At 64.7% G+C, this 57671-nt stretch carries 51 protein-coding genes, 1 tRNA gene and 1 pseudogene (1 of these 53 running past the window's edge); 27 read left to right on the forward strand and 26 right to left on the reverse strand.

Going from position 1 to position 57671, the window contains the following annotated elements:
- On the reverse strand, positions 1 to 873 hold an 873-nt coding region (locus BM190_RS30345; protein WP_177237387.1), incomplete at its 3' end, for an Hpt domain-containing protein.
- Between the two features lie 427 nt (positions 874 to 1300).
- A complete protein-coding gene (locus BM190_RS30350) occupies positions 1301 to 1723 on the reverse strand; it encodes a response regulator (protein ID WP_177237399.1) in 423 nt (140 codons plus the stop codon).
- Between the two features lie 494 nt (positions 1724 to 2217).
- Between BM190_RS30350 and BM190_RS30355 the strand changes: the two genes are divergently transcribed.
- From BM190_RS30355 to BM190_RS30370, 4 genes are all read left to right on the forward strand, one after another.
- Positions 2218 to 2928: a Crp/Fnr family transcriptional regulator gene (locus tag BM190_RS30355; protein WP_092261404.1), complete on the forward strand. Its 711-nt coding sequence runs from the start codon at positions 2218 to 2220 to the stop codon at positions 2926 to 2928.
- A 189-nt stretch (positions 2929 to 3117) separates the two neighbouring features.
- Positions 3118 to 3816 (forward strand): Crp/Fnr family transcriptional regulator, encoded by a 699-nt coding sequence (locus tag BM190_RS30360; protein ID WP_018322870.1) that lies wholly within the window; start codon positions 3118 to 3120, stop codon positions 3814 to 3816.
- A gap of 156 nt (positions 3817 to 3972) precedes the next feature.
- Positions 3973 to 4350, forward strand: coding sequence for an Hpt domain-containing protein (locus tag BM190_RS30365; protein ID WP_177237388.1), 378 nt, complete (start codon positions 3973 to 3975; stop codon positions 4348 to 4350).
- 99 nt (positions 4351 to 4449) lie between these two features.
- Positions 4450 to 4698 (forward strand): hypothetical protein, encoded by a 249-nt coding sequence (locus BM190_RS30370; protein ID WP_092261406.1) that lies wholly within the window; start codon positions 4450 to 4452, stop codon positions 4696 to 4698.
- A gap of 82 nt (positions 4699 to 4780) precedes the next feature.
- Here the strand turns inward: BM190_RS30370 and BM190_RS30375 are convergent, their stop codons facing one another.
- Positions 4781 to 5404, reverse strand: a complete 624-nt coding sequence (locus tag BM190_RS30375; RefSeq protein ID WP_018322867.1) for a helix-turn-helix domain-containing protein — start codon at positions 5402 to 5404, stop codon at positions 4781 to 4783.
- A 337-nt stretch (positions 5405 to 5741) separates the two neighbouring features.
- Between BM190_RS30375 and BM190_RS30380 the strand changes: the two genes are divergently transcribed.
- Positions 5742 to 6905: a hypothetical protein gene (locus BM190_RS30380; protein WP_092261407.1), complete on the forward strand. Its 1164-nt coding sequence runs from the start codon at positions 5742 to 5744 to the stop codon at positions 6903 to 6905.
- A gap of 742 nt (positions 6906 to 7647) precedes the next feature.
- Complete coding sequence (locus BM190_RS30385) at positions 7648 to 8862, forward strand: EAL domain-containing response regulator (protein WP_018322864.1); 1215 nt, start codon at positions 7648 to 7650, stop codon at positions 8860 to 8862.
- A gap of 10 nt (positions 8863 to 8872) precedes the next feature.
- Here the strand turns inward: BM190_RS30385 and BM190_RS30390 are convergent, their stop codons facing one another.
- Complete coding sequence (locus tag BM190_RS30390; RefSeq protein WP_092261508.1) at positions 8873 to 9733, reverse strand: DMT family transporter; 861 nt, start codon at positions 9731 to 9733, stop codon at positions 8873 to 8875.
- A gap of 163 nt (positions 9734 to 9896) precedes the next feature.
- Here BM190_RS30390 and BM190_RS30395 point away from each other — a divergent pair, with 163 nt between their 5' ends.
- Positions 9897 to 11270, forward strand: a complete 1374-nt coding sequence (locus BM190_RS30395; RefSeq protein WP_502687014.1) for an aminotransferase-like domain-containing protein — start codon at positions 9897 to 9899, stop codon at positions 11268 to 11270.
- Here BM190_RS30395 and BM190_RS30400 read toward each other — a convergent pair.
- Both BM190_RS30400 and BM190_RS30405 read right to left on the reverse strand, forming a co-directional pair.
- A complete protein-coding gene (locus BM190_RS30400) occupies positions 11267 to 11872 on the reverse strand; it encodes a GDYXXLXY domain-containing protein (protein ID WP_092261409.1) in 606 nt (201 codons plus the stop codon). The genes BM190_RS30395 and BM190_RS30400 overlap by 4 nt on opposite strands.
- The gene (locus BM190_RS30405) at positions 11869 to 13140 is read right to left on the reverse strand and encodes a DUF2157 domain-containing protein (protein WP_092261410.1); all 1272 of its coding nucleotides are present in this window, start codon (positions 13138 to 13140) and stop codon (positions 11869 to 11871) included. Before BM190_RS30405 ends, BM190_RS30400 begins: the two co-directional genes overlap by 4 nt.
- A gap of 497 nt (positions 13141 to 13637) precedes the next feature.
- Here BM190_RS30405 and BM190_RS30410 point away from each other — a divergent pair, with 497 nt between their 5' ends.
- Positions 13638 to 14639, forward strand: coding sequence for a Bug family tripartite tricarboxylate transporter substrate binding protein (locus tag BM190_RS30410; protein WP_092261411.1), 1002 nt, complete (start codon positions 13638 to 13640; stop codon positions 14637 to 14639).
- Positions 14640 to 15364: 725 nt separating this feature from the next.
- Here the strand turns inward: BM190_RS30410 and BM190_RS30415 are convergent.
- Positions 15365 to 15454 (reverse strand) — tRNA-Ser (locus BM190_RS30415).
- Between the two features lie 575 nt (positions 15455 to 16029).
- A complete protein-coding gene (locus BM190_RS30425) occupies positions 16030 to 17184 on the reverse strand; it encodes an ROK family protein (RefSeq protein ID WP_092261413.1) in 1155 nt (384 codons plus the stop codon).
- Between the two features lie 331 nt (positions 17185 to 17515).
- Here BM190_RS30425 and rplU point away from each other — a divergent pair, with 331 nt between their 5' ends.
- From rplU to BM190_RS30440, 3 genes are all read left to right on the forward strand, one after another.
- Positions 17516 to 17902, forward strand: a complete 387-nt coding sequence (rplU, locus tag BM190_RS30430) for a 50S ribosomal protein L21 (RefSeq protein ID WP_008538808.1) — start codon at positions 17516 to 17518, stop codon at positions 17900 to 17902.
- Between the two features lie 103 nt (positions 17903 to 18005).
- Positions 18006 to 18275 (forward strand): 50S ribosomal protein L27, encoded by a 270-nt coding sequence (rpmA, locus tag BM190_RS30435; protein ID WP_008137923.1) that lies wholly within the window; start codon positions 18006 to 18008, stop codon positions 18273 to 18275.
- 154 nt (positions 18276 to 18429) lie between these two features.
- The gene (locus BM190_RS30440) at positions 18430 to 19023 is read left to right on the forward strand and encodes a GNAT family N-acetyltransferase (RefSeq protein WP_026202082.1); all 594 of its coding nucleotides are present in this window, start codon (positions 18430 to 18432) and stop codon (positions 19021 to 19023) included.
- Positions 19024 to 19185: 162 nt separating this feature from the next.
- Here the strand turns inward: BM190_RS30440 and BM190_RS30445 are convergent, their stop codons facing one another.
- Positions 19186 to 20100: a DMT family transporter gene (locus BM190_RS30445; RefSeq protein WP_092261509.1), complete on the reverse strand. Its 915-nt coding sequence runs from the start codon at positions 20098 to 20100 to the stop codon at positions 19186 to 19188.
- A gap of 269 nt (positions 20101 to 20369) precedes the next feature.
- Between BM190_RS30445 and BM190_RS30450 the strand changes: the two genes are divergently transcribed.
- The 3 genes and pseudogenes from BM190_RS30450 to BM190_RS30460 all read left to right on the forward strand — a co-directional run bounded on the left by BM190_RS30450 (position 20370) and on the right by BM190_RS30460 (position 23857).
- A complete protein-coding gene (locus BM190_RS30450) occupies positions 20370 to 20852 on the forward strand; it encodes a MaoC family dehydratase (protein ID WP_177237389.1) in 483 nt (160 codons plus the stop codon).
- An 85-nt stretch (positions 20853 to 20937) separates the two neighbouring features.
- A complete protein-coding gene (gene obgE, locus BM190_RS30455) occupies positions 20938 to 21978 on the forward strand; it encodes a GTPase ObgE (protein ID WP_092261415.1) in 1041 nt (346 codons plus the stop codon).
- Positions 21979 to 22220: 242 nt separating this feature from the next.
- Positions 22221 to 23857: pseudogene (locus tag BM190_RS30460) on the forward strand (alkaline phosphatase family protein).
- Between the two features lie 23 nt (positions 23858 to 23880).
- Here the strand turns inward: BM190_RS30460 and comJ are convergent.
- Together comJ and BM190_RS30470 are read right to left on the reverse strand one after the other, a co-directional pair.
- On the reverse strand, positions 23881 to 24387 hold the full coding sequence (gene comJ / locus BM190_RS30465) for a competence protein ComJ (protein ID WP_092261416.1): 507 nt from the start codon (positions 24385 to 24387) through the stop codon (positions 23881 to 23883).
- 28 nt (positions 24388 to 24415) lie between these two features.
- Positions 24416 to 25384 (reverse strand): Bug family tripartite tricarboxylate transporter substrate binding protein, encoded by a 969-nt coding sequence (locus tag BM190_RS30470; protein ID WP_092261417.1) that lies wholly within the window; start codon positions 25382 to 25384, stop codon positions 24416 to 24418.
- Between the two features lie 189 nt (positions 25385 to 25573).
- Here BM190_RS30470 and proB point away from each other — a divergent pair, with 189 nt between their 5' ends.
- The 10 genes from proB to BM190_RS30520 all read left to right on the forward strand — a co-directional run bounded on the left by proB (position 25574) and on the right by BM190_RS30520 (position 35343).
- Positions 25574 to 26695 (forward strand): glutamate 5-kinase, encoded by a 1122-nt coding sequence (gene proB, locus BM190_RS30475; protein ID WP_092261418.1) that lies wholly within the window; start codon positions 25574 to 25576, stop codon positions 26693 to 26695.
- 218 nt (positions 26696 to 26913) lie between these two features.
- Complete coding sequence (locus tag BM190_RS30480) at positions 26914 to 28209, forward strand: glutamate-5-semialdehyde dehydrogenase (protein WP_092261419.1); 1296 nt, start codon at positions 26914 to 26916, stop codon at positions 28207 to 28209.
- A 20-nt stretch (positions 28210 to 28229) separates the two neighbouring features.
- Entirely contained in the window at positions 28230 to 28874 is a 645-nt protein-coding gene (locus tag BM190_RS30485) for a nicotinate-nucleotide adenylyltransferase (RefSeq protein ID WP_177237390.1), read from the forward strand.
- A gap of 222 nt (positions 28875 to 29096) precedes the next feature.
- Positions 29097 to 29453: a ribosome silencing factor gene (rsfS, locus tag BM190_RS30490; protein WP_018318847.1), complete on the forward strand. Its 357-nt coding sequence runs from the start codon at positions 29097 to 29099 to the stop codon at positions 29451 to 29453.
- 112 nt (positions 29454 to 29565) lie between these two features.
- A complete protein-coding gene (gene rlmH, locus BM190_RS30495; protein ID WP_018318848.1) occupies positions 29566 to 30048 on the forward strand; it encodes a 23S rRNA (pseudouridine(1915)-N(3))-methyltransferase RlmH in 483 nt (160 codons plus the stop codon).
- A gap of 32 nt (positions 30049 to 30080) precedes the next feature.
- Positions 30081 to 31439, forward strand: coding sequence for a murein hydrolase activator EnvC family protein (locus BM190_RS30500; RefSeq protein ID WP_092261511.1), 1359 nt, complete (start codon positions 30081 to 30083; stop codon positions 31437 to 31439).
- Positions 31436 to 32794 carry a S41 family peptidase gene (locus BM190_RS30505; RefSeq protein ID WP_018318850.1) on the forward strand — a complete coding sequence of 453 codons (1359 nt, stop codon included), beginning with the start codon at positions 31436 to 31438 and terminating at the stop codon, positions 32792 to 32794. The genes BM190_RS30500 and BM190_RS30505 overlap by 4 nt, the downstream gene beginning before the upstream one ends.
- 164 nt (positions 32795 to 32958) lie before the next feature.
- On the forward strand, positions 32959 to 34197 hold the full coding sequence (locus BM190_RS30510; RefSeq protein ID WP_092261420.1) for a divergent polysaccharide deacetylase family protein: 1239 nt from the start codon (positions 32959 to 32961) through the stop codon (positions 34195 to 34197).
- Between the two features lie 75 nt (positions 34198 to 34272).
- A complete protein-coding gene (locus BM190_RS30515) occupies positions 34273 to 34779 on the forward strand; it encodes an RNA pyrophosphohydrolase (protein WP_018318852.1) in 507 nt (168 codons plus the stop codon).
- Positions 34780 to 34842: 63 nt separating this feature from the next.
- On the forward strand, positions 34843 to 35343 hold the full coding sequence (locus BM190_RS30520; protein WP_092261421.1) for an RNA pyrophosphohydrolase: 501 nt from the start codon (positions 34843 to 34845) through the stop codon (positions 35341 to 35343).
- Between the two features lie 285 nt (positions 35344 to 35628).
- On the opposite strand, the gene BM190_RS30525 is transcribed toward BM190_RS30520, so the two are convergent.
- The 6 genes from BM190_RS30525 to BM190_RS30550 form a co-directional block, all read right to left on the reverse strand.
- A complete protein-coding gene (locus BM190_RS30525; RefSeq protein ID WP_092261422.1) occupies positions 35629 to 37275 on the reverse strand; it encodes an adenylate/guanylate cyclase domain-containing protein in 1647 nt (548 codons plus the stop codon).
- A gap of 161 nt (positions 37276 to 37436) precedes the next feature.
- The gene (locus BM190_RS30530) at positions 37437 to 37844 is read right to left on the reverse strand and encodes a F0F1 ATP synthase subunit epsilon (RefSeq protein ID WP_018318855.1); all 408 of its coding nucleotides are present in this window, start codon (positions 37842 to 37844) and stop codon (positions 37437 to 37439) included.
- 87 nt (positions 37845 to 37931) lie between these two features.
- Positions 37932 to 39374, reverse strand: coding sequence for a F0F1 ATP synthase subunit beta (atpD, locus tag BM190_RS30535; protein WP_018318856.1), 1443 nt, complete (start codon positions 39372 to 39374; stop codon positions 37932 to 37934).
- A gap of 52 nt (positions 39375 to 39426) precedes the next feature.
- Complete coding sequence (locus BM190_RS30540; RefSeq protein WP_018318857.1) at positions 39427 to 40302, reverse strand: F0F1 ATP synthase subunit gamma; 876 nt, start codon at positions 40300 to 40302, stop codon at positions 39427 to 39429.
- A 143-nt stretch (positions 40303 to 40445) separates the two neighbouring features.
- Positions 40446 to 41975: a F0F1 ATP synthase subunit alpha gene (atpA, locus tag BM190_RS30545; protein ID WP_018318858.1), complete on the reverse strand. Its 1530-nt coding sequence runs from the start codon at positions 41973 to 41975 to the stop codon at positions 40446 to 40448.
- Positions 41975 to 42535 carry a F0F1 ATP synthase subunit delta gene (locus BM190_RS30550; protein WP_092261423.1) on the reverse strand — a complete coding sequence of 187 codons (561 nt, stop codon included), beginning with the start codon at positions 42533 to 42535 and terminating at the stop codon, positions 41975 to 41977. Before BM190_RS30550 ends, atpA begins: the two co-directional genes overlap by 1 nt.
- Positions 42536 to 43218: 683 nt before the next feature.
- Here BM190_RS30550 and BM190_RS30555 point away from each other — a divergent pair.
- Entirely contained in the window at positions 43219 to 43719 is a 501-nt protein-coding gene (locus tag BM190_RS30555) for a septal ring lytic transglycosylase RlpA family protein (protein ID WP_018318860.1), read from the forward strand.
- Positions 43720 to 43992: 273 nt separating this feature from the next.
- Here BM190_RS30555 and BM190_RS30560 read toward each other — a convergent pair whose 3' ends face one another.
- Positions 43993 to 46203, reverse strand: a complete 2211-nt coding sequence (locus tag BM190_RS30560; protein WP_092261424.1) for a primosomal protein N' — start codon at positions 46201 to 46203, stop codon at positions 43993 to 43995.
- 110 nt (positions 46204 to 46313) lie between these two features.
- Between BM190_RS30560 and BM190_RS30565 the strand changes: the two genes are divergently transcribed.
- Entirely contained in the window at positions 46314 to 47279 is a 966-nt protein-coding gene (locus BM190_RS30565; protein WP_092261425.1) for a tyrosine recombinase XerC, read from the forward strand.
- 97 nt (positions 47280 to 47376) lie between these two features.
- Positions 47377 to 47964, forward strand: coding sequence for a DUF4337 domain-containing protein (locus BM190_RS30570; protein ID WP_018318863.1), 588 nt, complete (start codon positions 47377 to 47379; stop codon positions 47962 to 47964).
- 180 nt (positions 47965 to 48144) lie between these two features.
- Here the strand turns inward: BM190_RS30570 and BM190_RS30575 are convergent, their stop codons facing one another.
- From BM190_RS30575 to sucC, 8 genes are all read right to left on the reverse strand, one after another.
- A complete protein-coding gene (locus BM190_RS30575; protein ID WP_092261426.1) occupies positions 48145 to 48675 on the reverse strand; it encodes a hypothetical protein in 531 nt (176 codons plus the stop codon).
- 34 nt (positions 48676 to 48709) lie between these two features.
- Positions 48710 to 50110, reverse strand: coding sequence for a dihydrolipoyl dehydrogenase (lpdA, locus tag BM190_RS30580; protein WP_092261427.1), 1401 nt, complete (start codon positions 50108 to 50110; stop codon positions 48710 to 48712).
- Positions 50111 to 50167: 57 nt separating this feature from the next.
- Entirely contained in the window at positions 50168 to 50917 is a 750-nt protein-coding gene (locus BM190_RS30585) for an SDR family oxidoreductase (RefSeq protein WP_177237391.1), read from the reverse strand.
- Positions 50918 to 50981: 64 nt separating this feature from the next.
- Positions 50982 to 52229 carry a 2-oxoglutarate dehydrogenase complex dihydrolipoyllysine-residue succinyltransferase gene (gene odhB, locus BM190_RS30590; protein WP_092261429.1) on the reverse strand — a complete coding sequence of 416 codons (1248 nt, stop codon included), beginning with the start codon at positions 52227 to 52229 and terminating at the stop codon, positions 50982 to 50984.
- A gap of 177 nt (positions 52230 to 52406) precedes the next feature.
- Positions 52407 to 55376 carry a 2-oxoglutarate dehydrogenase E1 component gene (locus BM190_RS30595; protein WP_092261430.1) on the reverse strand — a complete coding sequence of 990 codons (2970 nt, stop codon included), beginning with the start codon at positions 55374 to 55376 and terminating at the stop codon, positions 52407 to 52409.
- Between the two features lie 137 nt (positions 55377 to 55513).
- Positions 55514 to 56398, reverse strand: coding sequence for a succinate--CoA ligase subunit alpha (gene sucD / locus BM190_RS30600; RefSeq protein WP_018318870.1), 885 nt, complete (start codon positions 56396 to 56398; stop codon positions 55514 to 55516).
- Between the two features lie 36 nt (positions 56399 to 56434).
- Positions 56435 to 56914 (reverse strand): DUF1579 family protein, encoded by a 480-nt coding sequence (locus BM190_RS30605; protein ID WP_018318871.1) that lies wholly within the window; start codon positions 56912 to 56914, stop codon positions 56435 to 56437.
- 4 nt (positions 56915 to 56918) lie between these two features.
- Positions 56919 to 57671, reverse strand: the 3' portion of a protein-coding gene (gene sucC, locus BM190_RS30610; RefSeq protein ID WP_092261431.1) for an ADP-forming succinate--CoA ligase subunit beta. It continues 444 nt past the right edge of the window; only the last 753 of its 1197 coding nucleotides appear in the window; the start codon falls outside the window, past its right edge — the gene reads right to left on this strand; the stop codon is at positions 56919 to 56921.

Genomic DNA, 57671 nt, shown 5'->3' on the forward strand with positions numbered 1-57671 from the left:
GTCCTCGTTGCGGCGGGAGATCTCCAGCAGCTGGTTGCGGGTCAGCACCAGCTCGGAGACCATGGTCATCAGATGCTCCAGCGTATCCACGTTGACGCGGATCGACTGGTTGGCGATGCGGTCGCCTTCGCAGGCGCCCTCGTCGGCCATCGACTTCTTCGGCGCGGCCTTCTCCTTGGCGGGCTTTGCTTCCTTGGCGGCGGGCGCGGGCGCTTCAACGGCCGGCACGGGCTCGGCCTTGGCTTCAGCCTTGGCAACGGGCGCGGACGTCGGCGCTTCGATCGCGGTCTCGCGGAAGGCGCGCTCGAGCTCGTCGAGCGAGACCTCGCCCGGACGCAGCGGGCGCTCCAGGGTCTGGTCGATCAGCGAACCCGTGGTCATGTTTGCCGGCGCAGCAGCGGCAACCGGGGCTTCCGGCACCAGCGGCGGCGCCTCAGTGACGGGAGCAGCGGTACCTGCAGCCGGCATCGGCTGCGCCGAGCCCGACATTGCCGCCATGCCCTGCTCGACCATCGCTTCCAGCTTGTCGATGAGATCGCGGTCGTTCCCCTCGGGCTCGGCTTCGGTGGCTTCCAGGCCGGCCAAAATTTCCTTGATGCGGTCGATCGAGGACAGGATCACCGTCACCGCCTGCCCGGTCACCGGCATGCCGTCACGGAATTTGCCCATCAACGTCTCGCCGGCATGCGCCAGCGCTTCCAGCCGCGGCAATCCGAGGAAGCCGCAGGTGCCCTTGATGGTGTGGACCAGGCGGAAGATGTTATCCAGGATCTTGGCGTTGTTCGGCTCCTGCTCGAACTTCACCAACTGGTTGTCGACGGTGTCCAGGCTCTCGCTGGTCTCCGTCAAAAACTCCCGCAACAGATCATCCATGAGCTACGCCTTACTGACCTGACCCTGGACTTCGGCGCCTGCGCCGCTTTTTGGCATGGACGGAAGTCTCTATTCTGGATCGTTAGACATCCCTTTTCACAGTCCCGTTAATTTCATCCTCCGTCCTAATACGGATATTGAAGAGAAGTTTGCGGTTCGCCCGCATGCGGCTGCGCTATTCGGCAAAAACGACTCCGCGCCGCAACGGCGGGGATGCGTGAGGTAAACGGGCCGATAACAGCGGGCGAGGCGCGCCGGAAAATCCCGCTCTTGAAGGACGATAGGGGCCGCCTGCGGGGCATCGAACAGCGCCGCCGGCAACCGGAGGCGCAGTTGCGCCCCCCGGTTCGCGTCGGCGGCGCGATCTGCGTAGTCCGCAGACGCGGTAAACGAACGGTTACCTGTGGCCACAGCGGCCCGCGCCGCGCTAACCCAATCGCGCGGCCGAGGCGATGTCGCCGTCGGGACGATGCTCCGCCAGACAATCGTTGATGGCAGCGAGCAGCGCGTGCGGAGTGAACGGCTTGCGCAGACAGCGTGAGGCGCCGAGCTCGAGTGCCATCCGGAGGAAATCGGGTGCAGGCGAATTCAGATTTGCAAAGGCGTAGCCGGACATCGCGATCAGCGGAATGACCGGCGCCCGCTCGTGGAAGATCCGGATCGATTCGAACCCGCGCATGTGCGGCATGAAGATATCGATGATCATCAGATCGAATTGCTGGTGTTCGAGCGCGCGCAGTCCGGCTTCACCTCCTTCGGCAATCGTGACTCGAAAATTGTTACGCTGGAGATAGACCTCGATGGCCATGCAGACCATCGGGTCGTCGTCGACAACGAGAATATGGCGCAGACCTTCTGTCCCCATTTGAGTTTCCCGTTTTGGCGATTCAATAATTGAACCGTGGGGCACGCCGTTCTCCTTTGCTTTCAGTCGAAAAATGGATGGTCGCGAATGCCGTTGGCGGCACGGGGAAGATGGACGCGAAATCTGCGGCCACGCGACACCAGGCTTCATGGCAATAGTGGATGGCTGTAAATGCTGGTCCAACGGACGACACTGCGCGGGTCGACCGACGTCTGATCGCAGCGCGGATGCAATGCTTCCGGCTCATGACAGCCCCCTTGCAGCTTTTTCCTGCGCAACCCCTGCAGGACCCGGCGCACCGGCTCGAGAGCGAATCAGCGCGCCATTCTTATTTCCGCCGCAAATGCCGCAGCCTGTCTGCCCTCTAACGGGTATATGGACAGCGCCACAACCTTTACAATATGTTTTTGTCACCGCGCAACTGGATGACGAGCGGGCTTTACACCGATCGTACATCGAACACGCCGGATTGACCTTCGATGATTGCGAGCGGCCGCCCGTCCAACCAATTGCTGCAAATGCTCGACGCGGCAGATCTCGATCTGCTGCGCCCGCATCTCGCGACAGTCGAACTGGTCAGGAAATCTGTCTTGTGCGAGGCGGGTGCTGCGCTGAGATATGTCTACTTCCCGCATGGCGGATCCGTTTCGATCACGGTGGGCCTGTCCGAGGGACAGATGATCGAGGTGGCGATGCTGGGCCGCGACAGTGTCGTCGGTGGCGGCGCTGCGCTTGCCGGCGGCATCGCGGCGACGGACGCGGTCGTCTTGTTCCCAGGGACTGCTTCCGTGCTTGAAATCGCAGCTTTCCGTACGGTCGCTGCCGCAAGCGCGCCGTTTCGCCAGTTGATGGTCCGCCATGAGCAGGCCTTGCTAGCGCATGCGCAGCAGTCGCTGCTCTGCAATACGCTGCACCCGGTCGAGGCGCGGCTCGCGCGCTGGCTGCTGCGCGCCCGCGATCTCTCGGACAGTGAAATCCTGCCGCTGACCCAGGAGGCGCTGGCGCAGATGTTGGGCGTACGGCGCAATGCCGTCTCGCTGGTCGCGCATGCGCTGCAGCGGGCCGGCATCATCCACTACAGCCGTGGCCAGATCGAAATCCTCGATCTACGGGCACTGGAGAAGACGTGCTGCGACTGCTATTCGGCAGTGAAAGCCCACCACCTCCGCCTGGTGGGAACCGTGCCGTGACGACAGCTCGGCGCAATCAACTGTATGCCGGCGTGCACGCAGCGTGGCAGGACCGCTGCCATGGTCGGGACAACTTGTCCCAATTGCCAATATATCCCGACGTGAACATGATGGAACTTACGCGCGCTGGGCGTGATTTCGTCCATCGCGATTCGATGGCGCGGGAACGGGAGGCAGCTTTTGGAAACGATGGTGCGTTCAGCCAACGGTTTCCTGTCTGCACTGTCGGCAGACGACTATGAATCGATCCGCCCGCACCTGCGAACAGTCGATCTGCCCCATGACGCGGTGCTGGTCGAGACCGGCGAGGCGCTGAAGCGTGCGTATTTTCCCCACCGCGGCGTCATCTCGCTGGTGGTGAAGCTCGCCAAGGGCGAGCATGTGCAAGTCGCCATGATCGGGCGCGACAGCCTGCTCGGGACGCTCTCGACCATGGGCGATGCATGCGCGCTGAACACTGCCATCGTGCTGGTTCCGGGCGTCGCGTCGGTGATGGATCTCGACCGGCTGCGGATCGCCGCCGACCAGAGCAGCACCCTGCGCACGTTGCTGACGCGCCACGGGCTGGCGGTCTACGCCCAGGTCCAGCAGACGGCAGGCTGTAATGCCGCCCATCCCGTGGAGTCGCGGCTGTCGCGCTGCCTGTTGCACACGCATGACCTCTCGGGCGACTACCGGCTGCTGCTGACCCAGGAGGCCATGGCGCAGATGATCGGGGCGCGGCGCAACAGCGTGTCGCTGGTCGCCAACACCCTGCAACAGGCCAATTTCATCCATTACAGCCGCGGGCACATCCAGATCACCAACCTCGACGGCCTGCGCCAGACGGCGTGCGAATGCTACGCCACCGTGAAGGCCCAGTACGACAGGCTGCTCGGCGCGGGCTGAGGGCCGCACCCGCATGGTAAACTGCCGGCTAATGCCGGCCTGCAAACACCTTGTGTCCTGCTACCGGAACTGAAATTCGAATGCCGTAGACATTGGGCAGCCCTCGCGCCCGGACGTGCCGCGCGACAAATGACCCCTTATCAAGGCAGCAGGCCCATGTTTGAAGTCACCGTCGCGCCCGCGCAGGAGGCGCTCGATGCCGAGCCTGCGCGCGAGCCGCACGCTTACGAAGCGCTGGTGCGAGAGATCGGCGAGGGCGGCGCCTGCGAAGTGCGCGATGTATTCTGGAGCGAGACCGGTGCGCGCCTGCAATTGTTTCGCACGCTCTCGCTGGCGCAGCACCACGCCAGGATCGCGCGCGAAGCGCATTCGCTGAAGAGCGCAGCCGGAACGTTCGGCTATGCCAGGCTCGCGGCGCTGGCGCTGCGACTGGAGAAGTCCGCGGAGAGGCTCGGCGATAGCGAATTCCGCGATCTCCTGGACCTGATGGACGCCGCCTATGCCGCCGCGCGCGCGCAGGAGCCGCAGGGCTAACCGCTCGCGTGTGCATTCCCGCCGTACTTCTACGGTTTGGGATTTTTAGAGATGGCTAATCATAGGTGGCGATAGTCGCCGGAAACCAGGAGGGTTTCCATGTTCACCTACGAGACCGCGGACCAGAAAGAGGTTCGCCGCTTCCGTATCGCACAGTTCAACGGCCGCATGGCAACGGTGAAGGCTGGCGAGTCCACGGTGACCGGCTTCGTGCGTTCGGTGCTGGAGCATGAATCGAGCATGCCGCCCCGCTGGACCATCACGATCATCCCGAACGGGCCGAAGGAAGAGATCAAGCCGTTGCGTTCGATCTCGCGCGCGCGTCCCTTCGCCGAAGATTATTTCTGAGCGCGATCGGGTTTTTAAGACGTGCCGGGAAATCTCTCGGGGTCTTGTCCGCACCGCCTGCCGGCGATGCAACACACCAGCCTCAGTCGATCGAGTGCAGCAGCGCCGCGCGGACGAGATCCGCGGTGTTGCGCGCACCGAGCTTGCGCATCGCTTCGGCGCGATGGCTCTCGAACGTGCGCGGGCTGATCTGCATCCGAAGCGCGCCCTGCTTGTTCGAATAACCTTCGCTGATCAGGCTCAGCACCTCACGCTCGCGCTTGGTCAGCCGCTTCTGACCCGACAGGCTGAGGAGTTCGGCGCTCGGCACGCGCTGGGCCTGCTGGGCGCGGACGGCCTTCGATTCCGCGTCCTCGACGCTGGACGGGATCGACAAGCCACCCTTGTGAGGACCGGCAAGCTGCTTGACCACGCCGCAAACCCGCTCGGTTTGTGCCAGCGCGTTCTCGATCACCCGCTGCAAATAGGCGCGGTCGCCGGTCACGGGCGCGAGTTGATCGCTGTGATGCTTGATCTCGCCCATGTAGAGCAGCAGGGCAGTCAGGGGGCCGTTGAGCTCGCGGGCGATGGCAGCGGCCATTTCGTCTGCGGCTTTGGCCCGGGCGGCACTCAGGCGGACGAAATCGAGCTCTTCAGTTGGAGCAGCGCTGCTTTCGTACCATTCCGACGGCCGCGAATCGGTGGCCGTATCATTCTGTGACCCCATGTCACTCGTTTAGCGGAACCGGGGGCGGTCTGTGGTTAACTTTTTACTCCGTAAGACTACGGTGATTTTGTCGGTTTTGCGTTAAAGTGGTGACGTCGGCACAATTTGTGCTTGCGTTTGGCGGCGCGCGCCCACGCTGGGGTTGAGTTTTTCGCCGGAAACTTGGGCAGACAGGCGAAACCGTCCTTAACCGCAGCCTTCGCCCCGACGCCTCCCCCCGGTTTTTACGGATTAATTAACGGCGACTTGCTTCTCTTAGGGGAAGTTGAGAGCGCGCAAATGCCTCCACGCATTGGGCCCGCACGCCCGCGGGAAACGCTGCGAAAGATTGCGTGCCATGAACGAGATCGATCGGCTGTCGGAATTCCTGCAGAGGCTGACGCCGCTGTCGCGCAGCTGTCTGCTCAGCGAACTCGAACGGCTCGAGCTGTGCGGCATCGACATGCCCGGCTCGTCCGACATCCAGTCGCGCTTGCGCGCCGAATTTCGCAAGGACGGATCGACCCAGGCGCGCGCCACTAGCCCGTCGCGCTATTTCTTCGCGCCGCTCGAACTGCTCCTGATCGATGGCGCGCCCGAGCACGCCAATATGGGGCGGATCTCGCGCAACACCCTCACCCCGATCTGGGAGTGGATCTGCCGCGACCTGCTGCCGACCATGGCACGCGACTACATCAAGGCGATCAACGACCAGGTCGCAGCCAACAACCCGAAGGAAGTCCTGAAGGTCGCCGCGACCTTCCAGACCAAGGTCGTCAAGGTGCTCGAGAGCACCTTCGCATCAGTGGAGAGCACCGAATCCGCGCGCGGCAAGCTCGCGCAATACACGGCCTCACGCACCGCCTTCGACGACGTCAGGAAGATGCAGCACGTGCTGCGCGCGGGCAATGCGCTGCCGAAATTCAACGAAAAGCTGCCTGAGAAGATCGCGAAATTCGACGACGGACGGGTTGCCCAGATCACCGCGCAGCTCGACGCCTTCAAGAAGGCTCATCCCGATGCGCTGCCCTTCGCGCTCGCGCTGGTGGCGAGGCGCCTGACGATGCCCTGGCAATTGGCGCGTCTCGCGACCAAGGCCGCTGCGAGCAAGAGCGTCACCGATGTCGCCGCGACGCCCTATGCCTGCGTCATTCCCATGGTGCTCGACCGGCTCGACGACAAGCGCCTCGCACTTCGGATCGCGCTCCGGCACAACCGGGTGCTGGTCGCCCGCGACCTGCTCGCCGAGATCTACGACACCGAATATGCACTCAAGGTGCGCATCGACGGCATCGAAAATTGCGAATGGGGAATCCGGCTCCAGCAATTGATGGATGCGATCGCGGCGCTGGTGTCCGCCGAGGTGAGCCGCTTCCCGTCCAATGTCGGCCACATCCTCGGCTCGCGCCGGCTGCGCAGCCACGACACGCTCGGCGGCAAGCTGACCTATCTGGCCTGGAAGGGCCGCGACGTGGTGCAGGACGGCGCGGCGGCGTTTCGCAAATTGATCGGGCAGACCTGATATCGCGCGAACCGCTGCACACTTTTCCGGTTCATGCTCATTGCGCGCGCGGCAGGCACAGGAAGCGATCGAGAAATCGCCCTGACATCACGACCCTGAACCACCAATACATCATTCGCCGCATCGTCATTGTCGTAATCCTCGACAGCCCACCACCGGCTGTGCCGAGCAATAGCGCAGGTGCAGCAATGCGCGTGTGATGCACTTCACATTTGCAGCCCTGGGCCCGGACGCGGTGTCGCAGAACCGTCACGAGCGAAAGCGATACTTGCGCGCATCGCGCGAAGGCGAATCCTGCGAACGTCGCCGTCGCTCGCTCCCGATGCACCGCAAAGCGATCGGGAGAGCAACCGCCGCAATGCGGGGCCGCCCACCGCCGACGACGCGCTCCTGTTCACCGTCTTCGTCGCGCACGAGCGGGCGCACACCCCGAAGAAACGCCGGAAATTAATCTGCGCTGGTCGCGTCGTTGCTTCGAAAGGGCACACATCTGCATCGCTCATCTTCATCCACCGGCAAGCGGGGCGCAGCTTTCATCGCGCGAAAGACATTTCGCGTGCGCTGACAGTCGTTGTGCGCGTGGTGCTCGGGTATGCGAACTCTTTGCGAAGAGTCTGTCGACAAATTAGCTCGAATTGCAGGGTTTAACGTTACTCAAATAATTCAAGAACGATGTGAAGCTCTCCTTATTTGAACCCACGCTCACCGTTTAAGAAACCGTCACGGAACGGGAGTGGTGTTGATGAACGATGGGATGGTTGAACTCGTCGGACGAAGGCCTGTGACCTTCGGACGACGAAAGGTAACGCCGCGCGCCTGCGTGGCCGATAGCAAGCGGCATCTGCGCGCCTTCCTCAGCGAGGTGCTGGAGGATCTCGGCTTCGTCACCAGCGAATGCGCCAGCTCGGACGAGCTGCAAACCGTGCTCGCCACCGAATTGCCGGACCTGATCCTGCTCGGCGTCGCCGCCGACGGCATCGAGCCGGGGAGATTCCTCGAAATATTGGTGCGCGAGGCATTTGCCGGCAAGGTTCTCGCCGTCGGCGCCCGCGAGTCGATCATCGTCAAGGCCGTGCGGCAGGTCGGTGAGGAATATGGCCTTGCCATGCTGCCGCCGCTGACCACGCCCTTTGCGGCGGAAACGCTGCGCGAGCGCATCGCCATGCTGCTGCCGGAAGAGCCGGCGCCCAGTCCCGCCGTGCATGTCGGCGAGGCCCTGCATGCCGGCTGGCTCGAGCTCTGGTACCAGCCCAAGATCGACGCGCGCACGCTGATCCGCTGCGGTGCCGAGGCGCTGGTGCGGATGCGGCATCCGACCTGGGGCGTGGTGCCGCCGGCTTACTTCATTCCCGAGGAGCGCGATCCGCATCTGCGCGACCTCTCCGAATTCGTGATCGAGCGCGCGATACGGGACTGGCACTATCTGCTGGAGCAGCAGACCCCGGTCGATCTCTCGATCAACCTGCCCGCGTCTTATCTGAAGGAGCCGCAGGCGGTGCGCGATCTCTGCCGTCGCGTGCCGACGCATCCGGCCTTCGGCGGGCTGACGGTCGAGATCGACAGCGAGGAGGCGATCCGCGATCTCGATCTCCTGACCGAGGTCGCGCGCGAGGTCGGGCTGCACAATATCGGCCTGTCGATCGACAATCTCGGCGCCAACTGGCCGGCGCTGATGGAGCGGGACAAAGTTCCCTTCGTCAAGCTGAAGGCCGACCGGCAATTCGTCACCGGCAGCGGCAGTGACCGGTTGAAGCGCACGGTGTGCCGTCACATCGTCGAGCTCGCGCAGGGCTTTGGCGCGCGCAGCGTGGCCCAGGGGGTCGAAAGCCGCGCCGACCTCGTCGCCGCCAACGAGCTCGGCTTCGATCTCGTGCAGGGCTTCCTGTTCGGCAAGCCGATGCCGCTGAAGAAGTTTGCAAAGGGCGCGCTGACGAAGACGGTGATGGGGCAGGCGTGAGGCACAAGCCTCACGCAAACCGCCGCGCGAAGAACACGCAGGCGACCACGAGGACGGTCGCGACGATCATGCTCCAGGCGACGGGCTCGTGCAGTAGCAGGCCGGCGAGCGCGAGACCGAAGAACGGCTGGAGCTGCTGCAACTGGCCGACACGCGCGATGCCGCCGATCGCAAGGCCGCGGTACCAGAAGATGAAGCCGACGAACATGCTGAAGATCGAGACGTAAGCGAGCCCGATCCAGGCGGGCACGCTGACGCCGTTCCAATTCGCCGGCCAGGTCAGAACCGCGACCGGCACCATCAGCGGCAGCGCGAGCAGGAGCGCCCAGGAGATCACCTGCCAGCCGCCGAGCCGGCGCGACAATGCGGCGCCTTCGGCATAGCCGAGGCCGCACAGCACGATCGCGGCCACCATCAGGAGATCGCCGGCGAGCGAGGCCGAGCCGCCGTTCGACAAGGCAAAGCCGGCTACCGTGGCGCTGCCGAGGATCGCGAACAGCCAGAACAGTGGCCGCGGCCGCTCGCCGCCGCGCAGCACGGCGAAGACCGCGGTCGAGAGCGGCAACAGGCCGATGAAGACGATCGAACGGGCCGAGGTGATGTGCTGGAGCGCGAGCGCCGTCAGCAGCGGGAAGCCGACCACGACGCCGATGGCGACGATGGTGAGGGAGGCGAAATCCGTTCGCTGCGGCCGGGCCTGCCGCAGCACGCCGAGCACGGCCACACCGATCAGCGCCGCGATGACCGCGCGGGCCGAGGTCAGGAACAACGCGGAGAAGCCGCCGACCGCGACGCGCGTCGCCGGCAGTGAGCCGCTGAAGATGATGACGCCGAGCAGGCCGTTGCCCCAGCCGCTCCCCGCAGATTGCATGTCCGTTCCGCCTTTCGAGAAGCGCGATACTCGGCTGTCGGCGGTGGCACGGCCAGTCACAATCCAATACAATCCGGCAAATCTGTATGGGTATGGAAGGTGATACACCTTGGACATCGGAGCGCCATCGAAGGGACGCGGCGGCACGCGGACCATTGACGTGATGAGCGCGATCCGCGCCAAGGTCGCCGGCCGCGCGCTCAGTGCCGGCGACCGCCTGCCATCGGTCCGCAGCCTGGCCGCCACAATGGGCGTGTCGCCGTCGACCGTCGTCGAAGCCTATGATCGCCTCGCGGCCGAAGGCCTGATCCGCGCCCGTCGCGGCTCCGGCTTCTATGTCTCGCCGACCATCATGCCGCCGCTTGCGCTGGCCGAAGCCGGGCCGCGGCGTGACCGGGAGGTCGATCCGTTCTGGGTCTCCAGGCAATCGCTCGATGCCGACGCGGCAGTGCCGAAGCCCGGCTGCGGCTGGCTGCCGGCGGAATGGATGCCGGAAGCGGCCTTGCGCCGCGCCGTCCGTGCCCTGGCGCGGACCGATGCGGATCTCTTGACGGACTATGGCAGCACGCGCGGCGGATTGGCGCTGCGCCGGCTGCTGCTCGCGCGCCTTGCCGAGGATTCGATTCCCGCGTCGGTCGATCAGCTCATGCTGACGGGCTCGGGCACGCAAGGCGCCGACCTCGTCTGCCGCTTCCTGCTCCGTCCCGGCGACACGGTGCTGGTCGACGACCCCTGCTATTTCAATTTCCGCGCGCTGCTGCGGGCGCATCAGGCCAGGATCATCGGCGTGCCCTACACGCCGTCGGGCCCTGATGTCACCCGCTTCGAGCAGATCCTCGGCGCCGAACGTCCCAGGCTCTACATCACCAATTCAGCGCTGCACAATCCGACCGGCGCGACGATGTCGCTCGCGAGTGCGCACCGGCTGCTGACCGCGGCCGCGGCGCACGACCTCACCATCATCGAGGACGACATTTTCGGCGATTTCGAGCCGGAGCGCTCGCCGCGCCTTGCCGCGCTCGACGGGCTCACCCGCGTGATCCGCATCGGCAGCTTCTCCAAGACGCTGTCGGCCTCGGTACGCTCAGGCTACATCGCCGCACGGGCCGACTGGATCGAGCATCTCGTCGACCTCCAGGTCGCAACCAGCTTTGGCGGCCCGAGCCCGGCCGCGACCGAGATCATCACAAAGGTGCTGGCCGGCGGCAGCTATCGCAAGCAAATGGACGAGCTCCGGCAAAAGCTCACGCGGATGCGCCGCGACGTCGCGCGAAAACTTCAGGCACTCGGCATCGAGCCCTGGCTGATGCCGCGCGGCGGATTCTTCCTCTGGTGCCGGCTCACGGGCGGACAGGATGCCGCGCATGTCGCGCGCGCGGCGCTGGAGCAGGATGTCGTGCTGGCGCCGGGCAACGTGTTCAGCGTGTCGCAGACATCCCAGCACTTCATGCGCTTCAACGTGGCGCAGATGAACGATCCGCGCGTGTGGGAGGTGCTGCGGCGGGCGTTGAAGGCGACGCCGGAGCCGCCGCGCTAATACAGCGGCTCCTCATAGACCGGCTCGCCGTCGAGCAGCAGCCGCTTGATGGCGGCGCGGCCGGAGGGGAGCACGGCGGCGACGACGCGGAGCTTTTGCTGGTTGCGGGCCTGCTCGAGCTTCTTGCCCTCGCCTTCGGGCACGAAGTAGCTTTCGAGACCGTACTTGATTGGCAAATTATCGCAGAAGGTGTGACGGCCCGAGCCGCAAGCCCCGCCGTAATTGGCGACGCGGCCGCGGATCAGCACCTCGGGCGCCGCGACCGGCACCGGCTCGGCATGCACCGAGACCGCCTGGTAGAGGCCGTTGGCATTGGGCGCGAGCTTGACGAACACGACAGGATGGCGCGCGTCAGCCGGCTTTCCGGCGAGCGCGCCGGCCGGCACTTGCGAGATGTCGTAGCGGAGCACGACATAGTCGCCGCGCAGGAGATCGCGGGGATCGACCGGCTGCGTCTGCAAGGTCACCTCAACGCCTTCGCGCAGGATTTGCATGCGGTCGGCGACCATCAGGACCAGCAGCGCGCATTGCAGCAGCACAGCGACGCCGAACAGCACGGCCTTCGGGATGCGCTGCCAGCGTCCAGTGATGGTACCGATCATCGCTCGGCCCTCGGCAGCATGCGATTGAGCGCGGTGGCAAAGACCACGGCGATGATTCCGGCCCCCGCAAGAAAGGCCGAGCGGCGCAGCAACGAGCCGTGCACCGCCCAGGTGATGCCGGCGATGACGCCGGCAATTCCGAGCCAGCCGGCGGCGATCCGCGGGCGCACGTCATCGAGCACACCGGAGACGACGAGGCACAGCATGGCGCAAAGCAGCGCGGCGTAAGCGAACCAGGGCTCGCCGGCCGTGGAGACCGGCCAAATCGGCGCGGCGAGCAGCACGAGCCCGATCGCGCATGATGCGAGGATTTCACCTGCGCGCTTCGTGAGCATGGCGGAGACGAGGGCGAGGATCACCCCCGCGGCCCCGCACAGGATCGCCCAAATCGGCTGGGCGGATACCGTGCTGGTCCGGAAGCGAATGATGTCGTCGACGGTCGCCACCTCCAGGACGGCGACGCCGGCCAGCGAAAACGCCCCGTAAATCGACAGGACGGTCCCGAGCCGGAGCGCCCTCGGCGAAGGCCAGGCTGCGAGCGCGAGCCCGGCGCCGAACAGCAGCGCGGCGCCGTTGGCGAGCACGAAGGACGGCTGGGCGCCGTCGAACTCGAAGCGCAGCGACGTCGCGATCCACCACGGCAACAGCGCGAGCGCGACGAGATGAGCGGCGGCGCGCGAATTCCAGGCGAAGGCGAGAACTGCTGCGATCAGCCAGACCGCCACGAACGGAAGATGCAGGACGTCCGGCGCATCATAAGTCCGCATGCAGGTCCAGATGCCGGCGGCGACGAGGCCGACCGCGAGCGCACCGCGCGAGCCGGTCAGCAGCGCCGCGGCGAACGCGCCGATCGACCACAGCAGCATGCCGCCGGCAAAGTCGTCGCCGAGATGATACATCTGACCGACCAGCGCGATGCCCGCACCGAAGATGATCGCACCGACGCTGGCGCAGAGATCGGCGAGAACGTCGCGGCCTCGAGCAGCGAACCATGCCCCGAGGGCGCCGGTGACGACCATGCCGGCGAGCAGGATCGCGAACCGCAACAGCCGCGCGATCTCGGTCCAGTGCGCCGCGACGAAGGCGAGGAACGCAGCCGCGATCAACAGACCGCCGACAATGCCGACGACCACGGCGATGTTGATGCCCGGCGCTAGCTGCGGCAGCGCATTGCGGATCGCGGCAGCCGCCGCCGGCGCAATCACGCCATCGGCTTCCCATTGCGCAAGATCAGCGTCGAGGCGGTCGCGGTAGGTCTTTTCGAACATTGTGGTGAGGTTACCTTGGGCCCGCCGGAGAGCGGGGCATTGCTAGGTCGGATCGTGGGGGTGGTGGGTTCAAACTGGCGGCGCGGTGGGCGGCGGTCTTATGCCCCGGACAACAATAAACGCGAAAACAACCCCATGCACAGTAGGCGGGGGCTGGAAGATCAAGGACTTACGCGGGCAGAAACGGATTACGCGTCGGGCAATTTTTCAAGAGCAAGCGAGCCAAGGGATCGCAGCTTGTGGCCTGACGGCGATCCATCGATCTTTTCATATTTTGCAAAAGTGATGCTCGGACTGCGCCAATGGTTGGACGAGACTCGAGACTGTAGCCTTCGGTCAAGATGGCCATCAACGGCCACACTGTACCGGGGAGAACTGCATCCATGGCGTTTGCACCTGCGCAACTCCTGGAGGGAGCGGATGGTGCGAGCGCTCCGAAAGGCGCCGCCGCGAGATCTGGCGCGGGCAGCGGCCTGAGCAGGCGTCCCGGAAGGGCGATGACGAGAGCGCTCGCAAGATCGTTTCTCTGTCTCGTCGTCGCGATGGCACTGGCACTTCATGCGAGCGCCGCGCGGGCGCAGACGGCCGCGGAGTCCTGGCCGAGCCGCGCAATCACCTGGGTGGTGCCGTTCGGAGCCGGGGGCGTCACCGACCTCGTCTCGCGCAAGATCGCCGAGCTGCTGCGGACGCGGCTCGGGCAGCCCGTGGTGGTGGAGAACCGGCCCGGCGCCGGCGGCACCATCGGGACGGAGTTCGTGGCGCGGGCGCAAGCGGACGGCTACACCGTGCTCTACGCCTCCGGCGGGCCGATGACGATCCAGCCGAACCTCGGACTGACGAAGCTCAGCTACGACCCGCTTAAGAGCTACGTCCACATTCGCGGCGTGAGCTCGTCGAACCAGATCCTCGTCGCGACCGCGGCGGCGCCCTACAACACGCTGGCTGAATTCGTCGCCTACGCGAAGGCCAATCCGGGCAAGGTCAATTTCGGCTCCCCCGGCCCCGGCACCGCCCAGCATCTCGCCGGCGAGATGTTCAAGGCGGCCGCCGGCATCAAGCTGACCCATGTGCCCTACAAGTCGGGCGCGAACCAGATGACGGATATGATGTCGGGCGTCCTCGACGTTTCCTTCGACTACCTCACCGTGCTGAGGCCGCTGATCGACACCGGCAAGGTCAAGGTGCTCGGCACCACCGGGGCGGCGCGGATGGCCGCGCTGCCCGATGCGCCGACGGTGCTCGAGGCCGGCTACCCCGACGCCGTCAACGCCGGCTCGACCTGGGTCTCGGTCCCGGCCGGGACCGACCCGAAAATCGTGGGCAAGCTCTCCGAGGCGCTGGCCGCCGTTCTCGCCGACCCCGGCATCGCCGCCGACCTCACCACCAACGGCCAGGTGTCGATTGCCGACAAAGGGCAGGCCGAGATGGTCCCGTTCATCGTCGATGAGACGGCGCGCTACAAGCGGGTGATTGAGAGCGCGGGGATTGGCGCGCAGTAGCGGGGGGATCGCCGGGGGGTGGCGCGCACGCGAAGGAGCGGCCGTAACGTAGCGTGCTCGACACTACGTCATGCTCGGGCTGGAGATCCGAAAGACTCCCAAGGCGCGTGCGCGCGAGATCGCGCTGGAGCTGATCCGGACTTAAGGCCCCTTCGCTTTGGGCACGCTAAGCCCGCGGCGCTCTCTGGCGCCGTGCACCAGCGCGTCACCATCATGCGCACGCTCGCCTTATCTCGAAGCGATCCTGCTCGACGATTGGCCAGGCTCTGGCCAACCCTCTCGAAGGCGAGCGAGCTGCGCAGTCAACGTTGGTGTGGATTTTTGTTTGCCCCGACGTTCGCCGTCGCATAGTGCCAGTCTATCCGGCAGGACCTCATTGACGAGTTTGCCAAGAACCACGGTCTCAAGGTTGTCTGGCGAGTGTGGGTGGAAAAAGATGGGGGCTTAGGAACGAATCACGGCACCAGTAGACACCGGCAGTTTGCGCGCAAGGACTTTATCGGTTTCTCTTCGAAGATGGCGGGAAGTGGCAAGGCAAATTGATCCCGTTTCGTAGTTAGCTAATCTGCTTTTGAACCACGACGACCGCAGCTGCGGTCGTCCGAAACTACTAGCTTGATAGGATACTGAAGCCCCATCTTTGCACCGACTTCTCCGCGGAGAACTATCCGATCGGATAAAGCAAGGAGATGGCCTGCAAATTCGTCCGGCCGCTGGCAGCGTTATGGCGGAGAGGGAGGGATTCGAACCCCCGATAGGCTTGCACCTATGCCGCATTTCGAGTGCGGTGCATTCAACCACTCTGCCACCTCTCCTGAAGGCGCCATGGTAGGAGCAGCGGCCCCTGTGGTTGGGGGCGTTAATAGGCGAGGATGGCGGGCCAGACAAGGCGCGCGGGGCGAAAATCCGCTGCCTGTTTCGCCCTCTGCCCGCCCCTTCCCGGCGCGAACGGGGGGAAAGGCGGTCCGATTAGCGATTTGCCCCGGTTTTCGCGCGCGCGAGGCGTCCGCTTCGACAACCCCAATGCGGAGACACCCTCTCCCCAACCCTCCCCCGCGCGCGGGGGAGGGGGCGCACCGCCTTCGGAGCGGGCGTCTCATTGCATGTTCGAAAAAACGGGGTGGGACCGCCAGACGCGGTAAACACTGGCGGTCCCTTGCCGCTCATTGAAATACTGGCTGGGAAGGGCGGCTTCGCCGGCCAGGTGAGGCGACAATTCGACCCTAGCGTGCGGCCTCGGCGCCGCAACGCAATCCGGTCCTTAACCTAACCAGTCAAGGTTACTCTGGAGCCGCTTCCGTTCCGATGACATCGGAACGGGGCTCCAGATTCCCTGTTTTGCGCGTTTTCTCGACGCGAACCGGTGTCCACTTCGCTTGAAAACGCGCAGCTAGTCGCTCTTGGCGCTGTCCTTGTTGTTTTCCTTGTTGTTTTCCTTGGCCTTTTTCTTTCCGTTCTCCGTACTGTCCCGGTCCTTGGCGCTCTCCTTGCGGCGGTTGGTGAAGCGCGCATTGCCAAGGCCGGTGCCGATGGTGAGCACGCCCCAGCGCTCGACGTCCTGCATGAACGGCACCTCGGAGAGGCCCTGAACCACGCCGTCATTGTGCATCAGGATCGCGGTGTCGTGCTCGCCGATCTCGGGGATGCCCTCGATCAGGCTCGCCGGCAGGTTGAACTTGCTGCTCTCCCAATTGCCCGGCAGGTTCTGCGCACCCTTCTCGATCGAGCCGTCGGCATTGATCACGCCGGGACAGGCGATGCCGATGAAAGGCGCGAGCTTGAAGCCTTCGTTCTCGGCTTCCGTGATCAGCCCCTTCAGCATCTTGGTGAGGCGCTTGACCGCACCTTCGCGCGTCGGCTCGTCGTCGGCATGACGCCACAGCTCGGATTTCACGACCTTAGCCTTCGACAGGTCCTTGGCCTTCCTCCAGTTGGTCTCGACCAGGCCGCAGCGGATGTTGGTGCCGCCGATGTCGACGGCCAAAATGCTGTCATAGGCCTCGAAGATCCAGGACGGCGCCAGATGCAGCGCGCCGACCAGGCCGGCCTCGTCGGGATGATGGCGGATCGGCATCATGTCGATCTTGAAGTCCTCGGATTTGAGGATGATCTCGGTGCGCGCGATCGCGAGCTCGCCGAGCCGGGAATCGCGAAAGCCGCCGCCGACCACAATGCGCTCGGTCTTGGCCCAGGCCTTGGTCTTGAGGAAACGCCGGGTGACATAGGCAAGCTCCTGGGCGAAATCCTCGATCGCGCTGTGCACCACCGCGGAGGCCTCGGTGTCGTCGCCGACCAGGATGGCATCCAGCGTCTTCTTGCTGATCTCCTCCGAGGGCTCCTTGCCGAACGGGTCCTCCCCGGTCTTGCGCAGCGGCTTGCGCCAGCGGTCGAGGATGTCGCGGAACGCGCCCTTGCTGGCGCGATCGCCGAGAAAACCGTCCTCGTCCTTCATCTCGATGTTGAAACTGTCGATCTCCACCGACGGCAGCCGCTCCGCGCCGTGATGGGCGATGCCCGTCGCCTTGACCAGTTCGTCCGTTGCCATGGTAAGCCCTTGCCCGCATGTCGATTTGCGAGGACAACGGCAAGGGAACCCGTTGGTTGCAATGCTATCCCGCAGATTCGACGAGGCGCCGGAAGAGGTCCAAGGCCTTCAAATCCGGGCCTTTTTCCGCGGTTTTCCTTGACTCTTCTCTGCCGGCGGCTATAAGTCCCACACCCGGCGCGGGGCGTTTCTCGCGCCGCTTGTTTTTGCGTGGGTTTTCAAAGGGATAACTCCCGCCCGCACAAAACTCGATAAACCCATAGCGACTGACAAAAAGCCGACCCCGACGATACCAGTCGCGAGGCCGGGATTGAACACGGAGAAAAAAACGATGTTCGCAGTCATCAAAACCGGCGGCAAGCAATACCGCGTCGTGCCGGATGATGTTCTCGAAGTAGGCAAGATCGAAGGCGAAGTCGGCTCGATCGTGCAGCTGAATGAAGTTCTGGTGGTCGGCGGCGACACGCCGGTGCTGGGCATTCCGACGGTCGCAGGTGCGTCCGTTGCGGTCGAGGTGCTCGACCACAAGCGCGGCCCCAAGGTCATCGCGTTCAAAAAGCGCCGCCGCAAGAATTCGCGCCGCAAGCGCGGCTATCGCGACGAGATCACGGTGCTCCGCATCTCCGAGATCCTGACGGATGGCGCCAAGCCCACCAAGGGCCCGCGTCCGAAGAAGGAGAAGGTGGCGAAGGAGCCGGCAGCGGAAGCCGCCGAGTAACGCAGAATCGATCACGCCAATTCACGAATTGATGCGTGAGAAATTTTGAAATGATTCCGTCAAGGAATTGATCTAGAAATACGCAGGATTTCGGAGACGAGCCATGGCTCACAAAAAAGCAGGCGGTTCATCGCGCAACGGTCGCGATTCCAAGGGTAAGCGCCTCGGCATCAAGGCGTTCGGCGGGGAAGTTGTGATTCCCGGCAACATCATTGCGCGTCAGCGCGGCACCACCTGGCACCCGGGCCTTAATGTCGGCATGGGCACGGACCACACTCTGTTCGCCAAGATCGAGGGTCGCGTCACGTTCCAGGCCAAAGCCAACGGCCGCACTTTCGTATCGGTTCTCCCGCTCGCAGAGGCGGCTGAATAGACGGTGGATCAAATTGGAGTCCGCCGGTCCTACCAAACCGGCGGAGTCCTTAAGATCGCAAGAGATCGAAGGCTCCAAGGGGGAGGCGGGAAACCGGCCTCCCCTTTTCTTTTGACTTGCTCACTTTGACTTAGTGACTTTCACGGAGCCGGACATGTTGCAGGATTTCTCGAGCGCGACCTTGGCTGAGGCGAGACCTGGTGTCGTCGCCACCGAACGGCTGACCTTGCGGCGGCCGACCCTCGCCGACGTCAGGACCATCGCCCGGCTCGCCAACGACCGCCGCGTCGCCGAAAACACCCGCCGCCTCCCGCACCCCTATTCGCAGGACGACGCCGTCGCCTTCGTCCGCGCCACCGCCGCGCTCGGCAGCGAGACCGTGTTCCTGATCGAGCACGATACCGGGCCGGTCGGCATGGTCGGCATCGACTGCTCCACGCCTGGCAATGCCGAGCTCGGCTATTGGCTCGGCGTCGAGCACTGGGGCCAGGGCTTTGCCACCGAGGCCGCGCGCGGCGCGATCGACTTCTTCTTCGAGGAATTCGAGGACGAGCATCTCTATGCCGGCGCGCGCGTCACCAATCCCGCCTCGCGCAAGGTGCTGGAGAAGTGCGGCTTCCAGTGGAGCGGCGTGCAGCTGCACCGCTTCCTCGCGCTGGGATCGTCGACGCCGGTCGACTGCTTCCGCCTCTCGCGCGGCGTGTGGGCCTCGCTGAAGAGCTGGAGCAGTGCGCGAAGGATGAGGTAGGTGGCGCACTGCGTCCTCAATCACCAGTGTCGCCCCCGCGAAAGCGAGGGCCCATAACCACAGGGAGGAGTGTGAGGCAAAAGCGCCCACTCCGAGTCTTCGCAAAACATCTCCCTGTGGGTATGGGTCCCTGCTTTCGCAGGGACGACGGCGTGAGTGGGGTTACGCCGGCGGATTCACTTCCACGCTCTCGCGACCCAAATCCCGTTCGCGCAAGTAGATGTAGAACCCCGCGCCGATGATGATCGCGGCGCCGATGAGCGTGGCCATTGACGGCACGTCGCCGAACACGACGAAGCCGAAGATCACGGCCCAGACGATCATCGAATATTGGTAGGGCACCACGACGCTGGCCGGCGCCAGCTTGAGCGAGCGGTTGACGCAGAACAGCGCGGTGACCGAGACGCATCCGGCCAGCGCGAAGATCACCAGGCTGCCAGGGGTCGGCGGCACCCAGTGGAAGGCGGACAGCACCGCGCCCAGCGAAAACGTGCCGACGAATTGCGAGGATGCCATCACGATGTCGGGCGTCTTGCGCAGGCTGCGGGTGATCAGCATCAAGGTCGCAAACGACAGGCTGCCGCCGAGCGCGATCAGCGCCGGCAGGCTGACGGTCTGCGCCGACGGCCGCAGCGCGATCAGGACGCCGCAGAAGCCGATCAGGATCGCGGTCCAGCGCCGCCAGCCGACCTTCTCCCCTAAGAAGATCGCCGACATCGCGGTGACGAAGATGGGACCGGCAAGATAATAGGTGATGACGTCGGCGAGCGGCAGATAGACGGTGGCGAGGAAGAAGGCGGCGACCTCGAGCGTCGACAGCACGACGCGAAACAGCTGCAGCCACGGCCGTTCGAGGCGGACGAAATCATGACGCTGCCGCCAGATCAGCGGCGCGAGCAGCAGCAGCGCCGCGCAGGCGCGCAGGAACAAGAGCTGCCCCACCGAATAAGTCCCGACCAGGAACTTGCCCATGGCGTCGCCGAACGAGAACATGAAGATCGACAGCACCATCAGCCCGATGCCGGCGAGGCGCGCGGAGCGATCGTCATAGGCGGAGAGGTTCTTGAACAGGGGCATCGAATAAGTCGGACTGTGAGAGGTCGTCATTGCGAGCGAAGCGAAGCAATCCAGACCGTCTCCATGGCGGCAGTCTGGATTGCTTCGTCGCTACGCTCCTCGCAATGACGGGCGGAGAGAGCGCAGAAAATCAGCGCTAGAGTTCGCTTGCGGTCGTTTTTAATGACGTGAGCCGCCGCGGCAACCCCGCGCAAGCCGAATTGAACGGATTGTCGCACTCTTCGCATCGCGGTAGCGATAAGCGCCCCGCCGATAAAGTGAGCATGGACATGACCGATTTCGATCCGACCCAGCATCGCATGATCCCCACGCAACGCTGGTTTGAGGATTTCGTCATCGGCGAACGCTTCGTGCTGCCGAGCCGGACCCAGACCTCGGCGATATTCGCCGCATTCCAGACCGCGAGTGGCGACACCCATCCCGTGCACTATGACGTGGAATATTGCCGCAGCCGCGGCATGCCGCATCTGCTCGCCCACGGTTTTCAGACGCTGATCCACACCGCGCCGGGCGCCGGCCTGTTTCCGTTCATGGTCGAGGAGTCCCTGGTGGGCTTCCTCGAGCAGTCGAGCCGGTTCCTCAAGCCCGTGTTTGCCGATGACACCATCTACCCCGCGCTCGAAGTCACCGAGCTGGTGCCGGGACGTACCACCGGCGCAGTGACGCTCCGCAGCACCGTGTTCAACCAGCGCAAGGAGCTGGTGCTGGAGGGGACGCAGAAATTCCTGATCCGGCGCCGGCCGACTGGTTAAGCAAGGGGCGAAATCGCGAGAAATTCGGCCGATTTGCGGGTCTATCCGGGTTGCCGCGGGAGACCTGCTGGCCTACCTATGGCCCATGAAATTCCTCGACGAAGCAAAGGTCTATATCCGCTCCGGTGACGGCGGGAACGGCTGCGTGGCGTTCCGCCGCGAGAAGTTCATCGAATTCGGCGGCCCCTCCGGCGGCAATGGCGGCCGCGGCGGCAACGTCATCATCGAGGTCGCCGACGGCCTCAACACGCTGATCGACTACCGCTACCAGCAGCACTTCAAGGCCCAGAAGGGCGAGAACGGCTCAGGTTCGGACCGCCACGGCGCCAACGGCAAGAACATCGTGCTGAAGGTGCCGATGGGCACGCAGATCTTCGACGAGGACCGCGAGACGCTGATCCACGACTTCACCAAGGTCGGCGAAAAGTTCGTGCTGGCCGAGGGCGGCAATGGCGGCTTCGGCAACGCGCATTTCAAGACGTCGACCAACCGCGCGCCGCGCAACGCCAATCCCGGCCAGGTGGGCGAAGAGCGCTGGATCTGGCTGCGACTGAAATTGATCGCCGATGCCGGCCTCGTCGGCATGCCCAATGCCGGCAAGTCGACCTTCCTCTCCAAGGTCAGCGCGGCGCGGCCCAAGATCGCCGACTATCCCTTCACCACGCTGCATCCGCAGCTCGGCGTCGTGAATGCTGACGGCCGCGAATTCGTGCTCGCCGATATTCCCGGCCTGATCGAAGGCGCGCATGAAGGCACCGGCCTCGGCGATCGCTTCCTCGGCCATGTCGAGCGCTGCCGCGTGCTGCTGCATCTGATCGACGCGACCTGCGAGCACGCCGGCAAGGCCTACAAGACGGTGCGCAGGGAGCTCGACGCCTATGGCGGGCTGCTCACCGACAAGATCGAGATTGTCGCGCTGAACAAGATCGACGCGGTCGAGCCGGACGAATTGAAGAAGCAGAAGGACCGGCTGAAGCGCGCCGCCAAGAAGACGCCGCTGCTACTCTCCGGAGTCACCGGCGATGGTGTCAAGGAAGCGCTGCGTGCGCTGGTCGAGGTGATCGGCGAGGCCCCGGTGTCGGCCAAGGCCAAGAGCGCGGCCGAAGCGGAGCCGTGGTCGGCGTGATTGTCATCCCTGCCTAGTGCGCAATTGCGCACGGGGCGCAGGACCCACACCGCGTGATCTCTCGATGCGGATGGTCGTAGTACCGAACATCGAGTCTTCGCCAAACCACGCCCTGTGGTTATGGGTCCCTGCTTTCGCAGGGATGACGGCGGAGATTGCGGCTACGCGTACGCGCATCACCGGCTTGTCTTCGCCCCTCCAATAGCGCAGCATCCAACATCAAGAAAATGCAGGGATGACGCATGGCGCGGGCGAAGAATGTTCTCTGGATCATGTGCGACCAGCTTCGCTATGATTATCTCGGCTGCACCGGCCATCCCACACTGAAGACGCCGAACATCGACGCGATGGCCAAGCGCGGCGTGCTGTTCAGCAAGGCCTATGTGCAATCGCCGATCTGCGGTCCGTCGCGGATGTCGTTCTACACCGGCCGCTACATGCGCTCGCACGGCTCGCACTGGAACGGCTGGCCGCTGCGCGTCGGCGAGCCGACGCTTGGCGATCACCTCAACAAGATCGGCGTGCGCAACGTGCTGGTCGGCAAGACCCACATGGCGCCCGATCTCGAAGGCATGAAGGCGCTCGGCATTCCCCCGGAATCGATGATCGGCGTGCATGTCGCCGAATGCGGTTTTGAACCGTATGAGCGCGACGACGGTCTGCATCCGACCGGCCGCCCGCGACCGAAATACGACGAGTATCTGCGCCAGAAAGGCTTTGACGCCGCCAATCCCTGGGAGCATTGGGCCAATTCGGGCGCGGCGGAAGACGGTAGCTTGCAGAACGGCTGGCTGCTGGTGCATGCCGACAAGGCCGCGCGCGTGCCGGACGAGCATTCCGAAACGCCCTACATGACGCGCGCCGCGCGATGGATTTCATCGGCGAGGCCGAGACCGACGGCAAGCCATGGTGCCTGCATCTGTCCTACATCAAGCCGCACTGGCCCTATATCGCGCCGGAGCCCTACGCGAGCATGTACTCGACCTTGGACATGATCCCGCCGATCCGTTCGATGCGCGAGCGGCAGAATCCGCATCCGGTGTTCGGCGCCTATATGGACATGCGCTACTCCCGCAACATGGCGCGCCACGATGCCCGCGAGAAGGTGATCCCGACCTATATGGGCCTGATCACCCAGATCGACGACCAGATGGGCGTGCTGATGAAATTTCTGGAGGAACGCGGCCTGCTGGAAACCACCATGATCGTGTTCACCTCCGATCACGGCGATTATCTCGGCGATCACTGGATGGGCGAGAAGGATTTGTTCCACGAGCAGTCGGCGAAGATCCCGCTGATCATCATCGACCCTTCGCAAGAGGCTGACGCCACGCGCGGCACGCGCAGCGACGCGCTGGTGGAGGGAATCGACCTCGCGCCGACCTTCGTCGACTATTTCGGCGGCAAGGTGCCGGGGCACATCCTCGAGGGACGTTCACTATTGCCGCTGCTGCGCGGATCGACGCCGCCTGATTGGCGCAAGGTGACGTTCTCCGAATACGACTACGCCATGCAGGACGTGCGGCTGAAGCTGAACCAGCCGATCGAGCGCTGCCGCCTGTTCATGGTGTTCGACGGCCGCTGGAAATACATCCACGCCTCCGGCTTCCGCCCGATGCTGTACGATCTCGAAACCGATCCGCAGGAATATGTCGATCGCGGCGACGACCCAGAGTGCGCCGGCATCATCGCGCGGTTGCAGGCCGAGCTGTTCGACTGGGCGCTGCATCCGAGCGGTCACATCACCACGCCCCCCGAAAAGATCGCAGCCTATGCCGAGAACCAGCTCCAGGTGAAAGGCGGCTTCCTGATCGGCATCTGGGATGAGAAAGAGCTCGACGCGATCAAGGACGGCATCGCGCAACGCGCGAAGATGTAAGCCAAATCATCGCTCGGTACGTCTTAAGGGCGGTCCACGAGTCGTCCTTCGAACTCCGGTTTGCCCGGAACCAGAAAGAGGCGATACCACTCGACATCTTTTCGCTGGGCGAATTCGACATCAGCGAGCTTCGTGCTCTCGCCGAGGCTCAATTGATCGATTCCAAGATTTTGCGCGGCCGCATAGATCGAATAATCGCCCGGCTCCACGTCTGCGGAATATGCAGACTCATTGTCGATCACCGACATGACGTGAACGCGTCCGCTCTCGGATCGGAAGTGGACGCAGGTGATCCGCTGCCATTCATCGAAGGAGGGCGGCCGGCTAGCGGCGACCAGCTCGACCCAATGGTCATTAAGATCAGCTTCGGTATTGATCATGCGGAACGTGGGCGCGCCTGCAAAGCCCCGTTTGGTTTTCTCGTCATTCCAATTTTCATCAGCACCAAGCGGTCTGCGCGGATCGTCGCAGACGACGATCTGATAGTGACTCGCAAACAACCGCGCGGCGCCAAGCAGCTGCTGTTCCATTAGCAGAGATCCACTTCACGATTACGGTTCAATTCTCGATCTTGTATCCCGTCGCCTTGACGATCGGCTGCCAGAACGCCGTGTTCGCGGCGAGCTCCTTCGAAAGCCCGTCCGCACTGCTTCCGACCGGAATCAACCCGATCGCGGTGAGCTTGTCCTTCACCTCCGGCTTGGCCAGCATCGCGACCGCGGCTGCGCTGAGCTTTTCGGCAAAATCCGGCGGGCTGCCGGCGGGGAGCCACATGCCGTACCAGCCGTCGGCAACGAGATCGATGCCGCTTTCCTTCAGCGTCGGCACATCGGGAACGAACGGCGAGCGCTCTGCGCTTGCAATCGCGAGGATCCTCACGCCGTTGGCACGATGCTGCGCGATCGCATCGGATACCGTGGTGATGCCGAATGGCAGATGGCCGGCGATGAGGTCATTCATGACAAGCGCGCTCCCGCGATAGGGCGCCCGGGTCATTGAAAGACCAAGGATCTGTTCAAGTCGCCATCCGAGGAAGTGCGGGATGTTGCCGCTGCCTGGTGTCCCATAGGCGGCCTTTGCGACATTTGCCCTCAACCAGGTGACGAGTTCACTAAAACTACCCACCCCGATCGCGGGACTTGCAACGACGGCAAACTCGAAGCGAACGAGTTGCGACACGGGGACGAAATCCTTGGCCGCGTCGAAGCTCGGTTGATTCTCCACCATCGGCAGCAGGTACATGGTCGGACCGGTCGTCACCAAGATTGTATTGCCGTCCGAGCTTGCGCCCTTCACGGCCCTGATTCCGATCAACCCGTCACCACCGGTACGATTCTCGACGATCATGGTTCGCCCAAGCGGGGCGCCGAATTGCTCGGCGATGAGACGACACAAGGCATCACCGCTGCCGCCTGCCGCGAACGGGAAGATGATGCGCGTCAGCGGACCGGATTGAGCATGTGCGCCACCGGCCTGCGCCAGCAAGGGCAGCGAGAGGCCTCCGGCAATGAAGCTGCGTCGGTCCACGTCATCCTCCCTCGTTATTGATTATTCGAGGCATAGACTGCCCGGGCCTCGGCCGACAAGGGTGCCGTTAGGCCTATTTACCGGCTCCTCTGCCTTGCGCCGGCCACCGTCCTGCTGCAAAAGCTAGCCGCATCGGCGCCGCCCCTTTTTGCTCCGCCGGACCAACGACAGAGCAATTTGACGACCGCCATGGCCAGCCCCGAACTCAGTCAATTCCGCCGCATCGTCGTCAAGGTCGGCTCCGCGCTGCTGGTCGATTCCGACAAGGGGGAGGTGCGGGCGTCCTGGCTCGCCGCGCTCGCCGACGACATGGCCAAATTGCACAGGGAGGGACGCGACGTCCTCGTCGTCTCCTCCGGCTCGATCGCGCTCGGCCGCAGCCGCCTCAAGCTGCCGCGCGGCCCGCTCAAGCTGGAAGAGAGCCAGGCCGCCGCCGCCGTCGGCCAGATCGCGCTGGCGCGGATCTGGTCCGAGGTGCTCGGCGCGCACGGTATCGGCGCCGGCCAGATCCTGGTGACGCTGCAGGACACCGAGGAGCGCCGCCGCTATCTCAATGCACGTTCCACCATCGGCAAGCTGCTGGAGTGGCGCGCCATCCCCGTGATCAACGAGAACGACACGGTGGCGACCAACGAGATCCGCTACGGCGACAATGACCGCCTCGCCGCCCGCGTCGCCACCATGGCGAGCGCCGACCTGCTCGTGCTGCTGTCCGACATCGACGGGCTCTACGACGCCCCGCCGAAGAACAATCCGAACGCAAAACTCATTCCGGTGGTCGAGAGCATCTCCTCGGAGATCGAGGCTGTCGCTGGCGATGCCGAGTCCGAGCTGTCGCGCGGCGGCATGCGCACCAAGGTCGAAGCGGCCAAGATCGCGACCACCGGCGGCACGCATATGCTGATCGCCTCCGGCAAGATCGAGCATCCCTTGCAGGCGATCGCCGATGGCGGCCGCTGCACCTGGTTCCTGACGCCGGCCAATCCCATCACCTCGCGCAAGCGCTGGATCGCGGGCACGCTGGAGCCGAAGGGCACGCTGACGATCGATGCCGGCGCTGTGACGGCGCTGCGCGCCGGCGCCAGCCTGCTACCGGCCGGCGTGATCAAGGTCGAGGGCCAGTTCGCCCGCGGCGATGCCGTGATCGTGCGCGGCCCCGACACCAGCGAGGTCGGCCGCGGCCTGATCGCCTACGACGCCGAGGTCGCCGAGCGGATCAAGGGCCGCTCCTCCCCTGATGTGATGACCATCCTAGGTATCAGCGGGCGCTCGGAGATGATCCACCGCGACGATCTGGTGGTGGGCGGGTAGAGGCTTTTTCCGTCATGCCCGGGCTTGTCCCGGGCATCCACGTTCTTGGTGCCGCGCGAAGGTCGTGGATGGCCGGGACAAGCCCGGCCATGACGTCGGGGGCTGGGCCAGTGGCCGAGCCCACCCCACCGGTCGAAGCCCTGCCATACCCTCCCTGCCCTTCGCAAAAGCGGGATTTCCGTGCTAGGACACCGCCTTAGCAGAAGGTTGAACCTCCCATGGCCGCCCCCCTCAAAGCCGTTGACGGCAATGCCGATCTCCAGGCGCTGATGTCCGATCTCGGAACCCGCGCCCGCGCTGCCGCGCGCGTGCTGGCGCTGGCGCCGCCGGAGCAGAAAAACCGGGCGCTGGAAGCCATGGAGCGGGCGATCCGCGCGAGCTCTGCGGCGATCCTCGCCGCCAATGCCGAGGACGTCGCGGAAGCCCGCGCCGCCGGCAATGCCACATCCTCCTTCATCGACCGCCTGACGCTGACGCCGGCGCGCATCGAGGGCATGGCCGAGGGCATCGGCATCGTGCGCGGCATCGCCGATCCCGTCGGCATCGTCACCGAGAGCTGGCAGCGGCCAAACGGCATGAGGATCGAGCGCGTGCGCGTGCCGCTCGGCGTCGTCGGCGTGATCTTCGAGAGCCGGCCGAACGTTGCGGCCGACGCCGGCGTGCTGTGCCTGAAGTCCGGCAATGCCGTGATCCTGCGCGGCGGCTCGGACAGTTTTCGGTCCTGCCGCGCGATCCATGAATGCCTGGTGCAGGGCCTGCGCGAGGCGGGCCTGCCCGAGGCTGCGATCACGCTGGTGCCGACGCGCGACCGCACGGCAGTCGGCATGATGCTCTCGGGCCTGAACGGCGCGGTCGACGTGATCGTGCCCCGCGGGGGGAAAAGCCTCGTCGCGCGTGTCGAGCAGGAAGCGCGCGTGCCTGTGTTCGCGCATCTGGAAGGCGTCAACCACGTCTATGTCGATGCCAGCGCCGACCTCGCCATGGCGAAATCGCTCGTGCTCAACGCAAAAATGCGCCGCACCGGCGTCTGCGGCGCAGCCGAGACGCTGCTGGTCGATCGTGCTGCGGCCGGCAAAAATCTGAAGCCGCTGGTCGAGATGCTGATCGAAGCGGGCTGCGAAGTGCGCGGCGACGAAACGGTGCAAGGAACGGATGCGCGCGTTAAACCTGCGAGCGAAGACGATTGGGACACCGAATATCTCGACGCGATCATCGCGGCGAAGGTCGTCGACGGCGTCGATGGCGCAATCGCGCACATCCAGAACCATGGCTCGCATCACACCGATGCGATCGTGAGCGCGGATGAGGCGGCTGCGAAGAAATTCCTCAGCGAGGTCGATTCCGCGATCGTGCTGCACAACGCCTCGACGCAATTCGCCGACGGCGGCGAGTTCGGCTTCGGCGCCGAGATCGGGATCGCGACCGGCCGCTTCCACGCCCGCGGCCCTGTTGGCGCCGAGCAGCTGACGAGCTTCAAATATCGCGTTCACGGCACCGGACAGACGCGGCCGTAAGCAACGTCTCGGGGCGGGCATTGAGCAACAATTTCGTCGTGCCGCGTTTCGTGGCGCAAGCGGTCCCGCCCCACACGGAGGGCATGCGCATCGGCCTGCTCGGTGGTTCGTTCAATCCGCCGCATCAGGCCCACCGCGCGATCAGCCGGTTCGCGCTCCAGCGATTGCAACTCGATCGTGTCTGGTGGCTGGTGACCCCAGGCAATCCGCTGAAGGAGAACGGCAATCTGCATCAGCTCGGCGAGCGCATGCAGGCCGCGCGCGACGTCGCCGATGATCCCAGGATCGAGGTCAGCTGTCTCGAATCCGTCATCCGCACGCGCTACACTATCGACACGATCAACACCTTGCGCCGCCGCTTCTCGGGCCTGCGCTTTGTCTGGATCATGGGCGCCGACAACCTCGCTCAATTCCATCGTTGGCAGGACTGGCGGCGCATCGCCGGCCAGGTGCCGATGGCAGTCATCGATCGCCCGCCGCAGAGTTTTCGCGCCCTCGCCTCCCCCGCAGCCCAGGCGCTGGCACGCTACCGCCTGCCCGAGAGCAAGGCAGCGCTGCTTGCGGACCGGCCGGCGCCGGCCTGGGTATTCCTGACCGGATTGAAGCTGAATCTGTCCTCAACGGGCTTACGGAACCCGGACGGGAGCTGGAAAGGTAAAATGTGAGGACGAAGGTGCGGATGTGGTGTGGGCTTTCGCCTCTCTGGCATATTGAAACCCTTAACCCCACATGATGTAGTGTAACCAGTGAGCGCGGATTCGGCGTTCGCGATACAGTGAAAGGAATGGTCCCTGACCACATCTGTATTGTCCAAGTCAGCTTCGACGAAGTCTGTTTTACCCAAGGTTGCCAAGCCGGCGCGTAAAACATCAGCCAAAGCTGCGGCCTTGAAGGCGCAACCCGACGCCGACAAGACGCTGAGCCTGATCCTCTCCCGCCTCGAGGACATGAAGGCGGAAGAGACGGTCACCATCGACCTTCGCGGCAAATCGGCGTACTCCGACTACATGATCGTCACCACCGGCCGGGTGAACCGGCACGTTGGCGCGATCGCGGAAAACGTCGCCAAGGGCCTCAAGGAAAACGGCATCAAGAACATCCATGTCGAGGGCTTGCCCAATTGCGACTGGGTGCTGATCGATTCCGGCGACGTGATCGTGCACGTGTTCAGACCCGAGGTCCGCGAGTTCTACAATCTCGAGCGATTGTACACGCAGGGCCCAGGGGCGGCGAAGGCGATCTAGGCTGATCGAGCCGATTTCGAATCGGCTGACGCGCATGCTAGCGTCGTGCGCGCGCCATTTGCGCGCGGTCTTGAAAACACGACCCTGAAGATATCAGACCCCTGAAGATATCATGCGCGTTGCTGTCATTGCGGTGGGCCGGCTGAAGCAGGGCCCCGAACGAGAGCTTGCCGACCGCTATTTCGAGCGGTTCGACGAGGCCGGCCGCAAGCTCGGATTCCGCGAACTCCTGGTCCACGAAATCCCCGAGAGCCGCGCGCGCGACACCGCGACGCGGATGACCGAAGAGGCCGCCGCGATCTCCGCGCATATTCCGGACAAATCGATCCTGGTGGCACTGGACGAGCGCGGGCAAAATCTCGACTCCACCGTATTCGCACGGCATCTCGGGCGCTGGCGGGACGAGGGGGCCGGACATACTATCTTCATGATCGGAGGGGCGGACGGACTTTCGCCCGAATTGCGCCGTAAGGCCAAGCTCGCGATCGCGTTCGGCTCTGCGACCTGGCCGCACCAAATGGTCCGCGTCATGCTTCTGGAACAGCTTTATCGGGCCGCCACCATTCTGGCCGGCCACCCCTATCACCGCGCGTGATCCGCGCCACAACGGGCACTTTTGCCGACACGATGCGAGCGCCGCTCCTCAACCTGCTGCTGATCACAAGCGTTGCCGGCGCAAGCCTCGCGCAAGCTTACATAACCCTCGCGCAAGCCCAGACCGCAGCGCCGGCGCCGCAGACCGCCGCCGTCTCGCCCGACGCCATCAAGCAGCGCGAGCAGGAGCTCGAAGCCGCGCGCGCCCGGCAGAAGAGCGCGGAAGAGGCGCAGGCCAAGCTCAAGGCCGAGATCACCTCACTCGGCCAGGACCGTACCCAGCTCAATCAGCAGCTGATCGACACCGCCGCCAATGTGCGCAGCGTGGAGACCAAGATCGACGAAACCGAAGCCCGGCTGCGCGCGCTCAACGGACGCGAGCAGGCGATGCGCTCCTCGCTCGATTCGCGCCGTGCCGACATCGTCGAGGTGCTGGCGGCACTGCAGCGGGCCGGACGGCGCACGCCGCCGGCGCTGCTGGTGCGGCCCGAAGATGCGCTGCAATCGCTGCGCACGGCGATGCTGCTCGGCGCCGTGGTGCCGGAGTTGCGCGGCCGCGCCGAAAAGATCGCAAGCGAGCTCGGCGAGCTCGTGGCCTTGCGCAAGAATATCGCCACCGAGCGCGACCAGCTCGCTTCCGATCGCGACAAGGTCAGGAGCGACCAGACCCGGCTCACCGCCCTCGTCGACGAGCGGCAGCGCCAGCAGGCGGCGCGCGAAAAGGACCTCGACGCGGAGAATTCGCGCGCCATCGCGCTTTCGAGACAGGTCGGCGATCTCCAGGGCCTGATCACCAAGATGGAGCAGGATCTGCAAAGCGCCGCCAAGGCCGCCGAGAAGGCAGCCGAGGCCGCAAGGCAGGCCGAGGCCAAGGCGGCGGCCAGCGCCAGCGCGAGCGCCAAGTCCGGGCCGGGCGTGTTCAAGGACCGGTCCCGGACCACCCCCGCGATCGTCTTTGCTTCCGCCAAGGGTCTCCTGCCTCTTCCGGTTAACGGTAACAAGATCAGGGATTTTGGCGGTTCCGACGGGGTCGGCGGGGTCCAGAAGGGCATTTCGCTGGCGACCAAGCCCGGCTCCCAGGTCACAACGCCGTGTGACGGCTGGGTGGTCTATTCAGGCCCGTTCCGCAGCTATGGACAACTCTTGATCCTCAACGCCGGGGGCGGGTATCATGTCCTGATCGCCGGGATGGAGCGCATTTCGGTCAACATCGGACAGTTTGTGCTCACGGGGGAGCCGGTTGCGACGATGGGATCGACCTCTCAGGTCGCCTCCATTCTCGCGACGAACGCGAGTCAACCTGTGCTGTATGTCGAGTTCCGTAAGGACGGCACTCCAATCGATCCAGGCCCATGGTGGGCCGCAAATGAAGGCGAGAAGGTTCGCGGATGATGCGCAAGACTTCAGTAATCCTCCTCAGCGCGGCCACCGGTGCGGCGCTGATGCTGTTCGTGACCCAGCCGCGCGCGGTGTTCATGGGCTCCAGCGCGCGAGCCGCGACCGCAGACACCTATCGCCAGCTCAATCTGTTCGGTGACGTCTTCGAGCGCGTGCGCTCCGACTATGTCGAGAAGCCCGACGACACCAAGCTGATCGAATCCGCCATCAGCGGCATGCTCACCGGCCTCGATCCGCATTCGAGCTACATGGACGCCAAGAGCTTCCGCGACATGCAGGTGCAGACCCGCGGTGAGTTCGGCGGCCTCGGCATCGAGGTCACGATGGAAGACGGCCTGATCAAGGTGGTCTCGCCGATCGACGACACCCCGGCATCGCGCGCCGGCGTCATGGCCAACGACATCATCACCAATCTCGACGATGAAGCGGTGCAGGGCCTGACCCTGAACCAGGCGGTCGAGAAGATGCGCGGCCCCGTCAACACCAAGATCAAGCTCAAGATCATCCGCAAGGGCCAGGACAATCCGATCGACGTCACCCTGGTGCGCGACAACATCCGCGTCCGCTCGGTGCGCGCGCGCGTCGAGGCCGACGACATCGCCTATATCCGCATCACCACCTTCAACGAGCAGACCACCGAAGGCCTGAAGCGCGAGGTCGCCAACCTCTCCAATCAGATCGGCGACAAGCTGAAGGGCTACATCATCGACCTCCGCAACAATCCGGGCGGCCTGCTCGAGGAAGCGGTCACCGTGTCCGACTCGTTCCTGGAGAAGGGCGAGATCGTGTCGACCCGCGGCCGCAACGCCGAGGAGACCCAGCGTCGCACCGCGCATTCGGGCGATCTGACCAAAGGCAAGCCTGTCATCGTGCTGGTCAATGGCGGCTCGGCATCGGCATCGGAGATCGTCGCCGGCGCGCTGCAGGACCACAAGCGCGCGACCATCGTCGGCACGCGCTCGTTCGGCAAGGGCTCGGTGCAGACCATCATTCCGCTCGGAAGCGGCAACGGCGCGCTGCGCCTGACCACGGCGCGCTACTACACGCCGTCGGGCAAGTCGATCCAGGCCAAGGGCATCGTGCCCGACATCGAAGTGCTGCAGGACGTGCCGGACGAGCTGAAGTCGCGCACCGACACCAAGGGTGAGGCTTCGCTGCGCGGTCATCTGAAGAACGATGGCGACGAGAAGACCGGCTCGCAGTCCTACGTCCCGCCGGACGCCAAGGACGACAAGGCGCTCAAGCTCGCCGACGACCTGCTCCACGGCATCAAGAACAGCGCCTCCGCCGCGCCCACCCCGGGCGGCGACAACAAGGCTACGACCGACAAGCCCAAAGCGGCGAACTAAAGTCGGCGCATCCACGCGATCCCACGAAAGGGCGGCTCCTCGGAGCCGCCCTTTTTGCTTGGAACTCCTGGTTGCTGGAAACTCCTGGCATCCCCGGCCTATCCCGGCCTGCCGCCGCTTGACCCCGGCGTGGTATCGTCATTGGCAGTGATTCGGGATCGCGCATGACTGAAACGGCCGATGATCTGAGCGCCCCGCTCGGACAGGACAAGCCGCGTCGAAAACGCCGGCTGCGGTTGCCGTTCACGGCCATGCAGGCGCTCGCCGTGCTGCTCGGCCTGTTCCTCCTCACCTTTGCCGGCTTCGCCATCTTCAACAAGGATCCGCTCGGCGGCGAGCCGATGACGCGGATCGCCATCCGCGAGAACGGCGCCGACAAGGCTCCCGCCGAGAAGCCCGCCGCCGGCCACGGCCAGGACGGCAAGCAGGACAGCAAGCAGGATAGCAAGCACGACAGCCAGGAGACGCCGAAGCAGGCCGCACCGGGCGAGCAGAAGACCGTCACCATGATCGACGGCTCCACCGGCGCCCGCCACGACGTGGTGATCGGCGAGGACGCAGGCGACAAGGCCGGGGCCGCTTCGGCCCCACCGCCCGTCATGGCTGGGATCAATCCAAAACTGCTGGAGAAGTCACGCTACGGCATGATCCCGGTGGTCGCCGACGGGCTGAAGCCGTTCAACGTCTATGCGGCGGACGCCGATCGCGCCAAGGCCGCCAAGATGCCGGTGGTGGCCATCGTGATCGGCGGGCTCGGCGTCGGCGCCGCCAAGACCACCGATGCGATCATGAGGCTGCCGGCGGCGGTGACGCTGGCCTTCACGCCCTACGGCACCGATCCCGGCAAGCTCGCCGAACGGGCCCGCGCGCAGCGCCACGAGATCTTCCTCCAGATCCCGATGGAGCCCTACGATTTCCCCGACAATGATCCGGGACCGCAGACGCTGCTGACCTCGCTCAGCGCCGACCAGAACATGGACCGCCTGTTCTGGCATTTCAGCCGGATGCAGGGCTATGCCGGCATCACCAATTTCATGGGCGCCCGCTTCATCGCGACGGAGCCGGCGATGCAGCCGATCATCCGCGAGGCGGCCAAGCGCGGCCTCGGCTTCTTCGACGACGGCTCCTCGCCCCGCAGCATCGCAGCCCAGGCCGCGGCGAACCAGGCCATGCCGTTCGGCAAGGGCGACATCGCGATCGACGTGGTGCCGACCCCGACCGAGATCGACCGCGCCCTGAACAAGCTGGAATCGGCGGCACGCGAGCGCGGCGCGGCTGTCGGCACCGCCTCCGCCCTTCCCGTCTCGATCGAGCGCATCGGCGCCTGGACCAAGACGTTGGGCGACCGGGGTATCCTTTTGGTGCCATTGACAACCGCGATGCTGAAATCAAAATCCAGCTAAATCAACGGATTGGTACGGCACGGGTCCCGCGGGACCGGTCAAGCCTTACCGACAGCATGCGAGAGGTCTGGCGGAATGGCGCGTTACGAGGATCTGCCCTACCGGACCTGCGTCGGTGTGATGCTGATCAACACAGAGGGACGGGTATTCATCGGCCGCCGCGCCGGCGGCATCGAGCATGTCGACGACACCCACGTCTGGCAGATGCCGCAAGGTGGCGTCGATCCCGGCGAAGACACCTGGGACGCCGCCAAGCGCGAGCTCTATGAGGAGACCAGCGTGCGCTCGGTCGAGCGACTCGGCGAGGTCCCGGACTGGCTCACTTACGACATTCCGCGCACGGTCGCCGGGCGCGCCTGGAAGGGCCGCTATCGCGGTCAGCGCCAGAAATGGTACGCGGTGCGCTTCACCGGCAAGGACAGCGAGATCAATGTCGCCAGTCCCGGCGGCGGCGGCCACAAGGCCGAATTCGTGAGCTGGCGCTGGGAGCCGATGAAGAATCTGACCGGGCTGATCATTCCCTTCAAGCGCCCGGTCTATGAGCGCGTGGTGCAGGAATTTTCCGCGCTGGCGGACCAATAAATCGAATTGTCGTCCCAGCTTCGGTGCTAATGCATCGCCGGAACGACGACGAGAGATTGACGCGTGACGAATGAAAAACCCTACCGCCCCAACGTGGGGATCGCCCTCTTCAACACCGAAGGCCGCGTGCTGATCGGCCATCGCTTCAAGGGCGACGGACCCGAGATCATCCTGCCCGGCCTCGACTGGCAGATGCCGCAGGGCGGCGTCGACGACGGCGAGAATTTGCGCGATGCCGCGATGCGCGAGCTCTGGGAGGAGACCAGCGTCGTCAGCGCGGACTATCTCGGCGAGACCGACTGGCTCACCTACGAATTCCCGCCCTACGACGGACCGCAGGCGCATCGCCTCGCGAAGTTTCGCGGCCAGCGGCAAAAATGGTTCGCGCTGCGCTTCACCGGCAAGGATGACGAGATCGACCCGCTGACGCCGCGCAACGGCCAGCCCGCGGAGTTCGATGCCTGGCGCTGGGAGCGTCTGGATCGTGTTGCCGACGTCGTGGTGCCGTTCCGACGTGAGGTTTATCAGGCCGTCGCGCAGCAGTTCGCGGCCTTCGCAAACTAAAACCGCGAAAACAACCCCATGCACAGTAGAATGGGGTTTGAAATGTTTGGAGAAATTTTGGCGGACATTTGCGTGAGGGGCCCCGCTATCTCGCTCCCTCCCCCCTTGTGGGGGAGGGTCGGGGAGAGGGGTACCACACGGGGATTCTATCCGCCCGGGATCGCCTCGGCGCATCGACAACAACTCGCACCTTTTTGCTGGGCTACCCCTCTCCCTACCCCTCCCCCACAAGGGGGAGGGAACGCACCTGTGTCGGCGCGCCAGTGGGGCCTTTATCGCATCACCCTAATTAATCGGCCCCACCGTGAACGGGCCGAGTGCGATGACGTGGCAGTCGCTGTCGCGCTTGGCGCAGTCGGATAGCGCGGAAGAGACGGCGGCCTGCTCGTCGGCGGCCTTGAGGCCGAGGCCCGGTCGGCCCGCGGTGCCGACCGCGACCGCATTCCAGCCCATGCCGTCACCGAGCTTGCGCACGACCTCGCCGCGCGCATCCGCCACGATCGAGGCGTTGGAGGCGGCGTTGAAGAAGCCGGTGATCCTGAACAGGGTCGGGATCGGCACGACGAAATTGTCGTCGATCGCGACCACGAGGCAGGCAACGCCGGCGATCGCGCCGCACGACTCCAGCGAACGGCGCGCGGCATCTTCGGCGGACGCGGCGCCGAGCACCATGAAATATTGTCCGCCGGGGCCGAGCGCGACCGAGCGGGATTTCGCCGCCGGCACGAACATGTTCTCGAGCCGGACCTTTTGCGGGTCGCGCACCATCGGAAAATCCTTCGATGCGAAGGTCCGTTCGGTCATGGCGTCGTGCCGGAAATAGGGAGACGGCGGCATCGGCGGCTTGCCGTGCGCGTAGACGACGTTGTTGCCGACCGCATAGAGCTCGCAACGCCGCGGCGATTGCGCGGCCTCGGCACGCTTCTGGCACTGCTCGATCGCGGTGTTGCGCGCGGCCTCCTCGTTCGGCTGGTTCAGGGCCGAGCCGGTGAAGCCGCCGACATTGAGCGCGAAAGCCTTGTAGTCGCCGGCCGCGGAATAGTCGCCGGCAAGGTAGTTGCGGACGCGCTCGTTGATGAAGGGAACGCTGTCGGCCGCAAACTTGCCGGCCATCGGCGCGGCCGATGGTGACGGCGCAGGCATCGGCGCCATCGCAGCGCCGGCATTCGGCGCGGTCATCGGCATCATCGGCGTCTTCACCATTTGAGTCGGCGCCGCGCTTGGAGTCGCACTTGGTGCTGCGGCCGGCGTCGCTGCGACATTCGCCGTCTGCTTGAGCTTGGTGTTGTAGAGGAAGCCGGTGACGCCGATGCCGGTGACCGAGACCACGGCGACCACCAGCGGCCACATCCACACCGGTGCTGCGGCCACCTTGGAAGCCGCCTTCTTCAGCTGCGGCTTGCTATAGCTGCCGTCCTCGCGCCGCATCGCCACCATGTAGGCATGCACCGGCGTCGGGATGTTCTTGACCTCCTGCGCGCCGATATCGGCGAACTGCACCGAGAGCTTGTTGGCGACCTGCTCATGCACCGCGCGCGAGACGCAGATGCCGCCCACCTCGGCGAGACCCTCCAGCCGCGCCGCAATGTTGACGCCGTCGCCCAGCAGATCGCCGTCGCGCTCGACCACGTCGCCGATGGTGATGCCGATGCGGAACGACATCTGCCGGCTCGGCGGATAGGCCATGTTACGGGTCCGCAAGGATTCCTGGATGTCGATCGCGCAACGCACCGCATCGACCGCGCTCGGGAATTCCGCGAGCACGGCATCGCCCGCCGTATTGAAGATGCGCCCGCCGGCCCTGGCGATGAAATCGTCGACGACCTCGCGATAGGAGGCCAGACGCCGCAGCGTCTCCTCCTCGTCTTCGGCAACCAGTCTCGAGTAACCGGCAATATCGGCTGCGAAAATCGCTGCGATCTTGCGTTTCATCTGCGACCCGCCCCGGGGACAAATTCGCAGGGCAGAATGCCGCGATCGGTAACACGGTGCAACAAAGTTTCAGCGCCCGCCACGGGTGTGACGAGCGCTGCACTTGGTCAGGGAATGTCTTGCAGGGTTCTCGCTCGAGCCCCGGAGCGGTGCCCCGGGGCTTAGTGCATAGCCGTCGAGTTGAGCTGCTGCTGGATGCTCTTGAAGTGGTCGAGCCGCTCGATCGCCTGATCGAGCTCGCTGCCTTCGTGCTCCTTCAGCCCCTCTTCCATCTCCGAGATGGTCGCCGCGAACTGGGCGCGGTCGAGCTCGGCCAGCGACGTCGCGACGTCGGCGAGCACGGTCAGGCCCTTTTCGGAGACTTCGGCGAGACCGCCGAGCACGATGACCTTCTCATGGCGGCCAGCCGTGGTGATGGTGAGGATGCCCGGACGGATCGCAGCCACGACCGGCGCATGCCCTGCCAGCACGCCGAAATCCCCCTCGACGCCGGGGATGTCGACCTGATCAACCTCGCCCGAGAACGCGAGCTTTTCCGGAGAGACGAGATCGAAGTGGAAGGTAGCCATGGTGTACCTGCGAATGGTGAGTAGCGAATGGCGAGTGGCGAAGAGAGCAGCGCGTCTATTCGCTACTCCCCATTCGCCATTCGCGCCTTAGGCCGCTTCCGCCGCCAGCTTCTTGCCCTTCTCGACGGCTTCTTCGATCGTGCCGACCATGTAGAAGGCAGCTTCGGGCAGGTGGTCGTACTTGCCTTCCACCAGGCCCTTGAAGCCCTTGATGGTGTCGGCGAGCTCGACGAACTTGCCGGGCGATCCCGTGAAGATTTCGGCGACGTGGAACGGCTGCGACATGAAGCGCTCGACCTTGCGGGCGCGTGCCACCGTCAGCTTGTCCTCTTCCGAAAGCTCGTCCATGCCGAGAATGGCGATGATGTCCTGGAGCGCCTTGTAGCGCTGCAGCACCTGCTGGACCTGACGGGCAACCGCATAGTGCTCCTCGCCGACGACCAGCGGGGAGAGCATGCGCGAGGTCGAGTCGAGCGGATCCACCGCCGGATAGATGCCCTTTTCGGCGATCGAACGCGACAGCGTGGTGGTCGCGTCAAGATGCGCGAACGAGGTCGCGGGCGCCGGGTCGGTCAAGTCGTCGGCCGGAACGTAGATGGCCTGCACCGAGGTGATCGAACCCTTCTGGGTGGTGGTGATGCGCTCCTGCAGCGCGCCCATGTCGGTGGCGAGCGTCGGCTGATAACCCACCGCCGAAGGAATACGGCCGAGCAGCGCCGACACTTCCGAGCCGGCCTGGGTGAAGCGGAAGATGTTGTCGACGAAGAACAGCACGTCCTGGCCCTTGTCGCGGAAGTCTTCCGCGATGGTCAGACCCGTGAGCGCGACGCGGGCGCGGGCGCCGGGCGGCTCGTTCATCTGGCCGAACACCAGCGCGCACTTCGACTTCACGCTCGGATCCGGATTCTTCGGATCGGCGTTGACCTTGGATTCGATGAACTCGTGATAGAGGTCGTTGCCCTCGCGGGTGCGCTCGCCGACGCCGGCGAACACGGAGTAACCGCCGTGCGCCTTCGCGACGTTGTTGATCAGCTCCTGAATCAGCACGGTCTTGCCGACGCCGGCGCCGCCGAACAGGCCGATCTTGCCGCCCTTCGCATAGGGAGCCAGAAGATCGACGACCTTGATGCCGGTGACCAGAATTTCAGCTTCGGTCGACTGGTCGGTGTAGCTCGGCGCGTCCTGATGGATGGGGCGCAGGCCTTCGGCGTTGACCGGGCCGGCTTCGTCGATCGGCTCGCCGATGACGTTGATGATGCGGCCGAGCGTGCCTTCGCCGACGGGAACGCGGATCGGCTGGCCGGTGTCGGTCACTTCCTGGCCGCGCACCAGACCTTCGGTCACGTCCATCGCGATCGTGCGCACGGTGGACTCACCGAGATGCTGCGCAACTTCCAGCACGAGGCGGATGTTACCGTTCTTGGTTTCCAGCGAATTGAGAATGGCCGGGAGGTGGCCCTCGAACTGAACGTCGACGACGGCGCCCATGACCTGGGTGACGCGACCGACCGGGTTAGCTGCTGTAGCCATGAAGCTCTCCTTCGAAATTCTTTACTTGAACGACCGTCGTTGAGTTCGTGCGTCAGACCGCCTCGGCGCCGGAGATGATCTCGATCAGCTCCTTGGTGATCTGGGCTTGACGGGTTCGGTTGTAGATCTGGGTTTGCTTGCGGATCATTTCGCCGGCGTTGCGGGTGGCGTTGTCCATCGAGCTCATCTGCGCGCCGTAGAACGAAGCAGTGTTCTCCAGCAGCGCGCGGAAGATCTGCACCGCGATGTTGCGCGGCAGCAGGCCCGAAAGGAGTTCGTCCTCCTCCGGCTCATATTCGTAGGACGTCGACGGCGCGTTCGCCGCCTTCTCTTCCACGACCAGCGGAATGATCTGCTGCGCGGTCGGGATCTGGGCGATCACGGACTTGAACTGCGCATAGAACAGCGTGCAGACGTCGAACTCGCCGTTCTCGAAACGGGCCAGCACCTTCCTGGCGATGTCCTCGGCGTTGACGAAACCGAGCTGACGAACGCTGCGCAGGTCGAGATGTTCGACGATCTGCTTGTCGAACTGGCGGCGGAGCTGCTCATAGCCCTTGCGGCCGACGCAGAAGAATTTGACTTCCTTGCCCTGCGCCATCAGCGCCTGGGCACGATCGCGCGCGAGACGCACGATCGAGGAGTTGAACGCACCGGACAGACCGCGCTCGCCGGTGCAGACCAGCAGCAGGTGGACCTGGTCCTTGCCGGTGCCGGCAAGCAGCGCCGGCGCGCCGGGCGAACCGGCAGCAGCGCTGGCGATGTTGGAGATCACCGCGCTCATCTTGTCGGCATAGGGGCGCGCAGCTTCGGCCGCCTGCTGGGCGCGGCGCAACCTGGACGCCGCGACCATCTGCATGGCCTTGGTGATCTTTTGCGTCGCCTTGGTGGAGGCGATGCGCACGCGCATGTCTTTAAGTGACGCCATTCTCGTTCACCCCGGCGGTTCGACTGATACGTCGGACCGCTAGCCTGTCCCGATCGCAATGCCCGGCCGGGCGCCGGGCACGCTTCTTATTGTCTTGCCTCTCGCGAAGCGATCATGGCCGGAAGACCCGGCCATGACGACGCTTAAGCGAAGCTCTTCGCAAAACCTTCGACCACCGACTTCAGCTTGGCAGCCACGTCGTCGGAGAGGTCGCGGGTGTCGCGGATCGAATTGAGGATGTCGACGTTCTTGCCGCGCAGCAGCGACAGCAGGCCGTCCTCGAACGCGCGCACCTTGTTGACCGGGAGCGGATCGAGATAGCCGTTGGTGCCGGCCCAGATCACGCAGACCTGCTCTTCCATCTTCAGCGGCGCGAACTGCGGCTGCTTCAGGAGCTCGGTCAGGCGCGAGCCGCGGTTCAGCAGGCGCTGGGTCGAGGCGTCGAGATCGGAGCCGAACTGCGCGAACGCCGCCATTTCGCGGTACTGCGCCAGCTCGCCCTTGATCTTGCCGGCGACCTTCTTGGTGGCCTTGGTCTGCGCCGAGGAGCCGACGCGCGACACCGACAGACCGACGTTCACCGCGGGACGGATGCCCTGGAAGAACAGGTCGGTTTCCAGGAAGATCTGACCGTCGGTGATCGAGATGACGTTGGTCGGAATGTAGGCCGACACGTCGTTGGCCTGGGTTTCGATGACCGGCAGTGCGGTCAGCGAGCCCGAGCCGTGATCCTTGCTGAGCTTGGCCGCGCGCTCGAGCAGACGGGAATGCAGGTAGAACACGTCGCCCGGATAGGCTTCGCGGCCCGGCGGGCGGCGCAGCAGCAGCGACATCTGGCGGTAGGCGACGGCCTGCTTGGACAGATCGTCATAGATGATGACCGCGTGCATGCCGTTGTCGCGGAAGAACTCGCCCATGGTGCAGGCGGTGAACGGCGCGATGTACTGCATCGGCGCCGGATCCGACGCGGTGGCGGCGACGACGATCGAATATTCGAGCGCGCCCTGCTCTTCCAGCACCTTCACGAACTGGGCAACCGTCGAGCGCTTCTGGCCGACCGCGACGTAGACGCAGTACAGCTTGATGTTCTCGTCGGGCTGCGCGTTGAGCGGCTTCTGGTTCAGGATGGTGTCGAGCGCGATCGCGGTCTTGCCGGTCTGACGGTCGCCGATGATCAGCTCGCGCTGGCCGCGGCCGATCGGGATCAGGGCGTCGATCGCCTTGAGGCCGGTCGCCATCGGCTCGCTCACCGACTTGCGCGGAATGATGCCGGGCGCCTTGACGTCGACGCGCATGCGCTTGTCGGCCTGGATCGGGCCCTTGCCGTCGATCGGATTGCCGAGCGCGTCGACGACGCGGCCGAGCAGGCCCTTGCCGACCGGCGCGTCCACGATGGCGCGGGTGCGCTTGACGGTCTGGCCTTCCTTGATCTCACGGTCGCCGCCGAAGATCACGACGCCGACGTTGTCGGTTTCGAGGTTCAGCGCCATGCCGCGAGTGCCGTTCTCGAACTCGACCATTTCGCCGGCCTGGACGTTGTCCAGACCGTAGACGCGAGCGATACCGTCGCCGACGGACAGCACCTGTCCGACTTCGGAGACTTCAGCTTCCTGGCCGAAATTCTTGATCTGGTCCTTGAGGATCGCGGAAATTTCCGCGGCGCGGATGTCCATCAGCCTGCCTCTTTCATCGCGTGCTTGATCGAATTGAGTTTGGTGCGAAGCGAACTATCGATCATGCGGCTGCCAAGCTTGACGACGAGGCCACCGATGATCGAGGGATCGACATTCACGTTGAGCGCGACGTCCTTGCCGGTCACCGACTTCAGGGCAACCTTGAGGGCGTCGAGATTCTTGTCCGAAAGCGTTTCCGCCACGGTGACGTCGGCCGTCACCTCGCCCTTGAACCTGGCGACCAGGGCCCGGTAGGCGCGAATGACGTCGACCACCGCAAACAGGCGGCGATTGGCGGTCAGGACCTTCAGGAAATTGGCGGTGATGCCGGCGATGCCGGCCTTGGCCAGCACGGCCGAAAGGGCCTTGGACTGGGCATCGGCTGCGAAAACCGGGCTGCGGACGAGGCGCTTCAGATCGGCGCTCTCGTTCAGCATGGCCTCGAATTTCTCGAGATCGGCTTTGACCTCGTCGACCACTTTCTGGTCGCGGGCCAGTTCAAACAAGGCCGTTGCATAACGGCCGGACACACCTGAAACGGACGTATCTTCTGCAGCCACAGACGCGCTCTTTTTGCTGTCAAACTCGCAAGGGAAAAACCGTCGCCACAAAGCGGCGCCAAGCGATCCAAGCCCTTGGAATTCAAGCGGGACTTCGATTTCCGGCCGACACGGGACGTGCCGGATCCGTTAAAATCGCGGCTTTGCTAACATAGCAGGCGCGCAGGTGCAACATGACGCCAAATTAAAGGCACGAGGTTCTGTCGCCAGTTCGTCGCACGCTGGATGCATCGATCCCGCCGGGTCGGAGGACCGTAGCTAGGACTTGATCACCTCCTTGGGTGACGACCTGCCGCGCGACGGAGTTGTCGCGGGCTTCGCCGCGATCCCCGTCTTTGGTTCCTGCCCTCAGCGCATAGCGGCCATGAACACGGATCGCTGAGGCGTGATTCCAGCCTTGCCGGCTCCACTCGCCGAATACTTACCCAATTCTAAATGCTCAAGGTCATCACTTCGCTTTTACAGTATTTGCAAGTAATCAATAGGTTAACAAATCGTTAAAGGCGAAGATTAAGGGGCATCGGCTGAATATCTCGTACCGGTAACAAGATATTTCATGACGACACAGAATGGATTTACTGCCCAATTCACGCCTCATTAGGAATCGAAACGCCAACCCGCTCACAAACTGATGGGGGCTCCACTAGCCACATGTGTGGCAATACTAGCTTAGGGACCACTAAATGCTGTCTTTGAAGACGCTGGGCTTTGTGACCCGGCCGCGCACGGCGATCGCTTTCATTGCCGCAACTCTTCTCATCGGTGGAACTGCCACCGAAGCTTCCGCCAAATCCCGGCATCACCGGCATCATCATCACCGCCACCACGCTCAGACCGATACCAACGCGACCTCCGATTGGCGCAACGCCAATGCGTCGATGACGCCGACCTCGGGCACGGGCCACAGCTTCTCCGGCATGGCCTCCTTTTACGGCAACGAGTCCGGCAGCCGCACGGCCTCGGGCCAGCGCTTCAACCAGAATGCTATGACCGCGGCGCACCGTTCGCTGCCGTTCGGCACCAAGCTGCGCGTCACCCACGGCGGCTCGAGCGTCGTCGTCACCATCAATGACCGTGGCCCGTTCATTCGCGGCCGGGTTCTCGACCTCTCCACGGGCGCTGCCCGCGCCATCGGCCTCACGGGTCGCGGCGTCGGCCGCGTCACCGCGGAAGTCGTCTCCTAAGGCGCGATAAAGCGTCTCATCGAGCGCGCGCAGTTTTCATCAGTTTGATGCGCGCATGAAACAAGCCCGCGGTCTTGGGGGACCGCGGGCTTTTTTTATGGCACGTCGTAGCCCGGGCGGAGCGCAGCTGCCGTAGGGTGGGCAAAGCATTCTCCGGCGCTCGCAGAGCGGCGGCGGATGCGTGCCCACCAATTTCAGTGGTGGGCACGCTTACGCCTTCGTTCTTCGAACGAAGACGCGCGCTTTTGCCCACCCTACGAATGCGCGTGGCTCCTACAAAAAGCTCTGCGGATCGACGTCGACTTCGAGCTTCTGATTGCCGGTCGGCTTTGGACACACCGCCAGCCAATTGCGCAAATAGTCCGAGAGGTCGAAACCGCGCGCCGATTTCACCAGGATGCGGAAGCGGTAGCGGCCCTTGATCACGGCGAGCGGCGCTTCCGCCGGGCCGAGCACCACCACGCGCTCGTCGCGCGGGGCGAGCGCGACGAGGCGGCGGCCGAGACCTTCCGCGCTCGGGCGGTCGCCGGCGGAGATGATCAGGCTGGCGAGCCGGCCGAACGGCGGATACAGCGTGCGTTCGCGCAGATCGATCTCGCTGTCGTAAAAAGCCTCGCGGTCGCAGGCGATCAGCGCCTTCATCACGGGATGATCGGGCTGGTGGGTCTGGAGATAGCCGACGCCGCGGCCCTGCTCGCGCCCGGCGCGGCCGATCACCTGGTTGAGCAATTGCCAGGTCCGTTCCGCCGCGCGCGGATCGCCGTTGGACAGGCCAAGATCCGCATCGACCACGCCGACCAGATTGAGCCGCGGGAAATTGTGACCCTTGGCCACGAGCTGCGTGCCGATGATGATGTCGACGCGGCCCTCCGCGATCTCGGCAAGCTCGGAGCGCATCGTCTCGATCGAGGTGATGAGATCGCTCGACAGCACCATGGTGCGGGCTTGCGGAAACAGCGCGGCCGCCTCCTCCTGCAGGCGTTCGACGCCGGGGCCGACCGCGACCAGCGATTCCTCGGCCGAGCAGTTCGGACAGAGATGCGGCCGCGGCATCGAGAAGCCGCAATGATGGCAGACCAGGCGCTGGCGGAAGCGGTGATCGACCAGCCAGGCATCGCAGATGGTGCAGGCGAAGCGGTGGCCGCAGCCGCGGCACAGCGTCAGCGGCGCATAGCCGCGGCGATTGAGGAACAGCAGCGCCTGCTCGCGCTTTTCGATCGCGCCTCTGATTTCACCGGCCAGCCGCGGCGAGATGAAGCGGCCGCGCGCCGGCGGCTCGCGGCGCATGTCGATGGCCTCGATATGCGGCATGTGCTGGCCGCCGAAGCGCGAGGGCAGCGCGATGCGCTGATAGCGGTTCTTGCGCGCGTTGACCTCGGATTCGACCGACGGTGTCGCAGACGCCAGCACGACCGGAATCTTGGCGATATGCGCGCGCACCACCGCCATGTCGCGGGCATGATAATGTACGCCCTCGTCCTGCTTGTAGGCCTGATCGTGCTCCTCATCGACGACGATCAGGCCGAGATTGGCGTAGGGCAAAAACAGAGCCGAGCGCGCGCCGACCACGACCGGCGCGCTGCCTCCGGAGATCGCAGCCCAGTTGCGCGCGCGGGTGCGCGGCGTCAGCTCGGAATGCCATTCGATCGGCCGCACGCCGAAGCGCTGCGCGAATCGATCGAGGAACTGGCCGGTGAGCGCGATCTCCGGCATCAGGATCAGCGATTGCCTGCCGCGGCGGATGGCTTCCGCGATCGCCTCGAAATAGACCTCGGTCTTGCCGGAGCCGGTGACGCCGTCGAGCAATGCGACGTGGAAGGTGCCGTTGGCGGCGAGCGCGCGCATCGTGTCGACCGCGGCGCGCTGCAGCGGGGTAAAATCCGGCCGGCCGAAATCCGGATCGGGCACAGGCGGCGGCGCAGGCGGCGGCATCGGCTCGACCGTGAGCGTGCCTTCGTCGACCAGCCCGTCGATCACGCCCGAGGAGACGCCGGCTTCCTTGGCCGCTTCGGACTTGCCGTGCAGCAGCCGGTCCGACAACACCTCGATCACGCGCTGCCGGGCCGGCGTCAGCCTTTTCGGCGGGTCGCCGACCAGACGCACGCCGGGACGCACCCGCTCGGGGCCGAGATTCTCGCCCATCCGCAAGCACATGCGCAGCACCATGCCGCGCGGGCTCAGCGTGTAATTGGCGACCCAGTCGACCACCTGCCGCAGCTCGGGCTTGAGCGGCGGGATGTCGAGCTTCTCGCTGACCTCCTTGAGACGGTTGTGCAGGCGCGGATCCGGATTGGCGTTCTCCCCCCAGACCACGGCCAACACCTCACGCGGCCCGAGCGGCACGGCGACGAGATCGCCCGCCTTCAGCTCCATGCCGCGCGGCACCTTGTAGGAATAGGTCTGGTCGAGCGCGACCGGCACCAGCACGTCGACCATGCCGGTCGCGTTGGTGGGGGCGGTGGTGCTGCGCGAGGTGTGATCCATGAACGAAGAATCGGAACCGGGGCCTCAAGGCTAGCGCCCTGCGGCGGCCTTAGCGAACGATAAACGGATGTGATGCGATATACTGGGTGGAATCACCACGTCCAGTGCGCATGAGCAAAGCCGTCGCCCCACAAATCGAGCTCGCCAGCGCCGATCCCTCGATCGCGCAGGAGATGACGCGCTGGCTGTCGCATCTCGGCGCCGAGCGGCGGTTGTCGCCGAAGACGCTGGAAGCCTATGGCCGCGACTTGAGGCAGTGCCTGGATTTCCTTTGCAGCCATTGGGGCGAACGCGTGACGCTGAAGCGCTTCGCGGCGTTGGAGGCCACCGACGTCCGCGCCTTCATGGCGATGCGCCGCGCCGACGACATTGCCGGCCGCAGCCTGATGCGCGCGCTCGCCGGGCTGCGCTCCTTCGGCCGCTTCCTCGAGCGCGAAGGCAAGGGCAAGGTCGGCGCACTCTCGGCGATCCGTGCGCCGAAGGTGGCCAAGACCTTGCCAAAGCCGTTGCCGATGGCATCGGCCAAGCGCCTTGCCGATGCCGACGAGCGGGCTGGCGAGGATCGCGAGACCTGGATCCTGGCGCGCGACGCCGCGGTGATGGCGCTCTTGTACGGCTCCGGCCTGCGCATCTCCGAGGCGCTGGGCCTGAAGCGCCGCGAGGTGCCGCGTCCCGGCGAGGGCGACGTGCTGATCGTGACCGGCAAAGGCAACAAGACCCGCATGGTGCCGGTGCTGCAGACCGTGCTCGAGCTCGTTCAGGAATATGTCGCGATGTGCCCGTATCCGCTGCCCGCCGAGGGCCCGATCTTCGTCGGCGCGCGCGGCGGTCCCTTGAGCCCGCGCATCATCCAGCTCGCGATGGAGCGGCTGCGCGGCGCGCTCGGCCTGCCCGACAGCGCCACGCCGCACGCGCTGCGCCATTCCTTTGCCACGCATCTGCTGTCACGCGGCGGGGACCTGCGCGCCATCCAGGAATTGCTCGGCCATTCCTCGCTCTCGACCACGCAGATCTATACCGGCATCGATTCAGAGCGACTGCTGGAAGTCTATGCCAGCGCGCATCCAAGACGCTGACGAATTGGCGCTGACACACTGACGTCATAACTGCCTTGCCTCTTGCGCAGGCCGCGCGGTTCGGTCAATCGTTGCGGAACCGAGGCAGGAGAGACTGATGAGCGCACATGAAAGCATGGAGCACGCCGAGCACGCCGAGCACGCGTCCGGCTCGAACAAGAAGATCGCGCTCCTGATTGCCGTGCTGGCGCTGTTCCTGGCGATCTCGGAGACGCTCGGCAAGGGCGCCCAGACCGAATCGATCAGCAAGAACGTCGAGGCCGCCAATCTCTGGGCGTTCTTCCAGGCCAAGAGCATCCGCCGCACCGTGGTGATCACCGCCGCCGAGCAGGGCAAGCTCGCGCTCGCCGGCGCGGACGAGGCGCAGAAGCCCGCGGTGCAGAAGCAGGTCGACGACTGGACCAAGACCGCGCAGCGCTACCGCTCCGAGCCGGAGACCGGCGAAGGCACCGAGCAGCTCGCCGAGAAGGCCAAGCATGCCGAGCACGAGCGCGACGAGGCGACCGCGAAATACCATCACTTCGAGCTGGCGTCGGCCGCCTTCCAGATCGGCATCGTGCTGGCCTCGGCCACCATCATCACCGGCATGTTCGCGCTGGCCTATGTCGCCGGCATCCTGACGCTCGCCGGCCTGCTCATGACCAGCCTCGGCCTGTGGTGGCCGCATCTGGTGCATTTGCATTGATTGGTGCAACAGCGTTGCACCAACTCCGTCATCCTGAGGTGCGAGGAGCGCAGTGCATCAGCGCTGCGCCCGGAGCCTCGAAGGATGAACGGCCGAGATGCAGACGGGCCGTCGCCCTTCGAGGGCCGCTGAAGAAGCGGCCACCTCAGGGTGACGGTGAGAGACTGAATGTGCGGGCAGCTACCGCGCCTGGTGCACGCTCTTCCTGAAACGCTGGATCACACGCAGCGTACGTGACGACCAGCCCTCGCCGTTGCCGGCGATCAGCTCGCGGATACGGCGCTTGATCGGGTCGACCAGCAGGTGCGCCTTGGCGCGGACCTTCATCACCAGATCGTAGATCCGCTCGAACCAGTGCATCTCCAAAAGCTTGTCGCGCGTCACGTCGAACACGAAGGCGGTGACGCCGACGCCGAGCAGCTTCGCGAAAACGATCGTGAAGACCGCGCTGGTCCAGTATTCATGCGTGAGCAGCCACAGGCCGACCAGCTTGAGCGGAAACAGCGGGACGATGGGGACCGCGAACACGATCAGCGTCATGGCCGGCGACAGCGCATCGACGCGCTCCGTCAGCCATTGCTTGAAACGTGCGAGCGGGACAGCCGCGACGACCTTTGCAACGATCGGTTCGAGATGGTCCCACAGCCAGGCTTCGATCAGGAAGATGATCGCAAGCAGGACCCAGACCGGTTGAAGAAGGCGGCGCAGCATGTGTTCCCCGCCCGATTTGGCGCTGGGCGCGTTGCTACATATGGATGGCTCGCTTGCCGACTGCAAGCGCGGCTTCCTTGATCGCCTCCGAGCGGGTCGGATGCGCGTGGCAGGTGCGCGCGAGATCTTCCGCACTGCCGCCGAATTCCATGAGAACGCACGCTTCATGGATCATTTCGCCGGCCTCGCGGCCGATAATGTGTACGCCAAGCACGCGATCGGTCTTCGCATCTGCGAGAATCTTCACAAAGCCGTCAGTGGTCTGGTTGACCTTGGAGCGGCCGTTGGCGGTAAAGGGAAACTTCCCGACAGTGTAAGCTGTGCCCGCCTGCTTCAGCTCCTCCTCGGTCTTGCCGACGCAGGACACTTCCGGGGTGGTATACACGACGCCTGGGATCACGTCGTAGTTCACGTGGCCGGACTGGCCGGCGATGATCTCGGCCACCGCCACGCCTTCGTCCTCGGCCTTGTGAGCGAGCATGGGCCCAGCGACGACGTCGCCGATGGCATAGACGCCCTTCAGGCTGGTGGCGAAATGCGGATCGATCTGGACGCGGCCGCGATTGTCCAGCGCGACGCCGGCCTCCTTCAGGCCAAGCGCGTCGGTGTAGGGCACGCGGCCGATGCAGACCAGAACGACGTCGGCTTCCAGCGTCTCGGCGGCACCGCCGGCGGCGGGCTCGATCGTCGCCTTCAGCGTCTTGCCTGAATTGTCGACGGCGGTGACCTTGGCGCCAAGCTTGAACGCAAAGCCCTGCTTTTCCAGGATGCGCTGGAATTGCTTGGCGATCTCGCCGTCCATGCCGGGCAGGATGCGATCGAGGAATTCGACGACGACGACTTCGGCACCGAGACGATGCCAGACCGAGCCGAGCTCGAGGCCGATCACGCCGGCGCCGACGATCAAGAGCTTGCCGGGCACCTTGTCGAGCGACAACGCGCCGGTCGAGGACACGATGCGCTTCTCGTCGATCTCGATACCCTTGAGGCGCGCGATGTCCGAACCGGTCGCGATCACGATGTTCTTCGTTTCGATCGTCTGCGACTTGCCGTCGGCGGAGACCGCGACCTTGCCGGTCCCCAAAATCTTGCCGGTGCCCTTGAGCACGTCGATCTTGTTCTTCTTCATCAGGAACTCGACGCCCTTGACGTTGCCGTCGATGCCCTGCTGCTTGAAGTTCATCATCGCGGGAAGATCGAGCTTCGGCGAGGACACCGACACGCCCATCTTGGCGAAGGAGTGCCCGGCTTCCTCGAACATCTCGGACGCGTGCAGCAGCGCCTTCGACGGCATGCAGCCGACATTGAGGCAGGTGCCGCCGAGGGTTGCGTTCTTTTCGACCACGGCGACTTTCATGCCGAGCTGGGCTGCGCGCACCGCGCAGACATAACCGCCCGGTCCGGTGCCGATGACGACGAGATCGTAGGTAGCCATGAGAGAAAGTCCCGTAGGTTTAGCGTGATGGGGATGTGTCAGCGTCCGCGCGGCGCGTCAGCGTCCGCCGGACACATCGAGAGTTGCTGCGGTGATGTAGGAAGCCTCGTCCGACATCAGCCAGACGATGGCATCGGCGATTTCATCGGCGGTGCCGACGCGCTTCATCGGCACCATATGGGCCAGACGATGGGCGCGGTCGGGCTCGCCGCCGGCGGCGTGAATTTCCGTATCGATCAGGCCCGGCCGGATGCCCGCGACACGAATGCCTTCTCCCGCGACCTCATAGCCGAGGCCGGTGGTGAAGGAATCGATCGCGCCCTTGGACGCGGCATAGTCGACATAGGTGTTGGGCGCGCCGAGACGCGCCGCGACCGAAGACAGGTTGACGATGACGCCACCCTTGCCGCCGTGCTTGGTGGACATCCGCTTCACGGCCTCGCGCGCGCAGAGAATGGAGCCGGTGACGTTGACCGCGAGCACGCGCTGGATGCGCTCGGCCGACATCTCGTCGACCCGCACGCCGCTCTGGCCGACGATGCCGCCATTGTTGACGAGCGCCCCTAACGTGCCGAACTTGTCGGCCGCCTTGAACAGCTCGAGGATGTCGCCTTCCTCGGCGACATCGCATTTCACCGCGATCGCCTTGCCGTTGCTGGCCTCGATCTGCGCGACCACCTCGTCGGCGGCCTTCTTGTTGCTGGCATAGCCGACCACGACGCGGAAGCCGCGCGCGGCCGCCGCGATCGCGGTCGCCCGCCCGATGCCGCGGCTGCCGCCGGTGATGACAACGACTTTATCGGTCATGCGCGCCTCCATGGTTCGACATGCGCCGCCGCCAATGGCGACGGCGCTCGCAGAGCATCAGGGATCAGAGATCGAGCACTAGGCGCGCCGGATCTTCCAGGCTCTCCTTGACGCGAACCAGGAAGGTGACGGCTTCCTTGCCGTCGATGACGCGGTGATCATAGGACAGCGCCAGATACATCATCGGGCGGACCTCGATCTTGCCGCCGACGACCATCGGCCGCTCCTGGATCTTGTGCATTCCGAGGATGCCGGATTGCGGCGCGTTCAGGATCGGGGTCGACATCAGCGAGCCGTAGATGCCGCCATTGGTGATGGTGAAGGTGCCGCCCTGCATCTCGTCGATCTTGAGCTGGCCGTCGCGGGCGCGGCGGCCGAAATCGGCGATGCCCTTCTCGATGTCGGCGATCGACTTGTGGTCGCAGTCGCGCACCACGGGCACGACGAGACCCTTGTCGGTGCCGACGGCGACGCCGATGTGGTAGTAGTTCTTGTAGATCAAATCGGTGCCGTCGATCTCGGCGTTGACCGCCGGGATATCCTTCAGCGCCTGCACGACGGCCTTGGTGAAGAAGCCCATGAAGCCGAGCTTGGAGCCGTGCTTCTTCTCGAACGCATCCTTGTAGTGGGCACGCAGCGCCATCACGTTGGTCATGTCGACCTCGTTGAAGGTCGTCAGCATCGCCGCGGTGTTCTGCACGTCCTTGAGGCGGCGCGCGATGGTCTGGCGCAGGCGGGTCATCTTGACGCGCTCTTCGCGGGCAGCATCGTCTGCCGGTGACGGCGCACGCACCTGCACGGCGGCGGCGGGCTGGTTCACCGGGGTGGGCGCCGAGGCCGCACGCTCGATCGCGGCGAGCATGTCGCCCTTGGTGACGCGGCCGTCCTTGCCGGAGCCCGGAACGGTAGAGGCATCGACGCCGGTCTCGGCCGAGAGCTTGCGCACGGAGGGGGCGAGCGGCGCGTCGGCCGGCGGCGCCTTCGGCGCGCTAGGCGCCGGCGCGGAAGCAGCGGCGCCGGCAGGAGCGGCAGCGGCGGGCTTGGCGGGTGCGGCGGCGGGCTTGGCGGCGCCTGCGGCGCCTTCCGTGATCTGTCCGAGCAGCGCGCCGACCGCGACGGTCGCGCCATCGGCCGCGATGATCTCGCTCAGCGTGCCGGCGGAGGGCGCCGGGACCTCGATGGTGACCTTGTCGGTCTCGAGCTCTACCAAGGGCTCGTCGACGGCGACGGGGTCGCCGGCCTTCTTGAACCAGCGGCCGATGGTGGCCTCGGTGACGGATTCGCCGAGCGTCGGCACACGAATTTCAGTCATGGTCTTTTCCTTAAGGGATCGCCGGTGCGGTCATAAGTCGGTCGTCAATGGCCCGCGAAAAGCAAGCCATCCGGCAAGCCGGACGTTCGTACACTGCACGGACATCGCGACGTACCGGATGCCCCGCCCCGGTGCGCTGGTTGCGCACGAGGCGGGGCATGACGCAGTTTAAAAAGTTCAGCTCAGTGCTTCGTCCAGGAACGCCTTCAGCTGTGCCTGATGCTTGGACATCAGACCAGTAGCGGTCGCGGCGGAAGCGGCGCGGCCGACATAACGCGGACGCCGGCTCGCGCCGTTCACCTGGTTCAGCACCCATTCCAGATAGGGCTCGATGAAGTGCCAGGCACCCATGTTGCGGGGCTCTTCCTGGCACCACACCACTTCGGCCTTCTTGAAGCGCGACAGCTCGGCCACCAGCGCCTTCAGCGGCACCGGATAGAGCTGCTCGACGCGCATCAGATAGATGTCGTCGATGCCGCGCTTCTCGCGCTCCTCGTAGAGGTCGTAATAGACCTTGCCGGAGCACAGCACGATGCGGCGGACCTTCTCGTCCGGCACGAGCTTGACGGCTTCGTTCGGCAGCATCTGGGCGTCATCATAGAGGATGCGGTGGAAGGTCGTGTCCTTCGCCAGTTCCTCGATGCGCGACACTGCCCGCTTGTGACGCAGCAGCGACTTGGGCGTCATCACGATCAGCGGCTTGCGGATCTCGCGATGAAGCTGGCGACGCAGCACGTGGAAGTAGTTCGCCGGCGTGGTCGGATAGACCACCTGCATGTTGTCTTCGGCGCACATCTGCAGGTAACGCTCGAGGCGCGCCGAGGAGTGCTCCGGTCCCTGACCCTCATAGCCGTGCGGCAGCAGGCAGACGAGGCCGGACATGCGCAGCCATTTGCGCTCGCCCGAGGAGATGAACTGGTCGAACACGACCTGCGCGCCGTTGGCGAAGTCGCCGAACTGGGCTTCCCAGAGGGTCAGCGTGTTCGGCTCGGCGAGCGAGTAGCCGTATTCGAAGCCGAGCACGGCTTCTTCCGACAGCAGCGAGTTGATGACCTCGTAATGGCCCTGCTCGTGGCCGAGATGGTTGAACGGCGTGTAGCGGCTCTCATCCTCCTGGTCGATCAGGACCGAGTGGCGCTGCGAGAAGGTGCCGCGCTCCGAATCCTGTCCGGACAGGCGGACGTGGTGGTTTTCCTGGAGCAGCGTACAGAACGCCAGCGCCTCGCCGGTCGCCCAGTCGATGCCCGCGTTGCCGTCGATCGCCTTGGCGCGATTTTCCAGGAAGCGCTGGATGGTGCGGTGGACGCGGAAACCATCCGGCACCTTGGTGATCTTGCGGCCGATGTCCTTGAGAACAGGCAGATCAACGCCGGTGACGCCGCGCCGCGCATCCTCTTCCTGATCGGCGATCTTGAAGCCGGACCACTTGCCGTCGAGCCAGTCGGCCTTGTTCGGCTTGTAGGAGGTGCCGGCCTCGAACTCGGCGTCGAGCCGCGCGCGCCAGTCGGCTTTCAGCTTGTCGACTTCACCCTCGGTGACCACGCCTTCGGCAATCAGGCGCTTGGAGTAGAGGGTGAGGGTCGAGGCATGGGCCGCGATCCGCTTGTACATCACCGGCTGAGTGAATGCCGGCTCGTCACCCTCATTGTGGCCGTAGCGGCGATAGCACCACATGTCGATGACGACGGGCTTATGGAATTTCTGCCGGAATTCGATCGCGACCTTGGCCGCGAACACCACGGCTTCCGGATCGTCGCCGTTCACGTGGAAGATCGGCGCGTCGATCATCTTCGCCACATCCGACGGATAGGGCGAGGAGCGCGAGTAGCGCGGATAGGTGGTGAAGCCGATCTGGTTGTTGACGATGAAGTGCACGGAGCCACCGGTGCGGTAGCCCTTCAGGTCGGACAGGCCGAAGCACTCGGCCACCACGCCCTGGCCGGCGAACGCGGCGTCGCCGTGCATCAAGAGCGGCATCACCGAGATGCGCATGTCGGGCGGATCGCCGTGCTGGTCCTGCTTGGCGCGGACCTTGCCGAGCACGACGGGATCGACGATCTCGAGATGCGAGGGGTTGGCGGTCAGCGACAGATGGATGCGGTTGCCGTCGAACTCGCGGTCCGAGGACGCGCCGAGGTGATATTTGACGTCGCCGGAGCCTTCGACCGCGTCGGGGTTGGCCGAGCCGCCTTTGAACTCGTGGAACAGGGCGCGGTGCGCCTTGCCCATCACCTGCGTCAGCACGTTGAGGCGGCCGCGATGCGGCATGCCCAGCACGATCTCCTTCACGCCGAGATTGCCGCCGCGCTTGATGATCTGCTCGAGCGCCGGGATCAGCGATTCAGCGCCGTCGAGACCGAAGCGCTTGGTGCCAGTGAACTTGGTGTCGCAGAATTTCTCGAAGCCCTCGGCCTCGACCAGCTTCATCAGGATGGCGCGGCGACCTTCGCGGGTGAACGAGATCTCCTTGTCCGGACCCTCGATGCGCTCCTGGATCCAGGCCTTCTGCGCGGCATTGCTGATATGCATGAACTCGACGCCGAGCGTCTGGCAGTAGGTGCGCTCGCAGATCGCGGTGATTTCGCGCAAGCTGCCGTATTCGAGACCGAGCACGTGATCGAGGAAGATCTTGCGGTCGAAATCAGCTTCGCTGAAGCCGTAGGTACGCGGATCGAGCTCTTCGCGGTTGCGCTGGGCTTCGATGCCGAGCGGATCGAGCTTGGCATGGAAGTGACCGCGCATGCGGTAGGAGCGGATCAGCATCAGGGCGCGGACGGAGTCGCGCGTCGCCTGGAGCAGATCGGCGGAGGAGAGGCCGGCGCCCTTGTCACCCCCCTTGGCCTGCGCCTTGGCGGCGATCTTGGCACCGACCGCCTTCTCGACCTCGGCCCAGTTGCCGTCGAGGGCGGAGGTGAGGTCATCCTGCGGGGTCAGCGGCCAGTGGTCGCGCTCCCAGGACGGCCCTTCGGCATTCTTCCGGACGTCGGAAGGCTGGTCGTTCAGGCTCTTGAAGAACTCCTGCCACTCGGCGTCGACCGAGGACGGGTCCTTCTCGTAGCGGGCGTAGATTTCGTCGATGTAGGTGGCGTTGGTGCCCTGCAAAAAGGATGACAGGGCAAAGGCTGCGTTCGCGTCCTGGCGAGACATACTGGAGTTCCTGGCGATTTCGGTTCGCGCATAATAAACGGCGCTGGCACCGAGCTCCCCGGCAGAGGCTCGGCGCGACAGGCACCCTTTACCTTATTTGCTGCGAAACTTCGCCCGGAAAAGCACGAAGAAGTGAATCAGCCCTTCAACTTTTCGGCAAGCGTATGGCCGAGGCGGGCGGGCGATGGGGACACTGTAATTCCTGCCGATTTCATCGCTTCGGTCTTGGAACCGGCGTCGCCCTTGCCGCCCGAGATGATCGCGCCGGCATGGCCCATGCGGCGGCCGGGAGGAGCGGTGACGCCGGCGATGAAGCCGACCATCGGCTTCTTGCGGCCGCGCTTGGCCTCGTCCTTGAGGAACTGGGCAGCGTCCTCCTCGGCGGAACCGCCGATCTCGCCGATCATGATGATCGACTCGGTCTTGGGGTCGGCCAGGAGCATTTCGAGGACGTCGATGAACTCGGTTCCCTTGACCGGGTCGCCGCCGATGCCGACCGCGGTGGTCTGGCCGAGGCCTTCCTGGGAGGTCTGGAACACGGCTTCATAGGTCAGCGTGCCCGAGCGGGAGACGATGCCGACCGAGCCGGTCTTGAAGATGTTGGCGGGCATGATGCCGATCTTGCACTCGCCGGCGGTCATGACGCCCGGGCAGTTCGGCCCGATCAGGCGCGACTTGGAGCCGGCCAGCGAACGCTTCACGCGGACCATGTCGACAACCGGAATGCCCTCGGTGATGCAGACGATCAGCGGGATCTCGGCGTCGATGGCTTCGCAGATCGCATCGGCCGCGCCCGGCGGCGGCACGTAGATCACCGATGCATCGGCGCCGGTCTTCTCACGCGCATCGCGCACGGTGTCGAACACCGGCAGGCCCAGATGCGTCGCGCCGCCTTTGCCCGGCGAGGTGCCGCCGACCATCTTGGTGCCGTAGGCAATCGCGGCCTCCGAGTGGAAGGTGCCGTTCTTGCCGGTGAAGCCCTGGCAGATGACCTTGGTGTTCTTGTCGATCAGGATGGACATGAGGTCTGCTTTCGCGAAACTAACAGAGTGAGAGGGTCAGTGGATGCGGCGGTAGACGCCAGTGAGCACGTCGGCCCAGCCTTCCGCGTCCGGCGAGAACTGGATCTTCAACGAGTAGGAATCCTCGTTGATAATTTCGTAGACGTGGCGCGCATTGCCGCGGAGCGAGCCGCGCACCAGCGTCAGGGTATTGCCGACCCACCCGCCGGAAGCGGGCGAAGGCGGCGTGTAGCCGAGCGAGTCGTACCAGAACAGTTTGTAGGTCCGGTCGTCGCGGTCGTAGGTGAAGATGCCGTGGGTGGCGAAGATCTGCTTGCCGTCGCGCATCTGCACCGCGTCCTGGATCAGATAGAATCCATTGAGGTCCATGCGCGCGACGACGTGCGAAGTTGCCGGGCCGCCCGCCGTCCAGCGCGACGGGAAGACCACCTCTTCGCCATTCCATTCGCCGGCGAACGCGGCAAGACGCGCGTGCTCGGGAAGCGGAGATGATGCGGCGAGATGGTCCTGGGCCATGGCCTTAGCCTCCCTTGACGGCCTTCACGATCTTCTGCGCGGCGTCGTCGAGATTGTCGGCCGGCACCACGTTCAGGCCGGACTCTCGGATGATCTTCTTGCCGAGCTCGACATTGGTGCCTTCGAGGCGGACCACCAGCGGCACGCTGAGGCCGACTTCACGAACCGCAGCCGTAACGCCCTCGGCGATCACGTCGCACTTCATGATGCCGCCGAAGATGTTGACCAGGATGCCCTTCACATTGGGATCAGCGGTGATGATCTTGAAGGCGGCCGCGACCTTCTCCTTGCTGGCACTGCCGCCGACGTCGAGGAAGTTGGCCGGCGACATGCCGTAGAGCTTGATGATGTCCATCGTCGCCATGGCGAGACCGGCGCCGTTGACCATGCAGCCGATGTTGCCGTCGAGGGTGACGTAGTTGAGGTCGTACTTGGACGCCTCGATTTCCTTGGCGTCTTCCTCGGTCTCGTCGCGCAGCGCGAGCACTTCGGGGTGACGGAACAGCGCGTTGTCGTCGAACGACACCTTGGCGTCGAGCACGCGGAGCTGGCCCTGCTTGGTCACGACCAGCGGGTTGATCTCCAGCATGGCCATATCCTTGCCGACGAAGGCCGCGTAGAGCTGTGCGGTGAGCTTCTCGGCCTGCTTGGCGAGATCGCCGGACAGCTTCAGCGCATTCGCAACCGTGCGGCCGTGATGGCCCATGATGCCGGTGGCGGGATCGACCGAGAAGGTCACGATCTTCTCAGGATTGTT

Origin of the sequence: Bradyrhizobium sp. Rc3b (genome assembly GCF_900114915.1) — a bacterium.
In the GTDB taxonomy this organism is placed as follows: Bacteria; Pseudomonadota; Alphaproteobacteria; order Rhizobiales; family Xanthobacteraceae; genus Bradyrhizobium.

Excerpts from the sequence above, each read along its gene's own strand:
- BM190_RS30425 (WP_092261413.1), bottom strand. The coding sequence starts at position 17,184 with ATGGCAACGGACGAACTGGTCAAGGCGACGGGCATCGCCCATCACGGC.
- BM190_RS30510 (WP_092261420.1), top strand. The coding sequence starts at position 32,959 with ATGACTGAAACGGCCGATGATCTGAGCGCCCCGCTCGGACAGGACAAG.
- BM190_RS30525 (WP_092261422.1), bottom strand. The coding sequence starts at position 37,275 with ATGAAACGCAAGATCGCAGCGATTTTCGCAGCCGATATTGCCGGTTAC.
- BM190_RS30555 (WP_018318860.1), top strand. The coding sequence starts at position 43,219 with ATGCTGTCTTTGAAGACGCTGGGCTTTGTGACCCGGCCGCGCACGGCG.
- comJ (WP_092261416.1), bottom strand. The coding sequence starts at position 24,387 with ATGGAACAGCAGCTGCTTGGCGCCGCGCGGTTGTTTGCGAGTCACTAT.
- BM190_RS30450 (WP_177237389.1), top strand. The coding sequence starts at position 20,370 with ATGACCGATTTCGATCCGACCCAGCATCGCATGATCCCCACGCAACGC.
- BM190_RS30405 (WP_092261410.1), bottom strand. The coding sequence starts at position 13,140 with ATGTTCGAAAAGACCTACCGCGACCGCCTCGACGCTGATCTTGCGCAA.
- BM190_RS30440 (WP_026202082.1), top strand. The coding sequence starts at position 18,430 with ATGTTGCAGGATTTCTCGAGCGCGACCTTGGCTGAGGCGAGACCTGGT.
- obgE (WP_092261415.1), top strand. The coding sequence starts at position 20,938 with ATGAAATTCCTCGACGAAGCAAAGGTCTATATCCGCTCCGGTGACGGC.
- BM190_RS30400 (WP_092261409.1), bottom strand. The coding sequence starts at position 11,872 with ATGATCGGTACCATCACTGGACGCTGGCAGCGCATCCCGAAGGCCGTG.
- atpA (WP_018318858.1), bottom strand. The coding sequence starts at position 41,975 with ATGGACATCCGCGCCGCGGAAATTTCCGCGATCCTCAAGGACCAGATC.
- rpmA (WP_008137923.1), top strand. The coding sequence starts at position 18,006 with ATGGCTCACAAAAAAGCAGGCGGTTCATCGCGCAACGGTCGCGATTCC.
- lpdA (WP_092261427.1), bottom strand. The coding sequence starts at position 50,110 with ATGGCTACCTACGATCTCGTCGTCATCGGCACCGGACCGGGCGGTTAT.
- BM190_RS30390 (WP_092261508.1), bottom strand. The coding sequence starts at position 9,733 with ATGCAATCTGCGGGGAGCGGCTGGGGCAACGGCCTGCTCGGCGTCATC.
- BM190_RS30480 (WP_092261419.1), top strand. The coding sequence starts at position 26,914 with ATGGCCGCCCCCCTCAAAGCCGTTGACGGCAATGCCGATCTCCAGGCG.
- BM190_RS30360 (WP_018322870.1), top strand. The coding sequence starts at position 3,118 with ATGGTGCGTTCAGCCAACGGTTTCCTGTCTGCACTGTCGGCAGACGAC.
- BM190_RS30380 (WP_092261407.1), top strand. The coding sequence starts at position 5,742 with ATGAACGAGATCGATCGGCTGTCGGAATTCCTGCAGAGGCTGACGCCG.
- BM190_RS30585 (WP_177237391.1), bottom strand. The coding sequence starts at position 50,917 with ATGACCGATAAAGTCGTTGTCATCACCGGCGGCAGCCGCGGCATCGGG.
- BM190_RS30370 (WP_092261406.1), top strand. The coding sequence starts at position 4,450 with ATGTTCACCTACGAGACCGCGGACCAGAAAGAGGTTCGCCGCTTCCGT.
- odhB (WP_092261429.1), bottom strand. The coding sequence starts at position 52,229 with ATGACTGAAATTCGTGTGCCGACGCTCGGCGAATCCGTCACCGAGGCC.
- proB (WP_092261418.1), top strand. The coding sequence starts at position 25,574 with ATGGCCAGCCCCGAACTCAGTCAATTCCGCCGCATCGTCGTCAAGGTC.
- BM190_RS30355 (WP_092261404.1), top strand. The coding sequence starts at position 2,218 with ATGATTGCGAGCGGCCGCCCGTCCAACCAATTGCTGCAAATGCTCGAC.
- BM190_RS30500 (WP_092261511.1), top strand. The coding sequence starts at position 30,081 with ATGCGAGCGCCGCTCCTCAACCTGCTGCTGATCACAAGCGTTGCCGGC.
- BM190_RS30375 (WP_018322867.1), bottom strand. The coding sequence starts at position 5,404 with ATGGGGTCACAGAATGATACGGCCACCGATTCGCGGCCGTCGGAATGG.
- BM190_RS30445 (WP_092261509.1), bottom strand. The coding sequence starts at position 20,100 with ATGCCCCTGTTCAAGAACCTCTCCGCCTATGACGATCGCTCCGCGCGC.
- BM190_RS30605 (WP_018318871.1), bottom strand. The coding sequence starts at position 56,914 with ATGGCCCAGGACCATCTCGCCGCATCATCTCCGCTTCCCGAGCACGCG.
- BM190_RS30505 (WP_018318850.1), top strand. The coding sequence starts at position 31,436 with ATGATGCGCAAGACTTCAGTAATCCTCCTCAGCGCGGCCACCGGTGCG.
- sucD (WP_018318870.1), bottom strand. The coding sequence starts at position 56,398 with ATGTCCATCCTGATCGACAAGAACACCAAGGTCATCTGCCAGGGCTTC.
- BM190_RS30530 (WP_018318855.1), bottom strand. The coding sequence starts at position 37,844 with ATGGCTACCTTCCACTTCGATCTCGTCTCTCCGGAAAAGCTCGCGTTC.
- BM190_RS30515 (WP_018318852.1), top strand. The coding sequence starts at position 34,273 with ATGGCGCGTTACGAGGATCTGCCCTACCGGACCTGCGTCGGTGTGATG.
- BM190_RS30540 (WP_018318857.1), bottom strand. The coding sequence starts at position 40,302 with ATGGCGTCACTTAAAGACATGCGCGTGCGCATCGCCTCCACCAAGGCG.
- BM190_RS30595 (WP_092261430.1), bottom strand. The coding sequence starts at position 55,376 with ATGTCTCGCCAGGACGCGAACGCAGCCTTTGCCCTGTCATCCTTTTTG.
- BM190_RS30395 (WP_502687014.1), top strand. The coding sequence starts at position 9,897 with ATGAGCGCGATCCGCGCCAAGGTCGCCGGCCGCGCGCTCAGTGCCGGC.
- BM190_RS30410 (WP_092261411.1), top strand. The coding sequence starts at position 13,638 with ATGACGAGAGCGCTCGCAAGATCGTTTCTCTGTCTCGTCGTCGCGATG.
- BM190_RS30560 (WP_092261424.1), bottom strand. The coding sequence starts at position 46,203 with ATGGATCACACCTCGCGCAGCACCACCGCCCCCACCAACGCGACCGGC.
- rplU (WP_008538808.1), top strand. The coding sequence starts at position 17,516 with ATGTTCGCAGTCATCAAAACCGGCGGCAAGCAATACCGCGTCGTGCCG.
- BM190_RS30385 (WP_018322864.1), top strand. The coding sequence starts at position 7,648 with ATGAACGATGGGATGGTTGAACTCGTCGGACGAAGGCCTGTGACCTTC.
- BM190_RS30570 (WP_018318863.1), top strand. The coding sequence starts at position 47,377 with ATGAGCGCACATGAAAGCATGGAGCACGCCGAGCACGCCGAGCACGCG.
- BM190_RS30575 (WP_092261426.1), bottom strand. The coding sequence starts at position 48,675 with ATGCTGCGCCGCCTTCTTCAACCGGTCTGGGTCCTGCTTGCGATCATC.
- rlmH (WP_018318848.1), top strand. The coding sequence starts at position 29,566 with ATGCGCGTTGCTGTCATTGCGGTGGGCCGGCTGAAGCAGGGCCCCGAA.
- BM190_RS30565 (WP_092261425.1), top strand. The coding sequence starts at position 46,314 with ATGAGCAAAGCCGTCGCCCCACAAATCGAGCTCGCCAGCGCCGATCCC.
- BM190_RS30365 (WP_177237388.1), top strand. The coding sequence starts at position 3,973 with ATGTTTGAAGTCACCGTCGCGCCCGCGCAGGAGGCGCTCGATGCCGAG.
- atpD (WP_018318856.1), bottom strand. The coding sequence starts at position 39,374 with ATGGCTACAGCAGCTAACCCGGTCGGTCGCGTCACCCAGGTCATGGGC.